Genomic DNA, 56,374 nt, shown 5'->3' with positions numbered 1-56,374 from the left:
AAGGCATCCACCGCAAACATCGAAATGCGGACAGACCGTGAAGGCCCGCCCGCATCCTGAATCGAAAAGTCCCGGCCCTCAGCTCTCGTCGGTCACAGAACCCCTGGTGGAGGCGGTCTGCTGGAACAGCCATTCGGACTTGAGCTCGGCATAACCGGGCTTGATGACGTCATTGATCATGGCCAGTCGTTCATCGAAAGGAATGAATGCTGACTTCATAGCATTGACCGAGAACCATGCGAGATCGTCGAGCGTGTAACCGAACGCATCGACAAGGTGCTCGAATTCCCGGCTCATGCCGGTGCCGGACATCAGCCGGTTGTCGGTGTTGACCGTGGCCCGGAAGTGCAGCCGGCGCAGCAGCCCGATCGGGTGCTCGGCGTAGGAGGCGGCCGCGCCGGTCTGGAGGTTGGAGCTGGGGCACAGCTCCAGCGGGATGCGCTTGTCCCGGACGTACGAGGCGAGCCGCCCGAGCTTCACGGAGCCGTCCTCCGCGACCTCGATGTCGTCGATGATGCGGACGCCGTGTCCGAGGCGGTCGGCCCCGCACCACTGGAGGGCCTGCCAGATGGACGGCAGTCCGAAGGCCTCTCCGGCGTGGATGGTGAAGTGGTTGTTCTCCCGCTTCAGGTACTCGAAGGCGTCGAGGTGCCGGGTGGGCGGGTAGCCGGCCTCGGCGCCGGCGATGTCGAAGCCGACCACGCCCCGGTCCCGGTAGCGGTTGGCGAGTTCGGCGATCTCCAGGGCGCGGGCGGCGTGCCGCATGGCGGTGAGGAGCGCGCCCACCCGGATGCGGTGGCCGTTCGCCCGGGCGAGCCGTTCGCCCTGCCGGAAGCCCTCGTCGACGGCCTCGACGACGTCCTCGAGGCGCAGCCCGCCCTCCAGGTGCTGCTCGGGCGCGTAGCGGACCTCGGCGTAGACGACCCCGTCCTCGGCGAGGTCCTCGGCGCACTCGCGAGCGACCCTGACCAGGGCCTCCCGGGTCTGCATGACGCCGACGGTGTGCGAGAAGGTCTCCAGGTACCGTTCGAGGGAACCGGAGTCGGCGGCCTCCCGGAACCAGAGGCCGAGCTTGCCGGGGTCGGTCTCGGGGATCCGTGTGTACCCGGTCTCCCGGGCGAGGTCGACGATCGTGCCGGGGCGCAGCCCGCCGTCGAGGTGGTCGTGCAGCAGAACCTTGGGCGCCCGGCGGATCTGGTCCGCGCTCGGGGTGACACCCTGTCGAATGGTCTGGCTCGTCATTTCCGCACTCTAACTCCTACGCGCGTAGATCACGCGCTGTACAGCCACGTCGATATGTAACGGTGACCGCACGGACGGGTGGAGTACACCGGTGCTTCTGACACTGTTCTGTCATGGGACAGCAAGCGACGCCGGTGCGAACGGCCAGGCTGGGGAAGGGAATGGGCCCGGAGCCGGAGGCGGTGAGCGGCGTGGTGCTGCTGCTCCCGGGTGGTGACGAGGTCTCCGACCGCAGACCCTCGCCCCTGTGGGGAAACGGCCCGGTGCGCGCCGTCGGGCGCAGGCTCGCGCGCGCGGCCCGGCAGGACGGCCTGGCCGTCCACCTGGTGCGTTACCGCTACCGGGGCTGGAACGGCAGCGAGGCCCATCTCGCCACCGACGCCTCCTGGGCCGCCGACGAGGCCGTACGGCGCTACGGAGACGTCCCCGTGTGCCTCGCCGGTGTCGGCATGGGCGGGCGGGCCGCGCTGCGCGCGGGCGGCCACGAGGCCGTCAACTCGGTGCTTGCGATCGCCCCTTGGCTGCCGGAGGAGGACATGGCGGCGCCACCCGAACCGGTGAAGCACCTGGTGGGGCGGCAGGTGCTGATCGTGCACGGCACGAACGACCAACGGACCGATCCCGAGCTGTCCTTCCGGCTCGCGGCGCGGATGAAGAAGGTGAACCGGGAGGTGTGCCGGTTCGAGGTGCACTCCGACGGGCACGGGCTGCACCAGTACCGGCAGGAAGTCCTGGCCCTGGCGGAGGACTTCGCGCGGGGCGTGCTGTTCGGGCACGACTTCTCGCGGCCGGTCCGGGACGCCCTGGCGGCGCCTCCGCCGCTGGGGCTGAGGATGCCGTTGGCCGCGGGGTTCGGCAGTTCGCTGCGGCGTTGACCTGCTCCTCGTGCTGCCACCCCGATCACCCATGTGATCAAGCACGCCCGGGCCGGACCCGGCGGTTCCGTCATCCGTTCTCCCGGGGACCGGCAGCTCCGCGTGGCTCCTGCCCGGCACGGCGGACGGGCCGGCCACCGGCCACCGGCCACCGGCCACCGGCCACCGGCCACCGGCCACCGGCCACCGGGGGAGTCACCCGGCTGTACGGCGACGGCTTCGACTTCACCGAGGGGCTGGACCTCTCCATGGGAGGCGGGGGGACCGCCCGCCAAGTCGCCGACCTAGCCGGGCCTGTCAGGCCTGTCAGGCCTATCAGGGCCTACGGAAGCAGACTCCCCCGCCGCGACAGCAGGAACCTCTTGAAGGCCGCCACGGGGGGTGTGTCCGGGTGGCCGTCGAGCCAGGCCACGCCGATCTCCCGTACCGCCCTCGGTGCCGTGACCGTCAGTTCCACCACGCCGGGCCGGGGTACGGCGGGCGGGGGCAGGAGGGCGACGCCGAGGCCCGCCGCGACCAGGCCGCGGAGCGTCTCCGCCTCCTCCCCCTCGAAGGCGATGCGGGGGCGGAAACCGGCCTCCTGGCAGAGGTCGTCGGTGATGCGGCGCAGGCCGTAGCCGGGTTCCAGGGTCACGAAGGTCTCGTCGGCGGCCTCGGCGAGACGGACGCGCTTGCGGGCGGCGAGGCGGTGGTCGGCGGGGACGACCAGGCGCAGTTTCTGCTCGTCGAGGCGGCGGGCGACGAGGTCGGGGGCGTCCGGGACCGGCGAGGTCAGGCACAGGTCGAGCTCGCCGGCCCGCAGCCGCTCCAGCATGGCCTCGCCGTAGTTCTGGACGAGGCTGAAGCGGACGCGGGGGTGGTCGACGCGGAAGGCGTGGATCAGGCCGGGTACCGTCTCGGCGCCCATGGTGTGCAGGAAGCCGAAGGCGACCTTGCCGGTGGCGGCGTCGGCGTCGGCGCGCACCGCGTCGGCGGCGCGCTCGATCTCGGCGAGGGCGCGCTCGACGGACGTGAGGAAGGTGCGTCCGGCGGGGGTGAGGGAGACGGTCCTGCCGTGGCGGGCGAACAGGTCGACGCCCAGGTCCTGTTCGAGGCGGACCACGGCCCGGGAGAGCGTCGACTGCGGGACCTGCATCTCCTGCGCGGCCCGCGTGACGTGCTCGGTGCGGGCGACGCCCGCGAAGTACGCGAGCCGTGGCGCGAGCAGCGTGACGATGTCTTCTGTGTCACTGGACGGTGACAGGCGCGCCTGTGACCTTTGCTGATGCTCCATGGGAACGATTATGGCGATTCCATGCATTGGACGGATGAGTGGGGTCGTCCTAGGTTCGGGGTATGTCTCCCGCCAGTACCGGGGCGTCCACCGTCGTGGGCGCCGTTCCGTCCGTCCCCTCCTCCGACTCCCGTATGGCCCCCGGCGGCCCCGGCTACCGCCGGATGAGCTTCGCCCTCTTCCTGGCCGGCGTGGCGACCTTCGCCCTCCTGTACTCCACGCAGGCGCTGCTGCCGCTGATCTCCGGCGAGTTCGGGGTCGCGGCGAGCGAGGCGAGCTGGACGGTGGCGGCGGCGACCGGTGGGCTGGCGCTGTTCGTCCTGCCGATGAGCGCCCTGTCGGAGCGCTACGGCCGCCGTACGGTGATGACGGCCTCGCTGGCGGTCGCCGTGACCGTCGGACTGCTGGTCCCCTTCGCCCCGTCGCTGGGCGCGCTGGTCGTCCTGCGCGGTCTGCAGGGCGCCGCCCTGGCCGGTCTGCCGGCCTCGGCGACCGCCTACCTGGCGGAGGAGGTGCGGCCCAAGGCGCTGATCACGGCGATCGGCCTGTTCGTGGCGGGCAACAGCGTCGGCGGGATGAGCGGCCGGGTCATCACCGGCTGGGTCGCGCAGGAGTGGGGCTGGCGGGTGGCCGTCGGCGTGATCGGCGCGGTCGCGGTGGGCTGCGCGGTGGCGTTCCGGCTGCTGCTGCCGGCGCCGAAGCACTTCGTGGCGGGCTCGCTGCGCCCCCGCGTCCTGGTCCGCACGGTCCGCGACCACCTCGCCGACCCGCTGCTGCGCCGCCTGTACGCGATCGGCGCGCTGTTCATGACGGTCTTCGGCGGGGTGTACACGGTGATCGGCTACCGCCTGACGGAGGCGCCGTTCTCGCTCCCGCAGGGCATCGTCGGCTCGATCTTCCTGGTGTACCTGGTGGGCACGGTGTCGGCGTCGACGGCGGGCCGGCTGGTCGGCCGGCTGGGCCGGCGCGGGGCGCTGTACCTGGCCGGCGGCACGACGGCGGCGGGCCTCCTGCTCTCCCTGGCGGACTCCCTCGCCCTGGTCCTGCTGGGCCTGGTCCTGATCACGTCGGGCTTCTTCGCGGGCCACGCGGTGGCGTCCTCGGCGGTCAGCAAGACGGCGACCACCGGCCGGGCGCAGGCCTCCGCCCTCTACCAGTCCGCGTACTACGTCGGCTCCAGCGCGGGCAGCACCGTCGGCGCGACGGCCTTCCACGCGGGCGGCTGGGCCGGCACGGTCGGCGTGGGCGTCCTGGCGGTGCTCGGCGTCGTGACGATCACCGTGTTCGGCACGCGGGCGGCTCGGGTCACGGCCCGTCGGCAGCCGGTGGCCGCGCACTGACCTCCCTCCCCACACCCTTCCGTGACCCCCTGCTCCGGGCCGGTCGTCCGTGGTGGCCGCCGGCTCCGGCGGACCGCGACCGGTCCGGGCGGGGGGTCCGTCGTGTACCGGGCCGGACGGCGGCCGGTCCGCTGCCCGACCCGCCGCCACCTGGGCCTTCGTCGACTCGGGGGGCCGTTGTCAGTGCCCTGCGGTAGCTTCCGGAGTACTGGGCGCACAGGCGCGCGACAGAACGGCCACAGGGGCGGGTGGACGACGATGACGGACGGTACGGCGACGGTGGACGACCTCGACGCCAGGCTGGAGCGGCACCGGGTCGAGCTGACGGGCTACTGCTACCGGATGCTGGGCTCGTCCTTCGAGGCCGAGGACGCGGTGCAGGACACCCTGGTGCGCGCCTGGCGCGGCTACGACACCTTCCAGGGCCGTTCCAGCCTGCGCTCGTGGCTCTACCGCATCGCGACCAACGTGTGCCTGGACATGCTGACGGCGGGCAACAAGCGGGCCCGGCCGATGGACCTCACGGATTCCACCCCGCTCGCCCGGGCGGCGCTCTCCCCCCGCCCGGACACCACCTGGCTGGAGCCGATGCCGGACGCGCGCGTGCTGCCCGCGGTCGAGGACCCGGCGGAGGCGGCCGTCGCCAAGGAGTCGGTGCGGCTCGCGTTCATGGCCGCGTTGCAGCGGCTGCCGCCCAAGCAGCGGGCGGTACTGATCCTGCGCGAGGTCCTGGCGTGGCGGGCGAGCGAGGTCGCCGAACTGCTCGACACGACGGTCGCCTCGGTCAACAGCGCGTTGCAGCGGGCCCGCGCGACCCTCGCCGAGCAGCGGGACAGGGCGGCGGACGCGGCCGTGTCGGACCCGCTGGACGAGGAGCAGCGGGTCCTGCTGGAGCGCTATGTGGCCGCTTTCGAGGGGTACGACATGACGGCGCTGACGCGGCTGCTCCACGAGGACGCGGTCATGACGATGCCGCCGTTCGACCTGTGGCTGACGGGCCACGCGGACATCACCGGCTTCATGACGACGATCGGCTCCGCCTGCACGGGCTCCCGGCTGCTGCCGGTCGAGGTCAACGGTCTGCCGGGCTTCGCCCAGTACAAGCCGGACCCCGAGGCGGGCGGACACAGCCCGTGGGCGATCCAGGTGCTGGAGATCTCAGACGGCGGCCTCACCGGTTTCCACTTCTTCCTCGACACCCACCGCTGGTTCCCCCTCTTCGGTCTGCCGCTCCACCTCGAAGCGGAGTCCGACGAGGTCGAGGAGGGCGCGTAGCGCCGGGTCGGGGGCGCGCAGCCGAAGGCGCCCGCCGGCCCGCCGGGCCGTGAGGTGGAGCCGGGCCAGCGCGTCGACGGCCGGGAGACCCGGTGGCCCGAGCCCGGCGACGTCGCACACCACGACCGCCGCCCCGGTCCCGTCCAGCAGCGTCCTCAGCTCGTCGCAGAGGGCCGCCACCCTGCTCCGGGTGAGGGGTCCGCACAGGCCGATCACCGGCGGTCTCGTCGCGTCCACGAGCGGTAGACCGGGCGGGCTGGCGTAACTCATCGTCCTCCGTCTCCTAACATGTGCATGGAGTTGGCTAAGGCCTATAGGCAACGGGGCTTTCGGGCCGCCGGTCCTACGAGCGGCCGGTCCTACGAGCGGCCGGTCCTACGAGCGGCCGGTCCTTCGAGCGGCCGGTCCTTCGGGCGGCCGGTCCTTCGGGCAGCTCCGTGCACGACGTCAGTGGCAGCCGCGACGACACCGGGAGATTTCCATGGCACGCGCAGGGCTGACTCCCGAACGTCTGGCCCGGGCGGGGGCGGAACTCGCCGACGAGGTCGGCTTCGAGCAGGTCACCGTCTCCGCGCTCGCCCGGCGGTTCGACGTCAAGGTCGCGAGCCTGTACTCGCACGTGAGGAACTCGCACGACCTGAAGACGAAGATCGCCCTGCTCGCCCTGGAGGAGCTGGCCGACCGCGGATCCGCCGCACTGGCCGGCCGCGCCGGCCAGGAGGCCCTCGCCGCCCTGGCGAACGTCTACCGCGACTACGCCCGCGAGCACCCCGGACGCTACGCCGCCGCCCGGTTCCCCCTGGACCCCGAGACCGCCGCGGCCGGCGCGGGCCCCCGGCACTCCCGGATGACCCGTGCGATCCTGCGCGGCTACGACCTCACCGAGCCGGACCAGACCCACGCGGTCCGCCTGCTGGGCAGCGTCTTCCACGGCTACGTCAGCCTCGAACTGGCCGGCGGCTTCAGTCACAGCACCCCCGACTCCCAGGAGTCCTGGGACCGCATCCTGGACGCCCTCGACGCCCTGCTGCGCACCTGGCCCCCGGCGACAGCGGACCACGGCGGTGCGGTGCGGGCAGGCGCCCCCGAGCTGCCCGGACAACCGGCGTAGGCGCAGACTGCCGCCGCTCGTCGGCGTCCCGGTCGGCAACACCCGTGACAGCGAAAGGCTGACATCAAGTCACGACACCTGCACGCCAGTTGAGCCTACGACCGCCCGAACCTGCGGAAATGGCGACACGGCAAGCGCATCGAAGTCCGGATCACACGCAGAGGTGACCTTCCTCGAACTCGCCGTGGTCCTCTGTCGCTTCGCGCGGCTCGCCCCCTCACCACGTAGGACACGTCCCGGCCATGGGGCGAAGCCACCCGCAGCGGATGCGACGCCGCCTGATCAGTGCTGTCCTGGAAGAAAGGTTCAACACGCCGCCACGCTGAGCCCTGTCTCAGAGGCGGTGGCAGGGCGCACGCCCGGTCCGGCCCGTGCAGAATCCCGGGCGAAGTAAGCCAGTTGTGCGGGCACACCAAGCAGCCGAGCGTGGTCGTCCCTTCAATCACTCCGGAGACACGCTATGCCAACGCAGAAGCAGATGGTGAGCTCCCTGAACGCCGCCACCAACGGCGAGCGGCCACTCATGCCATCCGAGCTCACACGATTGCGGCCGGTACTCGGAACCGGCGAACGGCCTGCCGAGATGGTCGAGCGTGCCGGCAGCCAGCGCATCCACGTGCTCACCGACACCGACGACGGCCCGCCGGAGCCGGAGATCGGCCGCGTGGAGGGAGCCGACGGCACCGTGTGGCATGTCGACGTGCCGGTCGGGACCGCGGGGGACGTTCCGCTGCCCGGCAGGACTGCGACCCAAGGCCTGCGACAAAAACTGTTGTCCGGGACCGATCACGACGGGGACGCGCCACCCCATCGCCCCGAGTGGCTCGACCTCTTCTATGTGCCCCGCGTTCTTCCCAGTCGCAGGCAGAAGCAGAAGCCGTTCAGTCGACTGGACGGGGACGGCATTCAACTGAGATGGGTCATCGGCCCCGACAACCGGCAGGAACTGAACGAGACCAGCTGGCCTTGGGGCTGCGTGGGAAAGATCTTCACCAGCACGGGATGGACGGGATCAGGGGCGCTCGTCGGCCGCCGCGTTCTCCTCACGGCCGGCCATGTGGTGCCGTGGGCTGACGTGGCGGCAGGAAACTGGTGGATGCGTTTCGTGCCCGCGTTCTACGACGGCACGTCCCTCCATGGCGCCGGCGTCCAGTCCTACGTATCGGATGTGTCCGGCTTCAGCCCGGACCTGCTAGGGGGCGAGACGGCGGCCTACGACAGGGCCGTCTGCCGACTGTACGAGCCGCTCGGGGACCAACTCGGTTACTTCGGAATGGGACATTACATCCCTGCTTGGACCGGCCAGCCGTGGTGGACCAACATGGGCTACCCGCACCTCCACTGGCTCCTGGGGACCAGTTACGAGAGTGGCATCAGCGTTCACGCCGCCTACAACGACATCAACGGAGGCATCGAATGCCACCACTACGGCGACATCACTCCTGGTGCTTCCGGCGGCCCGATGTTCGCCTTCTTCGGTGAGGGCAATCCCCGCATCATCGCGGTCCAGTCCTCGGACAACGCGGATATCTCCGCGGGAATGGTCAACTACGCGGCCGGCGGCCCGGGCCTCGTCGACGACGTGATCTGGGCGCGCCAGAACTGGACATAGGACCAGCTGCTAGCTGCTCGCGCGGTGATGGGAACGGGACTGCCCAGGTCGTGCCGCGCCGCGTTTCCCCGGCCGCCGACGGGACAGCCGCCTGGGAGAGCGCCGCACACCGCCGACCCGGAACCGAGGCCATGCCCGCCGAGAAGACCTGGATCACCACGCCCGTCACGGCCGACCTCCTGCGGGGGGCCCTGGAGGTGGAGCGCACCGACCACGGCGTCCTGCCGCACCGCCTGCCCGCCGCCGCCCGCGCCCAGTGCGGCGACGCGCAGCTCGCCATGGTGGAGTCACAGCCCTCGGGCGTACGGCTGGCCTTCCGGACCCGGGCGACCGCCGTCGAACTCCAGTCGCTGCGCACCCGGCGCGTCTACCTCGGCTCCCCGCCCGGCCCGGACGGCGTCTACGACCTGCTCGTCGACGGCCGTCTGACCGGGCAGGCGAGCGTCACCGGCGGCCGCACGGTGACCGTCGACATGACCGACGGGACCGTCGAGCACCGGACCGGCGCACCGGGCACCGTCCGCTTCACGGACCTGCCCCGGGGCAGCAAGGACATCGAGATCTGGCTGCCCCACAACGAGACGACGGAACTGATCGCGCTGCGCACCGACGCCCCCGTCGAACCGGCGCCGGCCGACCCGCGCCGCAGGGTCTGGCTGCACCACGGCAGCTCGATCAGCCACGGCTCCGACGCCACGAGCCCCACCACCACCTGGCCCGCCCTGGCCGCCTCCCTCGGCGGCGTGGAGCTGGTCAACCTGGGGCTGGGCGGCAGCGCCCTGCTCGACCCGTTCACCGCGCGGGCCATCCGGGACCAGCCCGCCGACCTGATCAGCGTCAAGGTGGGCATCAACCTGGTCAACCTCGACGTGATGCGGCTGCGCGCGTTCGGACCCGCCGTCCACGGCTTCCTCGACACCGTCCGGGAGGGCCACCCCACCACGCCGCTGCTGGTCGTCTCGCCGATCCTGTGCCCCCAGCACGAGGACACGCCGGGGCCCAGCGCGCCGGACCTCGGCGGGCTCGCGGAGGGGCGGCCGGGGTTCGTCCCGCTGGGCGACCCGGCGGAGGTGGCGGCGGGCAAGCTGACGCTGCGGGTCGTCCGGGCGGAGCTGGAGCGGATCGTCGCGCAGCGGGCCGGTGAGGATCCACATCTGCGCTATCTGGACGGTCGGGAGCTGTACGGGGAGGCCGACGCCGTCGAGTTGCCGCTGCCCGACGGGCTGCACCCCGGTGCCGGCGGTCACCGGCTCATGGGAGAGCGGTTCGCCGCGCTGGTGTTCGGGGAGGGCGGGGCTGCGGGGTGACGCCGGGGTTTTGGACCATCTCACCCGCGACCAGCAGTTACGAATCCCGCCTTTGCCGATGGGCCCAGTCCAGCGCCTCGACGATGAACTGGGCGAGCGTGCGGGGATCCTGGGCGTGGGCGAGGTGGCCCTGCCCCGGCATCACACACACCCGAGCACGGGGCATCGCCGCCGCGATCCGGGCGAACGGTTCCCCGTACGGGGGGATCCCCTCGTTGTCGCCACCGAGCAGCAGCGTGACGGGCATGGAGAGGCTCCCGTAACCCGGCAGATCGACCGCGTGGTCGTTCAGCGCCGCCAACTCCCGGGCCAGCGGCGCCGCGAGCGGCCGCAGTGCCTGCCACACCGGGCTCCGGCGCAACCGCGTGACGTACTCGGCGGAGAAACCGGACACGTCCCGGTTCACGACCTCCACGGCCCGGTCCAGGTCGCCCGCCTCGTCGGCCTGCCGCAGCGCGTCCAGCGCCTGGAGACCGAAAGGTCGCATCACCGGCTCGTAGAGCGTCAGCGAGTGGACGCCGGCATGCCGCCTCGCGGCTTCCAACGCGATGAGACCGCCGTAGCTCCAGCCGAACACGTCCACTCCGCCACCGCGGTCGTCACCCGCGCCGAGTTCGTCGAGCACCCGGCACAGGTCCTCGACCTCAGTGCCCACCGAGTAGCCATCGCTCAGCGGACCACTGGGCCGACGGCCGCGCCGGTTCAGCACGTATACGGGCTGAACCGTGGACAGCGCGTCCACCACGGGCTGCCATGAAGCGGCATCAGCCATGACTCCAGGCACGAACAGCAGCGGCCTGCCCTCCCCACTGCGGTGGCTGAGCGCCAGGACCACGCCGTCTCGTACCACCCGTACTAACACCCGGAACCCCCTTCACGGCCAAGTACACCGGAAGACCTTACGCCCCAGGGGCCCGTCGAAGATCATTTACGGGACAGCCCTCAGCCAGGCTCAAGAAGCGATCGGCACTCCCCTTGACCACAACTCTTCGGCGTGATCGGCGAATCGGGCGAACATTCCGGTGTCGCCGAGATTCCGCAGGTGCAGCAAAGGGGAGTCATGCCCGACAAGCCGGGCCAGGTGAGGGGTGACGAGCGCCTCGTCGTCGAAACGGAAGACCGACAGCGAAACGTGATTGATCGCGTCGCTCGCCGCGGAGAAACGCGCTTCCAAGCCCTGATGCACACCGAGTTTGTCCAGATGTTCCAGCGTGATGCGAATACGCGTGGAAACAGTGAGGGCCACGTCTTCGATCTGCTCGCGGTTGCGCGTCACCTCACCGTCGGGGTCACCCAGCAGGAAGCGCACACGACATCCGCTGTCAAGTTTCTGCCGCAGGGTTGAAACGAACGCAGGCTGGTCGATCCAGAGGAAATAGTTGGTGTAACCCGCGAAAAGGATATCCGTTGCCGACCTCTCGATGAGTTCGGCCCACGTCGTCGACGGGCAGGAGGATCGATAGGGGTAGGAGTGGATGATCTCACGGTCCCCACCGGTTTTGATTCGGCCCTTTACCGCTTTCGGCCACAGCATTTCTTCGTCAACTCCCAACGCCTTACAGGCATCTTCCCGGTTTCTGGCGTGTGGAATCAGTCCGGCGTCCGCCACCCACCGTTCCACCGTCTTCCCAGAAACGCCTACCCGTACCGCCAACTGCCTGGGCGAGCAGGTCGACCGACTGCATAGCCGATCTCAGTGCGCCCCCTTAGGCGCCGGTAACCTTCAAACCCTCGTACGTCTCGCGCAAGTCGGATGCTTCCGGTAGTTGCCTGGCCTCAACCACCTTGACGACTTCCAACGCCCGCCAATGGTTCGAGGGAACCACCCGGCCACTCAGTATGGCCCTCTGGGCGGAGTCGCAGGCTTCATCAAGGCGGCTGTCCGTAAGGAGGACAAGTGCCAGATCAATGTTGGCGGAAGCCACCCGACGGGGCCATTTGCTGATGTCGTCGGAGGGGCTGAGGCGCGCGATCACCTCACGCGCGTACGGCTCCGCAGCCACGTCGCCCAACCACGCGAGGGTTGTTGCCGTGTACGCGAGGCACTTTGCCGGATCGTATTGGTAGTGGTGCTCTGTCGGATGCTCAGGGATTCCGAGCTTGGCGGCCATTTTCTGCACCCGGTCGATAGCTGCGTATGTCTCTGCCCCGTGGCCAAGTCTTGCGCGTGCACGGCCTTCCTGGGCGGTTGCCTGAATGAGGGCGGAGGTACCTCTCGGGGCGACGTTCTGAGCGGCTAGGGACAACTCCAGTGCGCGCACATAGTCACCGTCCGTGAGAACACGCCACGCGTCGGTTTCGAAGCACCATGCTTCGATTTCAGGATGTTCCGCCTGTCGGGCAAGGGATACCGCGGCTTGCAGTCTGGCCGCTGCCGCATGCTCCTGTTTCAGGTCGATATGGAGCGTGGCACCGAGCAGTGACAACCAACCGCCTACGACCAACAGACGCCGATGTTCCGAAAGCGTCTTACGGGCGTCGAGCAGCTTCACGACGTAGGCGGAATGTTGCCGTACGCGTTCCAACAGTCGCGCCGGAGGGGTTGTCGGGTAAGCAGTCGCCAACTGATCAAAGGCGCGCTCCAGGCGGGTCAGCGTCTCGGACCCCACATCGCTTGCCTGCACGCGTCGAGACAACTCCCAGGCGGCCACTTCGTCGTCGGTGGCCGGTGCGCCGGGGATGGCCCAACTGGGCGCCGCACCAACGGGCAGAACGTCTGCCGCGAGTGCTTCGTCAAGCTCTCTGGAGGTGAGTCGTAAGAGCTTTGCCATCTTCGGCCGTTGATGCGGTTGCGGGTCGACTTCCCCGCGTTCCCAGCGCTGCACCGTGGTGCGGTCGACGCTCAGGGCGTCCGCGAACTGCTCTTGTGTGTAGCCGCTCGACTTCCGGCGCTGGGCCAGACGCTGCCGCTTCGCTGCCATACCCGTACTCCGTCCGGGATGCCGTCCCCGCTGGTCAGAGTAGCGCGTGCAGCCTTCCTGCCGCCCAGATGCGGCATTTCTGCCGTGGTGCGACCTGCGGGCAGCGCGGAAGTGTGGCCCAGACGGAAGGACCCCCGCGGCCGCGCGAACGGCCCGGGGGCATGGCCCACGCTGACTAGGAGCGTCGACAGTCCATGCTTATCACGCAGCTACTCGAACGGGTGAGAGTCATCCTGTTCGGATCACGCGCCCCCGGCAGGCACAGGCGCCCTGCCACGCACCCCGTGACACTCCCCGCCCCCTCGCATCGTCTGTCGCCGGACGTCTGGGGCGCCCGGTTGGTCACTGTGCGCAGACACTGCGCGAAAAAGCGTCCAACGCCCCAACATCTGCTCCGTGTTGGGGAGCCCACGGGCGCCCTGGTCCGGCCCTATGTCGCGCACCTGGGCGCCTCGCCCGGGAACAACCGCTCAGATGACCAGGCAATGCCCTGGGCGGGCCCCTGGGCGCACCCCTGTGGGGATGTCCGGTGACGATGACGATCGCGGTCTATCGGATCGATCCCCGGACCGGCGTCCGCACCCAGGTGCGGCCGTTGCGGACCGTCGAGCCTCCGGACGTACCCGAACTCTTCGGCAGGTTCCCGCCCTGCGCCTGCCCGCTGTGCCGGGCGGGGACGGACGCGAGGCTGCGCGCCCAGGTGGCGGAGGTCAACAGGCGGAGTCGGGGGGCGCTGTGACGCGCAAGGGCAGCAGCGGGTGACCCCCGTCCCGGTGCCCCAGTCCGGGACGGGCAGCGCCCCCCCTGCGGAAGCAAGGGCCGCAGTCGGGGGCGCGTCGCTGCCGGCGTCAGGCGATCCGCTCCAGTACCACCGGAGACGCCTCGTACGTCGTGCCCGTCGGAGCGATGTCGTAGGAGCCCTCGATCGCCTCCAGGGCGTACGCGAAGCGTTCGGGGGTGTCGGTGTGCAGGGTCAGCAGGGGGCTGCCCTCGGTGACCGGGTCGCCGGGCTTGGCGTGGAGTTCGATGCCGGCGGCCGCCTGGACCGGGTCCTCCTTGCGGGCGCGGCCGGCGCCCAGGCGCCAGGCGGCGATGCCGATGTCGTAGGCGTCGAGGCGGGTCAGTACGCCCGAGGCGGGGGCCTTGACGACGTGCTGTTCCCGCGAGGTGGGGAGGGGGGCGTCCGGGTCGCCGCCCTGGGCGGTGATCATGCGGCGCCAGACGTCCATCGCGGAGCCGTCGGCGAGGGCCTTCGCCGGGTCGGCGCCCGTCACGCCGGCCGCGTCGAGCATCTCGCGGGCCAGGGCGATCGTCAGCTCGACGACGTCGGCGGGGCCGCCGCCCGCCAGGACCTCCACCGACTCGCGGACCTCCAGGGCGTTGCCCGCGGTCAGGCCGAGCGGGGTCGACATGTCGGTCAGCAGGGCGACCGTGCGCACACCGTGGTCGGTGCCCAGGCCCACCATCGTCGACGCCAGCTCCCGGGCGTCCTCGATCGTCTTCATGAAGGCGCCGGAGCCGACCTTGACGTCCAGGACGAGCGAGCCGGTGCCCTCGGCGATCTTCTTCGACATGATCGAGGAGGCGATCAGCGGGATCGCCTCGACGGTGCCGGTAACGTCCCGCAGGGCGTACAGCTTCTTGTCGGCGGGGGCCAGGCCGTCGCCCGCCGCGCAGATCACCGCGCCGGTGGTGTCGAGGACGTGCAGCATCTCCTCGTTGGAGAGCAGGGCGCGCCAGCCGGGGATCGACTCCAGCTTGTCCAGGGTGCCGCCGGTGTGGCCGAGGCCGCGGCCGGAGAGCTGCGGGACGGCCGCGCCGCAGGCGGCGACCAGCGGGGCCAGCGGCAGGGTGATCTTGTCGCCGACGCCGCCCGTGGAGTGCTTGTCGGCGGTGGGGCGGGACAGGGAGGAGAAGTCCATGCGCTCGCCGGAGGCGATCATCGCGGCCGTCCAGCGGGCGATCTCCCGGCGGTTCATCCCGTTGAGCAGGATCGCCATGGCGAGCGCGGACATCTGCTCGTCGGCGACCTCGCCGCGGGTGTACGCGTCGATGACCCAGTCGATCTGCTCGTCGCCGAACTCACCGCGGTCCCGCTTGGTGCGGATGACGGAGATGGCGTCCATGGCCATGGCTTTCCTTCCGGTGGTGCACAAGACGTCCGGTGTGCGGGACGTCGCTGGAAGTGCGCGGCCCCTCCGTCCGGTCGAGTGGTGGGAGGGGCCGCGGGGCGGTTACTTGAGGTGGTCGGGGCCGAAGGCCTGCGGGAGCATCTCCGCCAGCGGCAGGATGCCCTCGGGCGTCTCCAGCAGCAGTTCCGGGCCGCCGAACTCGTACAGCAGCTGCCGGCAGCGGCCGCACGGGACGAGGATCTCGCCCCGGCCGTCCACGCAGGTGAAGTGCGTGAGCCGGCCGCCGCCGGTGCGCTGGAGCTCGGAGACCAGCCCGCACTCGGCGCACAGGCCGATGCCGTAGGAGGCGTTCTCCACGTTGCAGCCGGAGACCGTACGGCCGTCGTCGACCAGGGCCGCGACGCCGACCGGGTAGCCCGAGTAGGGGGCGTACGCGTGGCGCATGGCCTCGCGGGCCAGCTCCCGCAGGGCGTCCCAGTCGACAGGGGCGGCCGTGGTCACTTGCCCTGCCCCTTCCGGTACGGCAGGCCGTCCGCCTTGGGCATGCGCAGGCGTTGGGCGGACAGCGACAGCACCAGCAGGGTGACGAGGTACGGGGCGGCGGAGACGACCTGGCGCGGGACCTCGTCCACACTGGCGTACCAGAGGAACATCACCGCCGAGACCACCAGGGTGACGACGGCGGAGACGTACTTCTTCCGCCAGGCCAGGTAGGCCGCGCCGAACACCAGCAGGATCGCCAGCAGCAGGATCAGCGCGTGGACGTTGGTGGTGCCGCCGCGCAGGTTGAGGCTGTCGGTGTAGCCGAACAGGCCGGCGCCGAGGGCGAGGCCGCCCGGCATCCAGTTGCCGAAGATCATCGCGGCGAGGCCGATGTAGCCGCGGCCCGCGGTCTGGCCGTCGAGGTACACGTTGGACGCGACGATCGACAGGAAGGCGCCGCCGAGGCCGGCGAAGCCGCCCGAGACGATCACGGCGATGTACTTGTACTTGTAGACGTTCACGCCGAGGGACTCGGCCGCGACCGGGTTCTCGCCGCAGGAGCGCAGGCGCAGGCCGAACGCGGTGCGCCACAGCACGTACCAGGTGGCCGGGACGAGGGCGACCGCGACGACGGTGAGCGGCGAGAGGTTGGTGACCAGGCCGCCGACCAGGCCCGCGAGGTCGGAGACCAGGAACCAGTGCTTCTCGTTCAGGGTCTCCAGCCAGGGCGACAGGCCGGGGATGTCGAAGGTGCCGAGCGACTCGATCGGCGGGGACTGCTTGGAGGAGCCCTGCGGGGCGTCCTCGAAGGTGAACTTCGACAGGTAGCGGGTGGTGCCCAGGGCCAGGATGTTCAGGGCCACGCCGGAGACGATGTGGTTGACGTTGAAGGTGACGGTGGCGACGGCGTGCAGGACGGCGCCGAGCGCGCCGCCGATGATGCCGAAGGCGACACCGGTCCACGGGCCCCACTGGTAGCCGGCCCAGGCGCCGAACCAGGTGCCGAGGATCATCATGCCCTCGAGGCCGATGTTGACGACGCCCGCGCGCTCGGCCCACAGGCCGCCGAGGCCGGCCAGGCCGATCGGGACGGCCAGGCGCAGGGCGGTGGACATCTGGCCGGTCGAGGTGATGCCGTCCGCGCCGCTGATCAGGCGGACGAGCGAGGTGAGGACCAGCACGCCCGCGATGACCAGCAGGAGTACCGGGAGAGACATGCGGCGGCCGCCCTTGCCGGGCTGCTTCGCCTGCGGCTTGGCGATGGTCGCGGTGGACATCAGGCCGCCACCTCCTTCTTGGCGTTGTTGTCGGCGGCCTGGGCGGCGAGCTCGGCGCCGACCCGCTTCTGCTGGCGGCGCAGCCCCCACTGGCGTACGGCCTCGTAGGAGATGACGACCGCGAAGACGATCAGGCCCTGCATGATCGTGGCGATCTCCTTCTCGTACGCGACCGGGGTGGCGTAGTCGAGGGCGGGGGACGTCTTCTCCAGGAAGGCCCACAGCAGGGCGGCCAGGGCGATGCCGCCCGGGTTGTTGCGGCCGAGCAGGGCGATGCCGATGGCGGTGAAGCCGAGGCCGGCCGGGAAGCTGAGGCTGTAGGTGTGGGCGTCGCCGAGCAGCAGCGGCAGGCCGGACAGGCCGGCGACCCCGCCGGAGATCAGCATCGCGGTGAGCACCATGCGCTTGGCGTTGACGCCGGAGGCGGCGGCGGCCGTCTCGGAGGCGCCGGTGGCGCGCAGGTCGAAGCCGAAGCGGGTGCGGTTGAGGACGATCCAGTAGCCGATGCCGAGGGCGGCGGCGAGGAAGACCAGGCCGTAGATCTCGCCGACGTCCGGGCCCAGGTCGATGCCGGGCACCCAGCCGGACTCCTTCATCTCGCCGGTGGTGACGTTGTCGCCGACCAGGACGCCGAAGTTCTCGCGGAGGGTCAGGTAGCCGATGAGACTGGTGGCGATGGCGTTGAGCATGATCGTCGCGACGACCTCGCTGACGCCGCGGGTGACCTTCAGGACGCCCGCGATGCCCGCCCAGAACGCGCCGGTGAGCGCGCCGACCAGCAGCAGCAGCGGGATCTGGAGGAAGGACGGGAGCGCCACGTGCGCGCCGACCACCGCGGTCATCATGGCGGCGAGGCGGTACTGGCCGTCGACGCCGATGTTGAACAGGTTCATCCGGAAGCCGAGGGCGACCGCGAGGGCGGCGATGTAGTACAGCGACGCCTGGTTGATGATCAGAACCTGGATGTCGGAGAAGGGCACCTGCTCCAGCATCAGCCGGTACGGCTCGAAGGGGTTCTTGCCGGAGGCGATCAGCACGACCGAGGTCAGCACGACCGCCGAGACCAGCGCGATGGCCGGGCCGGCCACCGCGAGGAGCAGCCGCTCCTTGTCGAACTTCTTCATCGGGCCTCGTCCTCCGGGGCGGCTTCTTCTTCGACGTGCTCGAGGTGCCCGGACGCGGCACCGGTCATGGCCGAACCCAGCTCCTCCGGGGTGATGGTCGCGGGGTCCGCGTCGGCGACCAGCCTGCCGTCGTAGATCACGCGCAGGGTGTCCGACAGGCCGATGAGCTCGTCGAGGTCGGCGGAGATCAGCAGCACCGCCAGTCCCTCGCGGCGGGCCTCGCGGATGCGGTCCCAGATCTGCGCCTGCGCGCCGACGTCCACACCGCGGGTGGGGTGGGCGGCGATCAGGAACTTCGGGTGGTGGCTCATCTCCCGGCCGACGATCAGCTTCTGCTGGTTGCCGCCGGAGAGGGAGGCGGCGGTGACGTCGATGCCGGGGGTGCGGACGTCGTACTCCTCGACGATCCGGCGGGTGTCGGCCTGGGCGCCCTTGGGGTTCAGCCAGAAGCCCTTGGCGTTGGGGGTCTCGGTGACGTGGCCGAGGATGCGGTTCTCCCAGAGGGGGGACTCCAGGAGCAGGCCCTGGCGGTGGCGGTCCTCGGGGACGTAGCCGACGCCGGACTCGCGGCGCCTGCGGGTGGGCCAGCCGGTGATGTCCTCGCCGAGGAAGGCGATGGTCCCGGAGTCGGCGTGCCGGGTGCCGATCAGCGCGTCGATCAGCTCGGTCTGGCCGTTGCCCTCGACGCCGGCGATGCCCATGACCTCGCCGGCGTGGATGGTGAAGGTGACGTCGTCGAGGACGCGCTTGACGACGCCGGTGCCCGCGAACTCGGTGAGCCCCTCGCCCGCCGGCTCGTCCTCCCAGCCGAGGGAGGCGCCGCCGCCGGCGTGGACGGTCAGGTTCTGCACCACGATGACGGGCCGGTCGGTGACCGTGGACTCGGCGGTCTCCGGGGTGGGCAGCTCGCTGCCGACCATCATCTCGGCGAGCTGGCGCGGGGTGGTCTCGGAGGGGACCGCGGTGCCGACGGTGGTGCCGCGGCGGATGACGGTGATGTCGTCGGCGACGGACAGCACCTCGCCCAGCTTGTGGGAGATGAAGATGACGGAGAGGCCCTCGGACTTCAGCTCGCGCAGGTTGGCGAAGAGCGCGTCGACCTCCTGCGGGACGAGGACGGCGGTCGGCTCGTCGAGGATGAGGGTGCGGGCGCCGCGGTAGAGGACCTTGAGGATCTCCACGCGCTGGCGGTCGGCGACGCCGAGGTCCTCGACCAGGGCGTCGGGGCGGACGCCCAGGCCGTAGCGGTCGGAGATCTCCTTGATCTTCCTGCGGGCGCCGCCGCCGATGCCGTACAGCTTCTCGCTGCCGAGCACCACGTTCTCCAGGACGGTCAGGTTGTCCGCGAGCATGAAGTGCTGGTGGACCATGCCGATGCCGCGCGAGATCGCGTCGGCGGGGCTGCCGAAGCCCACCTGCTCGCCGTCGACCGCGATGGTGCCCTCGTCCGGCTTCTGCATGCCGTAGAGGATCTTCATCAGGGTCGATTTGCCCGCGCCGTTCTCACCGACCAGGGCGTGCACGGTTCCCTTGCGGACGGTGAGGTGGATGTCGTGGTTGGCGACGACACCCGGGAATCGCTTGGTGATGCCCGCGAGCTCCACCGCGATGGTCGACGGGGCGGTGGGCGGAGGGCTGCTGGACGCGTCGATGGCGCACTCTCCTCGGGAAAGGGGCCTCTCTACGCGCGTAGCGCCCCTGCTTTAAATAGTGCCCGGACCCGATCGGACTCGATTCGAGCCGATCCGTTCCGAGCATTCTGCCGCGCGAACGGGGCACCGGGAGGTCATGTTCCCAGGGCCCCGTTCCGTGGCCGTAACGCTGTCATCACAGCGCCCTTTTGGCCATGCCTTCGACAGGCCTTCGACAGGCCTACGACACGGTGGTCAGGAGGTCTTCACCGTGATCGTGCCGTTCTTGATGGCCTCGGCGGCCTTGGTGACGGCGTCCTGGATCGTCTTATCCGAGGCGAACGTCGGGTTGGAGGCGGCCAGGCTCACCCCGCCGTTGGAGAGGCTGCCGCGGATCACGCCGGACTGCGGCTTGCCGTCCTCGACGGACTTCGCCAGGTCGTAGACCGCGCCCTCGACGTTCTTCATGGCGGAGGTCAGGATCGAGGTCTTGTACGCCTTCAGCGCGTCCTGCTGGTACTGGTCGGAGTCGACGCCGATCGCCCAGACCTTGTTGGCGCTGGCGGCCTTGATGACACCCTGGCCGGACAGGCCGGCCGCCGCGTAGACGACGTCCGCGCCGGCGTCGATCTGGCCCTCGGCGGCGCTCTCACCCTTGTCGGGGCTGGAGAAGCCGCCCTCGGCGGCGGTCTCGGTCAGGTACTGCTCCTTGACCGTGACGCCCTTCTTGGTGTCCTGGACGCCCTGCTTGAAGCCGGCCCCGAACTTGTGGATCAGCGGGACGTCGACACCGCCGACGAAGCCGACGACGTCGGACTTGGTGGCCTTGGCTGCGGCGACGCCGGCCAGGTAGGAGGCCTGCTCCTCGCTGAAGACGAGGTCGGCGACGTTGTCGGCCTTGATGGTCTCGTCGTCGACGATACCGAAGGTGGTGTCCGGGAACTTGGCCGCGGCCTCCTTGACGGCCGGCGCGTAGGCGAAGCCGACGCCGATCACCGGGTTGTAGCCCTGCTTGGCGAGGCTCTCCAGGCGCTGCACCTTGTCCGCGTCCGACTCGCCGTCCTGCGGCTCGACGGCGGTGGAGGTGTAGCCGAACTCCTTGTCGGCCTTCTCCATGCCCGAGGTGGCGGCGTCGTTGAAGGACTGGTCGCCCTTGCCGCCGACGTCGTACGCGAGGGCGAGGCCCAGGTTCTTGTCGTCGCCGGAGGAGGCGGAGGACGACGTGGACGAGCTTCCGCAAGCGGAAACGGTGACGGCGAGGGCTGCGGTGGCAACACCCGCAACCGCGATACGGGACACCCGGCGCATGGAACGAAACTCCTTCGTGCAAGCGCCCAAACCAGGCGCTGGTTCCGCCGCAGCGTAACGCGCGTAGACCAGACGGAAAAACCCATCTGTCCGGTCCGTTACCGAGCTGTGGCCACAGGTACTGTCCAGATTACGGACAGCTGAGCGCCCCTTGCGGAAGGTGGGGCCGACCGCAGGGGCGCTCAGCTGCGAGGACGCCGGTGAGGGCGTATCAGGGGCCGGACGGGGTCCGGCGGCGGTCCGGGAGGAGCGCTACTTGGTGTCGACGGTGACCTTGCCGTCGACGATGTCCTGCTTGGCCGCGTTCACGGCGGCGACGACCTCGGTCATGGCCTGGTACTTGGGGTTGGAGTCGGCGAAGCCGACGCCGTCGTTGGAGAGGCTGCCGCGGACCACGCCGGACAGGGGCTTGCCCTCGTGGACGGACTTGGCGAGGTCGTAGACCGCGCCGCCGACGTTCTTCAGGGCGGAGCCGAGGATGTAGTCCTTGTAGGCGGCGAGCGAGCTCTGGTCGTACTGGTCGGAGTCGACGCCGATGGCCCACACCTTCTTGGCGGCGGCCTCGGAGATCACGCCCTGGCCGGAGAGGCCGGCCGCGTGGTAGATGACGTCGGCGCCGGCGTCGATCTGGCCGCTCGCGCCCGCCTTGCCCTTGTCGGGGCTGGAGAAGCCGCCCTCCTGGGCGGTCTCGGTCAGGTACTGCGACTCGATCTTGATGGCCGGGTCGACGGACTTGGCGCCCTGGACGTAGCCGGCCTCGAACTTGTGGATCAGCGGGATGTCCACACCGCCGATGAAACCGATGTGGCCCGTCTTGGAGGCCTTGGCGGCGGCGACGCCGGCCAGGTAGGAGGCCTGCTCCTCGTGGAAGACCATGTCGGCGACGTTCTTCGCCTGGACGGTCTCGTCGTCGATGATCCCGAACGTGGTGTCGGGGTACTTGGCGGCGACCTCCTTGACGGCCGGCGCGTAGATGTAGCCGACGCCGATCACCGGGTTGTAGCCGGCCTGGGCGAGCTGGGTGAGGCGCTGCACCTTGTCCGCGTCCGACTCGCCGTCCTGCGGCTCGACGTCACGGCCGCCCATCTTGAATTCCTTGTCGGCCTTCTGGAAGCCGGCGTAGGCGGCGTCGTTGAACGACTGGTCGCCCTTGCCGCCGATGTCGTACGCGAGGCCGATGCCCTTGCCGGAGTAGGTGCCGGACTCCTTGTCGTCGGCGGCCTTGGAGCCGGTGCTGGACTCGCCGCAGCCGGCAGCCGCGAGCGCGACGACCGCGACGGTCACCGCGGCCCGGGAGAACCCGGTCCTCCGAGATATGAGACGCACAGCAGCCACCCCTTCATCCCCACGGCGCCGTCACCGGCCCGCTCGTCCCCAATGTGACGCCTCCCGCGCGGCTCCCCGACAGGCCGTTCCGAGTGGCGATTCCGGCGCACAGTAACGCGCGTAGAAGGGGAGGGGAACGGGGTTCCTCGCGGCCGTTATCGATTCGTGCCGACCGTGCGTTACGGGCGGGCTCCGCCGGTTACGGCCGGGTGACACAAGCGGACGAAGGGGCGCCTTTCCGGCGCCCCTTCGGTCGGTTCGGCGGCCGGCGTTCAGTTCACGGGCCGGCGTTCAGTTCACGCGGGTCGCCGCGTCGAGCAGCGCGGCGGCGGTGAACAGCTCCACGCCGACCTTGATCGACAGCTCGTCGGCGTCGAAGTCGCCCTGGTGCAGGTCGCGGACGGTGCGCTCGCCGGGGGTGCGGACGCCGAGGCGGGCCATGGCGCCGGGCACGCGCTCCAGGTACCAGGAGAAGTCCTCGCCGCCGAGGCTCTGCTGGGTGCTCTCGACGGACTCCTCGCCGTGCCGGGCGACCATGGCGTCCCGCAGGAGGGCGGTGACGCCTGCCTCGTTGACGACCGGGGGGACCCCGCGGACGTAGTTGATCTCGGACTTGGCGCGGTGCAGGTTGGCGACCTCGTCGATCGCGGCGACCACGAGGTCGGGGGCCTGGCGCCAGGCCTCGATGTCCAGGCAGCGCACGGTGCCGGACAGTTCGGCGTGCTGCGGGATGACGTTCGGGGCGTGGCCGCAGTCGATCCGGCCCCAGGTCACCGCGAGGCCGGCGCGGGTGTCGACGCGGCGGCCGACGAGCGCGGGGACGTCGGTGACGACCCGGGCGGCGGCGGTGACGAGGTCGGTGGTCAGGTGGGGGCGGGCGGTGTGGCCGCCGGGCCCGTCGAGGGCGATCTCCAGCCGGTCGCAGGCGGAGGTGATGGCCCCTTCCCGCAGTCCGATCAGACCGGCGTCGACGCGCGGGTCGCAGTGCACGGCGATGATCCGGCCGACGCCGTCCAGCGCGCCGTCCTCGATGGCGTCGGCGGCGCCGCCCGGCAGCACCTCCTCGGCGGGCTGGAAGATCAGCCGGACCGGGCGCGGGAGCAGGCCCCGGCGGTGCAGGTCCGCGAGGACCAGGCCGGCGCCGAGGACGACGGTGGTGTGCACGTCGTGGCCGCAGGCGTGCGCGCGGTCGGGCACGGTGGAGCGGTAGGCGCACTCCGTCTTGGTGTCCGGGATGGGCAGCGCGTCGATGTCGGCGCGCATCGCCAGGACGGAGACGCCGTCCGCCCAGTCGCCGATGTCACAGATGAGCCCGGTTCCGCTGGACAGGACGCGCGGCTTCAGGCCCGCCTTCTCCAGGCGCTCCTTGATCGCTGCGGTCGTGCGGAACTCCTGGTTGCCGAGTTCCGGGTGCATGTGCATGTCGCGGCGGAAGGCGACGAGCTCGGCGCGCAGGGATTCCGGAAGGGTGCCGGGGAGCGCGTCTCCCCCGGCGGAATCGGCCTCGGACTCTCGGGACATCAGTTGCTTCACCCTCTGAAGGGTAGGACGCCGAGGCGGTCAACTGACCCGATCAACAAAACTTCAACCCATTCGGTGAAGAAAAGTTGGCCGCGCGGCGCATGGCTGTCGTTCGGAATGGGTAAACTCGGCCGGCTTCGCCCGAGTGATCATGACATGGCTACCCATCTCACTCTTTCCTCCCTCCACGGATACCACGGCCCACGGAAACCACGCCGTGCCTGTCCATCCACCGGAACCCGCGTCGCGGTCCGTGTACCGGTCCCGGTACGCGGAGATACCGGGACCCGGTGTCTCCGTGGCCTCGGGCGGCGGTTCCCTGGGGGCGTTCGGCCGTCGGGGGGAGGGCCGACCCGCGCCCGGCGGTCGTCCACGTGCCGGACGGGTCGGAGGCGTGACCCGGCGGGAACCTCCGGGTTCGGCCGGGGGGCGTGACCCGGCGGGGGCGGCGGGACCGCCGTGCGCCGTTCGTCCCGCGCGCCGTGCGCCGTTCGTCACGGACGCCGTGCGCCGTTCGTCCCGCGCGCCGTGTGCCGTTCGTCACGGACGCCGTGTGCTACGCCACGCTCACCATCGCCAGCCGGTCCACCCCCCGGGCCGTTCCCGTCACGCCGGAGAGGAAGCCGTGGGCGCGGGGGGAGGCGTGGGCGGTGAGCCAGGTGGGGTCGATGTCGCAGACGGCGACGCGGACGCCGGTGCCGGCCAGGGCGAGGGGGAGGGTGTGGACGACGGTGGAGGGGAAGCTGAGGACGGTGCTGCCGATGGGGCCCCGTCGGGCGATCACTTCGAGGGGGAGGTCGGGGCGGACGATCTCCAGGCCTGTCTCCCCGGCCAGACGGTGGAGCTTGTCGGCGCTCTCACGGCGGTGGGCGAAGTAGCGGGCGGCGCCGTGGGTCCGGGCGAGGGCGCCGACGGCGTGCAGGTAGCGGTCGCCGTCCACGACGCCCGTCTCGACGAGGGACGTGCCGACCAGGTCCGCGCCCTTCGTGACGCGGGGCGGGCCGAAGCGGGCGCGGGTCCAGGCGAAGGTGTGGGGCGTGACCGTGACGTCGGCGGGGGCCTCGGTCACCGGCATGGAGGAGAAGACCTCCACCCGCCGGTCCGCGCCGGGGGTCAGACGGCGGCGGGCGGAGGCCGACACCGGGGCGAAGAGCAGATCGCGGGGCCCGGGGCTGCCGCCCTTGCGGTGCCAGCGCACCAGGCGCTCGCCGCGGGCCAGCTGTCCGACGAACTCCATGGTGGCCGTGCCGTCGTCGACGACGACCAGGTCGGCGGCCCGGGTGATGGTCAGCAGGAGCTGGACGTAGCGGGAGAAGGGGTCTCCCATGACGACCCGGTGCGCCCTGCGCAGCAGGGGGGCGAGGCCGCCGATGGTGCGGAAGGGGGCCGTGGTGCCGCCGCGGGCCTCCTCCCAGCGGACCTCGTGGCCCTCCTCGCGGGCCAGCTCGGCCATGCGGCGCAACTGTCCGCGGGTCATCGGGTCGGTCGGGGACAGGACGACGAGGGTGAGCCCCGCGCCGGGTTCCTCCTGGGGGTGGAGTTCCTGGGCGTGCGCCCACTCCAGGACGTTCAGGAGCTGCACCGGGCTCTCGACGAACGCGAGGGTGTGGGCAGTGGTGCCGGTGGACCCGGCGCGAGGGCTCATCGTCGTACGACCGTCCCGTAGGGCACTGGTGGCGGTGGTCGGAGGGGGTCCGGGGTCGGGGTCCGGGTCAGACCGAGACGGGCTCGCCGGCCGCCGCGGCGATCTCCGCCTCGGCGACGACGCCGGTGACGCGGCGCAGCTTCTTCATCGGGCCGAGCTCGGAGTCGTAGACCTTCTTGACGCCGTCGCCGAGGGAGGCCTCGATGGTGCGGATGTCGCGGACGAGGCGGGTGAGGCCCTGCGGTTCGACGGAGGCGGCCTGGTCGGAGCCCCACATGGCGCGGTCGAGGGTGATGTGGCGCTCGACGAAGGTGGCGCCGAGGGCGACGGCGGCCAGGGTGGTCTGCAGGCCGGTCTCGTGGCCGGAGTAGCCGATCGGGACGTTCGGGTACTCGGCCTGGAGGGTGTTGATGACGCGGAGGTTGAGCTCCTCGGCCTTCGCCGGGTAGGTCGAGGTGGCGTGGCAGAGCAGGATGTTGTCGCTGCCGAGGACCTCGACGGCGTGGCGGATCTGCTTCGGGGTGGACATGCCGGTGGAGAGGATGACCGTGCGGCCGGTGGCGCGCAGGGCGCGCAGCAGCTCGTCGTCGGTGAGGGAGGCGGAGGCCACCTTGTGGGCGGGGACGTCGAACTTCTCCAGGAAGGCGACGGCCTCGGTGTCCCACGGGGAGGCGAACCAGTCGATCCCCTTCTCCTTGCAGTACTCGTCGATCCGGCGGTACTCGTCCTCGCCGAACTCCACGCGGTGGCGGTAGTCGATGTACGTCATCCGGCCCCAGGGGGTGTCGCGCTCGATGTCCCACTGGTCGCGCGGGGTGCAGATCTCGGGGGTGCGCTTCTGGAACTTGACGGCGTCGCAGCCGGCCTCGGCGGCCACGTCGATGAGCTTGAGGGCGTTGTCCAGCTCGCCGTTGTGGTTGATGCCGATCTCGCCGCAGACGTACACGGGCTGCCCCGGGCCGGCGGTGCGCGAACCGAACTGGCGGAGGCGGGTGTTGGTGCTCATGTCAGGGGGTTCCTTACTGGGTGAGGGTGTCGCGAGAGTCGAGAGAGGGTCCGAGGATCCAGCCGGCGATCTCCCGGATCGCGCCGTCGCCGCCGGGGAGGGTGGTGACCGCGCGTGCGGCGCCGCGTACGACGTCGTGGGCGCTGGCGACCGCCACGGGCCAGCCCACGAGGGCGAAGCACGGGAGGTCGTTGACGTCGTTGCCGACGTAGAGCACGCGCTCCGGCGCGATGCCCTGCTCCTCGCACCACTGCTTGAGGGCGAGGTCCTTGCGGTCGATGCCGTGCAGCACCGGCAGCTTCAGCTTCCGGGCGCGGGCGGCGACGACCGGGTTCTGTTCCGTGGACAGGATGAGCAGCTTCAGGCCGCTGCGGCGCAGGGCCGCGATGCCGAGGCCGTCCCCGCGGTGCACGGAGACGAACTCCCGTCCGTCGGAGTCGATCAGCACCCGGTCGTCGGTCTGGGTGCCGTCGAAGTCGAGGACGACGGCGTCGATGTCGTCGGCGGTCGGAAGGGCGCCGGGCAGGTCCGCGTCGAAGAGGGGGGCGAGGGCGCGGGCCCGGGCCAGGTCGTGCGGGTCGTCGATCTCCAGCACGCGGGCGGGGTCGGTGCGGACGAGGTCGGTGCGGCCGAAGAAGCGGTGGCCGTGCTCGCGGAAGCCGGCCGCGTCCATCGCGTAGGCGGCGCCGGTCTCCAGGAAGTCCTGGGGACGGTCCTGGCGGCGGGGGCGGTAGGACTTGTCGTGGTTGACGCCGTGGCCGCCGGTGCCGTTCCGCGCGGCCTGCGCGGCCTCCGCGTCGGTTGCGTCCTCCGCGTCCCGCCAGACGAACCCGTGGAAGGGGGCGACGGTCACCGCCGTGTCCGCTCCGTTCTCGACGACGGCCGCGGCGACCCCGTCGATGTCCTCGCGGACCAGGAACGGGCTGGTGCACTGCACGAGCAGCACCACGTCGACGGCCGCGCCGTGCAGGGCCTCGTGGGCGTCCAGGGCGTGCCGGACTGCGGCCTCGGAGGTGGCGGTGTCGCCGGCGATGGCGGCCGGCCGCAGCACGACCTCGGCGCCGGCCTCGCGCGCCGCCGCCGCGATGGCCCGGTCGTCCGTGGAGACCACGACGTCCGTGACCAGGCGGGCGGCCCGGCACTCGCGCACGGCCCGCACCACCAGCGGCACACCGCCGACGGCGGCGAGGTTCTTCGCGGGGACGCCCTTGGAGCCGCCGCGCGCCGGGATCACGGCGAGCACCCGGCGTACCCCGGCCTGGGAGTGGGACATGGGCTGGACTCCTTGACGTGGAAGCGGGACTCCCCGGCGGGAGAGGCGGTGGTTCACGACGCCGCCCGCGCTCCCCGCCCGACGGCCCGGCGGTGCGGCGGTACGGCGGCCTCCGGGCGGCGGGTGCTCACAGCTCCCCCATGCGCCGGATGACGGGTGCCACGCGCTGGACGCCGTGCCGGTAGGCGCCGCGGGCCGCGCGGCGGACGATCTGGCGGACCGGGCCGGGGGCCCGGTCGGTGGCCGGGGCGTTGGGCAGGGGGCTGCCGTCGGTGGCGAGGTGGTGGCGGGCGAGGATGCCGGGGAGGTAGCCGGGGGCGGTGGCGGGGGTGTAGTAGGGGGTGAGCGGCGGGAGGCCGCCGGGCCGGGCGAGGAGCTCGGTGATGCGGGCGCGGGCCGTGTCGTAGGCCCGGTCGTACGAGCCGTCGGCAGCGACGCCCTGCCGGGCCACCCACTCCTCGTCGGGGGTGGGGCGGTGGCCGGCGTCGAGCTGGTCCCAGGAGGCGAGGCAGCCGGAGCCGACGAAGTGGTGGTTGCCGAGCGCCTCGCGGATCCCGAGGTCGGTGAGGATCGCGGTGGGGACGCGGCGGTGGAGGGATTCGAGGGCGGCGGTGGAACTGACCGTCACCAGCAGGTCGGTGCGGTCGAGGACCTCGCCCATGTTGCCGTACACGAGGCGGAAGTTGGACGGCGCGTCGAGCTTCTGCGCCAGCTTCTGGTAGGGCAGTTCCTCGATGTGGGTGGTGTGTTCGCCCGGGCGGGAGCGCAGCTTGAGCAGCACCTCGCGGTCGGGGTGGAGCCGGGCGTGCCGGACGAGCCGCTCCAGCAGGTAGGTGCGGTCCCTGCGGTTCTCCGGTACGGAGGGCTGGGCGGCGAAGACCACCGTGCGGATGTCGGGTCCGCCCGGGTGGGCGGCGCCCCCGAGGAACGGCAGGGCCACCTCGGTCACGGAGGAGGCGTCGGCGCCCACGCCCTCGTACACCGCGCGGAAACGTTCCGCGTCCTGGCGGGAGTTGGCGAGGACGAGGTCGGCGCCGTGCCGCAGCAGCAGACCGTCGGCGAGCTTCTCGTAGACGACACCCACGTAGCCGGTGACGACGACGGGCCGCTCGCTCGTGCCCTCAGTGATCCGCTTCAGCCCGTGCAGGACCGCCTGGACGCCGCCGCCGACGAGGGCGAGGACGAGGACGTCGTACCGCTCCCGCGCCATGGCGCGCAGGAACTCGACGGCGGTGACCTCCCGCAGGGAGTCGGCGCGCACGCCCACCTCGGCCAGCTGCCGGGGGGTGGGGGTGGCGCGGCCGCGCAGGAGGAACCCGTCCAGAATGGGGGCGGCTTGCCCCGCGTCCCGGGATCCGGCTTCGAGGGCCGGGCCGCCGGGCGCGATCCGGGCCGCGGTCGCCGCACCCCACTTCCAGCGGGTGTCGGAGTCCGCGAGCACGGCGATCCGCAGGGGGTTCGAAGTACGTGGTGGCACGTCGAAGACGCTAGGAAGCGAAATCCAGGTCCGGCCCAACCTCGACTCAACAGGAGGTTAACAACGCCCCACCGGTCACCGAACTGGCCCGCCGATTCAAGGGAAATACACGGGGTGCACCGTTCCGTCACGCCGATTTCATCGCCCGTCTCCGTGCCGGAAATTTTCGCTGTCCGGCGCGCTCCTAGGCTTTCGCGGGTGCCAAAGCTCTCCGTGATCGTGCCGTTCTACAACGTGCAGCAATACGCCCCGGACACCCTCAGAAGCCTTCGGGCGAACGCCCGCCCGGACTTCGAGTTCGTGCTGGTGGACGACCATTCGAAGGACGAGACCCCGGCCATTCTCGAACGGGCGGCCGAGGAGTTGTCGGCGGTCGCCCGGGTGCGCCTGATCCGCCACGAGGAGAACGGGGGACTCGCCACCGCCCGCAACACCGGCCTGGACGCCGCGCAGGGCGAGTACGTGACGTTCCTGGACGGCGACGACTGGCTCGCGCGTGGCTATCTGGTCGAGCTGGTCACCGCGATCGAGGAACTGGGCTGCGACTTCGTGCGCGTCGACCACGTGCAGGCCACCGGGCGCGCCCGCACGCTCGTCCGGCATCCGCTCGGGCGGCGCGGGGAGGTGCTCCGCCCGCGCGAGGCGATCCTGCCCGCCGACCGCACCACGTCCGTGGACTACGCCTACGCCTGGGCCGGCGCCTACCACCGCCGGCTGCTCGACAAGGGCCTGCTGCACTTCACCGACGGGCTGCGCACCGCCGAGGACCGGCCGTGGATCTGGAAGCTGCACCGGGAGGCGGAGTCGTTCGCGGTGCTGAACCTGCACGGCGTCTTCTACCGCCGCGGGGTCGCCTCCTCCCTCACCCAGATCGGTGACGTCCGGCAGCTCGACTTCATCCGCGCCTTCGACCAGGTCGTCGACGAGACCGCGCGGGACCCCGAGGCGGACCGGCTGCTGCCCAAGGCGGTGCGCACCTACTGCGCGATCATCGCCCACCACCTCGCTGAGATCGAGAAGTTCGAGCCGGCCGTGGCCCGGCAGCTGCGCACGATGAGCGCGGCGGCCATAAAGCGCATGCCGCAGGAGCTGCTCACCGACGTCCTGGACCGCATGGACCTGCGCCGCTCCGCGAAGCTGCGCCGTCTGCGCCGCAAGATCACCTCCCCGAAGACCGGCACATCCGAGGCGGCCGCCTGATGACCCGTACGACCCAGATCCTGTGCGCCTCCACCCTCTACGGCGCCGCCACCCTGGCCGCCGCCCTGGACTCCGGGAGCCTGCCGCCCGCGGACCGGCGGCTGCTGCTGGTGTGCAACAACGCGACGAACCCGGAGACCACCCCGGCCGTCGACGAGATGCCCGGCTTTGATCCGCTGCGGGACCGCTTCGACGCGGTGCTGTCCTGGAACGCGGCGATCAGCCCCTTCCACCCCGGCGCCTGGTCGCCCCGCCCCGACGACGTCCCCCTCTTCGAGCGGTACCTGCGCCTGCTGTGGGGGCTGGGCGAGGACCGGGTGGAGATCGTCCTGGAGTCGATCCAGGTCGACCCGGCGCAGGCCATCGCCCAGGTCTTCACGGGCGCGCCCGTCGACGTCTACGCCGACGGGCTGATGAGCTACGGCCCCACCCGCAACAAGATCGACCCGCTGATCGGCACCCGTGTGCGGCGGCTGCTCCACCTGGACCTGGTGCCGGGTCTGACGCCGCTGCTGCTCACCGAGTTCGCGGTGCCGGCGCGGACCGTGCCGGTGAGCGCGTTCCTGAAGGTGCTCGGCCAGGTCGGCGAGGCGGTGCCCGCGCTGCCGGCGCTGCCCGCCGGCAGCGCGCTGCTGCTGGGCCAGTACCTGTCCGCGCTGGGCATCCTCTCCCCGGACGAGGAGGAGGACCTGCACGTGCGGATGATGCGCGGGGCAGTCGCACGCGGCCACCGCGCGATCGTGTTCAAGCCGCACCCCACCGCGCCGGCCCGCTACAGCCGCGTCCTGGAGGCGGAGGCCGCCACGCTGGGCGTGGAGCTGACCGTGCTGGAGACGCCGGTCCTCGCCGAGGTGCTGTTCGAGCGGGCGCGGCCCGCGCTCGTCGTGGGCTGCTTCTCCACGGCCCTGTTCACCGCGCGGGCGTTCTACGGGCTGCCGGTCGCCCGGATCGGCACCGGGCCGCTGCTGGAGCGTCTGTCGCCGTACCAGAACAGCAACCGGATCCCGGCCGTGCTGGCGGACGCCCTGCTGCCGGACCTGGAGGACCGGGAGGCCGAGAAGCCGCTCGACGCGGACTCGGTGGGCGAACTGGTCGCCGCGGTCGGCTTCGTGATGCAGTCGAAGATGCACCCCGGCCTGCGCCCGGCCGCCGAGGAGTACCTGCGCACCCGGCTCGGCCCGCGCACCCAGCGGTACTTCCGCCGCAAGCGGCTCACCTCGCTGGGGCTGCCGGGCGGCATTCCGGAGCGGCTGTCGTTCCTGCCGCGCAACTCCACCGCCCGCCGGGTGGTGCGCCGGGCGCGGGCCCTGCGCAAGGCGGTGCGGCGGACACAGGCGTAGGCGGGTGCCGGACACAGGCGTAGGCGGGTGCCGGACACAGGCGTGGGCGGGGCGGCGGGTCCTCCGTAGCCGGGGCGGCGGGTCCTCCGTAGCCGGAGCGGCGGGTCCTCCGTAGCCGGAGCCGGACACAGGCGTGGGCGGTGCGGCGGACACAGGCGTGGGCGGGTGCCGGACACAGGCGTGGGCGGGTGCCGGACACAGGCGTGGGCGGGGCGGCGCTCAGGGATCACCCCGGAGCGGCCGGGCGTGGACGTCCAGCGCTCGCGGAATGTTCACCGGCCGTTCCCCCTGGATTCCCCGTTCCGGGAAACACGGTCGTATTTCATGCATGAAAGAAGGTATGCCTGGTCCTCCGTCACCGAGGCCGGTACTCAAGGTGGCTACCGCGTTCTGAGCGCCTTCCCCGCCGCCCAAGATTTCGGAGTGGACTGGTACATCGATGCGCATCGCTGTGTTTGTCGAGAACCGCAACGGCGTCAACCTCGCGTCTGAGATCATGCGCGCCGAGGGCGCCGACGCCCATTCGTTCCACCTGGTCACCGCGGACCGGGACGGGAACATCGCCGGCTGGATCGCGGAGGAGGCGGCGGCCCGGTTCGACGGCCTCACGGCACGCAACCTCTTCACCGTCGACGAGGCGCTGAGCGACGCCGAGTTCCTGGAGGAACTGGGCCACCGCATACGCGCCTTCGCCGACGAGGAGGACATCGACCGGCTGGTGTTCTTCAACGACCAGTCGCAACGCGGACGCCGGGTGGCCGGGACGCTGGGCCGTTCCCTCCCGCTGGTCCTCGTCCAGGACGGCCATCTGGACTTCCACTTCAAGAGGACCGACGCCGGACTGCACGACCAGAACTGGTACTACGGCTCCTCCGGCCCGGCCGCCGTCTGCGTCTGGGGCCCGGCCACCGCCCACCACCTGCTGTTCCGCTCCGCGGACGCCGACGCGCCGGTCCACATCACCGGCGCCCTCGGGCACAGCGACGACCCCGCCCTGCTGCGGGCGGCCCGCTCCACCACCCACCGGCACGCCAAGGACCCCGGTGAGCCGCTGCGCATCGTGGTCCTCGACCAGCCGCTGGGCGACCAGCGCAAGCTCTCCCGGGGCCAGCACCGCGAGCAGCTCACCGAACTGTGCGCGGCGCTCGCCGAGTTCGGCCAGGTGGAGATCAAGCCGCATCCGTCCACGCTCGACGGCCACCTCACCTGGCTGCGCGCCCTGCCCGACGTGACGGTCCTGGACGAGAAGGCGCTGCTGGACGCCGAGGCCCTCGACGGGTACGACCTCGCGGTCACCTTCTTCTCGACGACGTATCTGCAGACGCTGCGGGCGGGCACCCCGCTGATCCTGTTCAGCCCGCCCCCGCTCAACATCGTCTTCCCCACGGTCAACCACCCCCTGCTGCGCAACGTGGGCACCGTCGGAGAGCTCGTCGACGTGGTCGCCGACCTCCAGCGCTCGGGCAAGTTCGCGGCCAACGTGCACGGCGAGCCCGTCGAGCACTTCATCGCCTTCCAGGACGACGTGGCCCAACGCGTGCTGCGCCTGGTCGAGCGGGCCACCGTGCCCGCCGAGCCGCCCGCCCCGCGCTGGACGGCGGGCGAGGACGACGGGCACGCCGGCCTGTCGCGGGCCGAACGGGCGCTGCGCGCCGTCCAGGGGCGCATGGACCGGCCGCGCTCGCTGGCGGTGCTGGGCCTCGGCTTCTCGTACGTCACGGGCGTGGCGATCCCCGTCCTCACCTACACCCAGGCGCTGCTCGCGCAGAGCCCGGTGGACGTCCGCTACTTCGACCTCGGCGCCTACAGCCGCGCCGAGGACGTCATGGCGGACCTGGAGGGCGCCGAGGTGGTCCTGGTCAACAGCCTGGCCCCGTTCTGGCGTTCGCCGCTGGCCAACGAGCTGGTCCAGGCGCTGCGGGACGCCGGGAAGTCCGTGGTGCTGTACGCCCACGAGACCGAGTACGTCATGAACTTCGAGGGCGGGCAGCACACCCTGCGGCACCAGGAGATGCTGACCCTGCTGCCGAAGCTGAAGGTGCTGTGCGTCTCCACCGCGCAGGCCGACATGTTCCGCCAGCTGGGCGTGAGCGACCCGGTCGTGGTCTACAACACGGTCCCCCGCGACACCCACCGCGCCCGCGCGCGGCGCACGCCCGGGGAGCGGCCGCGGATCGTGATGGTCGGTTCCATGCAGGACCGCAAGGGCCTCGACCTGTTCTCGCGGGTCGCCGAACTGGCCTACGCGCAGGGCCTGCCGTGGCGCTTCGCGTGGATCGGGCACAAGACGTGGCGGATCAACGCCTCCACGCTGCTGTCGGACCGCGTCGAGTGGATGGGAGCGCTCTCCCGGGACCGGGTGCGGGAGGAACTCGCCGCCTCGGACGTCTTCTTCCTGTCCAGCGTCGACGACCCCATGCCGCTGTCGGTGGTGGAGGCGGTGCAGCAGCGGCTGCGGACCGTCACCTACCACCGGGTGGGCTCCCGGGAGGTCCTGGAGGGCGTCCCCGGCTACCGCTCCTTCGCCGAGTACACGCCCGAGGCGGCGCTCGACGCGCTGCGCCGGGTGCTGGACGAGGAGGTGTCGGAGACGGAGTACCGGGACGTCGAGGAGCTGTTCGACATCCCCGCGTTCACCGCCCGGATGACGACGGCGCTGGGGCTGCCCGGGCCGGGCGAGTCCCGGCGGCGCCCCGTCGCGGACGGCGGGTCGCGGGACGTGCCCGGGACCGGCGCCGGGACCACGGCGGACGGCGTGTCGGACGGCACGGGCGCCACGGACGGCACGGCCGGGACGGGCGGGACGGCCTTCGGCGTGTCGGAGGGCGGCGACGGGACCGGTGACGGCGTGCCGGACGGCGCGCAGTCGCCGAACGCGCGGTTCGCCGCGGTGCTCGCCCGGCACGGCAAGTACCTCACCGAGGACTTCACCCGCCACTTCGAGGCGGGCAAGCACGACGACGCCCTGCGGGTGGGCACCGAGATCCTGCGCCGCCGGCAGCCGGTGGACGTCCTGATCGGCATGGCCGAGATCCGGGCCCGGCGCGGCGAGGTCAAGGAGGCCTGCCGGCTGCTCTCCGCGGCCGCGATCGCGGGCGGCGAGCGGGCCCGGGTGTGGACGGAGGTCGCGCGGGTCGCGAACCTGCTCGGCACGCGGGGCCGGTCCATCCGGCAGCTCGCGCGCCGGGAGGCGGTGCGCGTGCAGCTCGGCAACCGCTCGGCCCGGCTGCTGAAATCGGACTGAGGCGCGCGCACGGCCCGGCTGCCGAAGCCGGACTGAGGCACGGCCCCGGCCCCGGACGTCCGGGGCCGGGGGAGACGAACCAACGGCGCACTGCGAGGGACACAGCGTGACGGAAACGGTCGTGAGCACATCCGCGTCACGGTCCGGCGCCGCGTCGGCGGCCCGGCAGCCGGACGTTCCGGTCCCGTCCGCGCCGGCTCCCGGGCGGCGGGAGGGCAGGCTCCGGGCCCTGGACGGACTACGGCTGGTCGCCGCGCTGATGGTGGCGGTGTACCACTACGCCGGGCGCGGCGGTGACGTCACCCTGGCCTGGGGCACCTCGCCGAAGCTCCAGTTCCCGACGCTGAGCGCGTTCGCCGCCTACGGCTGCCTCGGCGTCCAGATCTTCTTCGTGATCAGCGGGTTCGTCATCTGCATGAGCGGCTGGGGCCGCTCGCCGCGGTCGTTCTTCGCCTCCCGCGCGTCGCGGCTGCTGCCGGCGTACTGGGTGGCCGTCGTCCTGGTGACGGCGGTGTTCGCGCTGCCGGCGGTCGTCTACGAGGCCGTGTCGCCGAGCGACGCGCTGGTGAACCTGACCCTGCTCCAGCAGCCGCTGGGCGCGGACCGGGTGCTGGGCGTGTGCTGGACGCTGTGGGTGGAGGTCCGCTTCTACGCGCTGTTCGCGCTGTGCGTCGTGCTGCCGGGCGCGAACCGGCGGCGGGTCGTGCTGTTCTGCGCGGTGTGGACCCTGGCGGCGGTCATCGCGGAGGCGGCGCACGAGCCGCTGCTCGACCTGGTGCTGATGCCGGAGTACGCGCCGTACTTCATCGGCGGCATCGGCCTCTACCTGGTCCACCGCGACCGGCGGGACGCCCTCGCCTGGGGCATCGTCGCGGTCGGCTTCCTGATCGGGCAGCACTACGCGGTGGACTCGCTGTGGAACGCCTCCGACCCGAACGCCTTCGCCCACCGCACCACGTTCGGCATCGTCCTCGTGGTCGCCCTCGGCTTCGTGGCCGTCGCGGCGATCGCGCTCGGCCTGCTGAACCGGGTCAACTGGCGCTGGCTGACGGTGGCCGGGGCGCTGACGTACCCGTTCTACCTGGTCCACGAGCACCTGGGGTGGGTGGTGATCCGCGTGCTGCACCGCGGCCTGCACCTGCCGTCGGCGGCGACCTTCGCCCTGACCCTCGCCTCGATGCTGCTGCTGGCCTGGCTGCTGAACCGGTTCGTGGAGAAGCCGCTGACGCCTCGGCTGCGGGCGGCGCTGTCGCGGGTGCGGTGAAGGAGACAGACCTCCTACGGCATGCCTCCTACGGCATCCCGTAACGCGCCGCGATGCCGTCGAGGACGAGCGCCAGCCCTTCCTCGAAGTGCCGGTCGTAATCGGTGAACATCTCCGCGCCCGCCCGGGCCGACAAGGGGAACGCGGCCATCATCCGGGCGCGCTCCTCGAGGTCGAAGCCCTCGCGCCGTTCGCCGGGCAGGGGCAGGACGCCCTGTTCCTCGGTGACGAAACCGAGGGTGTACAGGTAGGTCGTACTGGTCGCGCGGACGGCCCGGTCGAAGGGGAAGCCGGCGGCGGTGAGGAGGCTCAGGACGCCCTCCATCTGCTCGGCGTGCTCGACGCCGGTGAAGCGTGTGCCGCTGAAGACCTTCGCGCCGTCGCGGTAGCCGAGCAGCGCCGTCCGCAGTCCGCGGTTGGCCTTCAGCAGCCGCTCCCGCCAGGTGTCGCCCGGATCCAGGGGCATCGCGGCGGCCATCCGGCGGTACATCTCGGTCGCCATCTCGTCGAGCAGCGCCTGCTTGTCCTTGAAGTGCCAGTACAGGGCGGGCGCCTTGACGTCCAGCTCCCGGGCGATGGCCCGCAGGGTGAGTCCCTCCAGACCGACCTCGTCGAGCAGTCGCAGCGCGGTGTCGGCCACCTGCTTCCGGTCCAGGGGAGCGCGTCGTTCGGGGGTCACGCTTGACAGTTTAACGCTGTTAAGGCCACCCTTGCGACCAGCGGCACTTAACAACGTTAAGGAGAGTGGTCGTATGGTGGCGTACGCGTACGAGACGGACGTGCTCGTCGTGGGCGCGGGCCCGAGCGGGCTGGCCCTGGGCATCGAGCTGGCCCGGCGCGGGGTGGACGCGGTCCTCGTCGAACGGGCCGACGGGCTGTTCCCCGGCTCGCGGGGCAAGGGGATCCAGCCGCGCACGATGGAGGTCTTCGACGACCTCGGCGTCCTCGACGCGATCCGCGCGGCCGGCGGCGGCTATCCGGTCGGGATGATCTGGCAGGACGGGCGGCGGGCGGGCGAGCACCATATGTTCGAGCCGGTGGAGCCGACCGAGGACTCCCCCTACGACGAGTCGTGGATGGTGCCGCAGTGGCGCACGCAGGAGATCCTGCGGGCACGCCTGGAGGAACTCGGCGGCAAGGTCGCCTTCGGCCGGGAGGTGACGGGGGTCACGCAGGACGCGGCGGGGGTGACGGCGCACTGCGCCTCCGGCGGGGACGTCCGCGCCCGGTACGTGGTCGCCGCCGACGGGGGCCGTTCGGCCGTGCGCCGGGCGCTCGGCATCGGCATGACCGGCGAGACGGTCGACCCGAGCCCGACGCTGGTGGCGGACGTGCGGGTGGCCGGGCTGGACCGCGACAACTGGCACATCTTCCCGCCGGCCGGGGAGGACGGCGGCTTCCTCGCCCTCTGCCCGCTGGCGGGCACGGACGACTTCCAGCTGACGGCCCGGTTCCCGGAGGGGACGTCGGTGGACCTCTCCGCCGACGGCATCCGCGCGGTCGTCGCCGCCCGCACGCACCTCGCCGCGCGGGATGTGACCGAGGTCCGCTGGGCGTCGGACTTCCGTCCCCGGGCGGCGCTGGCGGACCGTTTCCGCGACGGGCGGGTCTTCCTCGTGGGGGACGCCGCGCACGTCCACTCCCCCGCCGGCGGGCAGGGACTCAACACCAGCGTTCAGGACGCGTACAACCTGGGCTGGAAGCTGGCGGCGGTCCTGCGGGGGCAGGCCCCGGCCGCCCTGCTGGACACCTACGAGGAGGAGCGCCGCCCGATCGCCGCCGGTGTGCTCGGACTGTCGACGAGCGTGCACCGGGGGGAGACCCGGCGCGGGGAGGCGACGCGTCAGCTCGGCCTCGGCTACCGGGAGTCGTCGCTGTCGCGGGAGACCCGCGCGACCCCGGGCCCGGTGCGGGCCGGTGACCGCGCACCCGACGGGAGGGTGGGCGGCGTACGGCTCTTCGACGCGTTCCGCGGGCCGCACTGGACGCTCCTCGCGCTGGACACCGTGGACACCGTGGACACCGGCGAGGCCCCGGACGCCGGGGAGGCCCTCGGTGACGTCCTCGGGGATCTCCCCGGAAATCTCCTCAGGGATCTCCCCGGGAATCTCCCCGGGGACGAGGTGCGCGTCGTCCGTGGTGCCGCCCCGGAGTGGTACGGGACCGGGCTGTTCCTCGTCCGGCCCGACGGGTACGTCGGCTGGGCCGGTGACGCGCCGTCGGACCTCGCGGCGTACCTCACGGAGCTGGCCCCGCGCCGGTAGCCGGCCCGGGGTCAGGAGCTCGCGAGGGACAGCTTCGCGGCGAACCCGAGGAACAGGGCTCCCGCCGCCGAGGTGGCCCCGGCGGCGGCCTTCCTGCGCCGCCGGAAGGCGTCCGCCAGCCTGGTCCCGCTGAAGATCAGCGCGCTGAGGTACAGGAAGCTGGCGAGCTGGGCGAACGCCCCGAGGACGACGAACGACAGGGCCGGGTAGGCGTATCCGGGGTCGACGAACTGCACGAAGAAGGCGACGAAGAACAGGATCGCCTTGGGGTTGAAGAGGCTGACGACGAGGGCCCGCCGGAAGGGCCGCTCGTCGGGGGCGGCGGCCTCGGACCGCTCGGCGGTCGGCTCCCGCCGGTCCCGCCACATCCCCCACGCGGCCCGCAGCATGCCGACCGCCAGCCAGGTCAGGTACCCGGCGCCCGCGTACTTCACGATCCCGAACAGCACGGCGTTGGCCTGGAGGAGGGAGGCGACGCCTGCGGCGGACAGCGTCATCAGCACGGTGTCGCCGCACCACACCCCGGCCGCGGCGGTGTACCCGGCCCGCACTCCGCGCCGGGCGGCGACGGAGAGCACGTACAGGGAGTTGGGCCCGGGAAGGAGGACGATCAGGACGAGGCCTGCCAGGTAGGTGGGGAGATCGATGACGCCGAACATGAGGACGAGTCTCGCACGGGCGTACGACCGTCAGTCCTCGCCGTCCAGGAGGAGGTCGACGGAGGGCTCCAGGGTGACCCCTACGGACTCGGGGAGGGGGATCGACTGGCCTCGCTCGTAGCGGAGGGGAGCGGGGTACTTGCCGTCGGCGGGGTCGGCGTAGAGGAGGACCTCGTCGTGTTTGCGGTCGGCGATGAGGTGAAGAGGGATGCCCGCCCTGGCGTAGATGTCGACCTTCGTGGCCGTGTCATTGGTCCAGTTCGAGGAGGTCACCTCCAGGACCAAGCGGAAGACATGAGGCGCGTAGCAGTTCTTCTCGACGAGCGCGTCTTTGTAATCGGCATCGACGACCGAGAAGTCCGGCACCGCGTAATCGTCCGGCCCTGTCGGCAGCCACAAGCCGACTCCTTGCAGGTATCTGAGCCCCGCCTGCCTGGCTCGAACCTTCGAGAACTCCTCGATGAGCCAGGTCAGCGTCTCCTGATGCGGCCCGTCCGGCGGCGGTGTCACGACGATGCTCCCGTTGAGGATCTCCACCCGGTGCCCGGGCAGCTCCTCCCAGAGCCGGTCGGCAGCATCGGAAAGCGACGACTCGTGCAGCATCACAGCCACGGCACCCTCCCTTCGGAGACACTCTCCATGAGCGTAACCGGGCGCGGGCGAGTTCCGCCTCCGATCACCCATTCGGGAGAATTGCGCAGCTCAGAACGCATCCGCCGGTACATGCGTCCCCCACACCCCCCGCAACGCGTCGCACACCTCCCCCACCGTCGCCCGGGCCCGCAGCGCCTCCTTCATCGGGTACAGGACGTTGTCGTCGCCCTCCGCCGCCTTCCGCAGGGCGTCCAGGGCGGAGCCGACCGCCGCCCGGTCGCGTTCCGCCCGCAGCCTGGCCAGCCGCTCCGTCTGCCGGGCCTCGATCGCGGGGTCGACGCGGAGGGGCTCGTAGGGCTCCTCCGCGTCGAGCCGGAAGCGGTTGACGCCGACCACGGTCCGTTCGCCGCTGTCGGTCTCCTGGGCGATGCGGTAGGCGGAGCGCTCGATCTCGGACTTCTGGAAGCCGCGCTCGATCGCCGCGACCGCCCCGCCGAGGTCCTCGATCTTCCGCATCAGCTCCAGCGCGGCCGCCTCGACGTCGTCGGTCATGCTCTCGACGACGTACGACCCGGCGAAGGGGTCGACCGTCGCGGTCACGTCCGTCTCGTACGCCAGCACCTGCTGCGTCCGCAGCGCCAGCCGCGCGCTCCTGTCGGTCGGCAGCGCGATCGCCTCGTCGAAGGAGTTGGTGTGCAGGGACTGCGTGCCGCCGAGGACGGCCGCCAGGCCCTGCACCGCGACGCGCACCAGGTTCACCTCCGGCTGCTGCGCCGTCAGCTGGACGCCCGCCGTCTGCGTGTGGAAGCGCAGCATCATCGACTTCGGGTTCTCCGCCCCGAACTCCTCCTTCATCACCCGCGCCCAGATCCGGCGCGCGGCACGGAACTTGGCGACCTCCTCCAGGAGGGTGGTGCGTGCCACGAAGAAGAAGGACAGCCGGGGGGCGAAGTCGTCGACGTCCATGCCGGCCGCGACCGCCGTACGGACGTACTCGATGCCGTCGGCGAGGGTGAACGCGATCTCCTGCACGGGGGAGGCGCCCGCCTCGGCCATGTGGTAGCCGGAGATGGAGATCGTGTTCCACCTCGGCGTCTCGGCCCGGCAGTAGCGGAAGATGTCCGCGGTCAGGCGCAGGGAGGGCTGGGGCGGGAAGATGTACGTGCCGCGCGCGATGTACTCCTTCAGCACGTCGTTCTGGACGGTGCCGGTCAGCCGGTCGGCGGCGACGCCCTGTTCCTCGGCGACCAGTTGGTACAGGAGCAGCAGCAGGGCCGCGGGGGCGTTGATCGTCATCGACGTGGACACCTGGTCCAGCGGGATGCCGTCGAACAGCACCCGCATGTCGTCGACCGAGTCGATCGCCACGCCGACCTTGCCGACCTCGCCGTGCGCGATCGGCGCGTCGGAGTCGTAACCCATCTGGGTGGGCAGGTCGAAGGCGACCGACAGGCCGGTGGTGCCGTGGGCGATGAGCTGCCGGTAGCGGGCGTTGGACTCCGTCGCCGTGCCGAATCCCGCGTACTGGCGCATCGTCCAGGGGCGGCCCGTGTACATCGACGGGTAGACGCCCCGGGTGAAGGGGTACCCGCCCGGCTCCCCCAGTTTCCGCTCCGGGTCCCAGCCGTCCAGGGCGGCCGGCCCGTAGACCGGCTCGATCGGCAGTCCGGACTCCGACTCGCGCGCCATGGTGTGATGCCTCCCGCTGAGCGATCGTGCGGACCGGTCAGTCACCACCATGCCCGGCGGGGCGCGCGCCGTCATCCCGGCGCGCGTCGCGGGCCGTCGTCCGGGGAGGGGTCGGGGAGGAATTCGGGGCGCGGGCGGGACCGGGGGAACGTGTCCCGCCCGCGCCGGGTGCACGAGCCGCGGGTACGGGGGGAACCCCGGCTCGGTGCGAGGGCCGATGACCAGTCGGCTCACTCTGTACTGCGTCACGGCCGCGGAAAACGTCACACCCTGCGCCGAAAAAGTTGGGACGACTTACGAACGTGCAGGTCAGGGGTGTCGGGTGGGTGGTGCGGGTGGGTGGTGCGGGCGGGCCGGGCGGGTTCAGCGGGAGGTGCCGGACGCGCCGGAGGCGCCGGGCGCGCCGGAGCCGCCGGACGCGGTGGACACGCCGGTCGCGCCGGTGTCCTTGCCGCTCTTCCCGCCGCCGTCCTCGCCGTCGCCGTCCTCGCCGGCGCCGTCCTCGCCGGTGTCCTGGCCGGTTCCGACGCCCTCGCCGTCCTGCTCGCCCGTGGTGCCCTTGTCGCCGTCGTCGTCCTGCTCGTCGCCGGCGTCCATGCGGTCCTGGCCGCCGCTCGTGCCGCCCTCGGCCGGGCTGTCCCGCTCGTCGCGGTCGTCGCCGGTGCCGGAGTCCTGGCCGCCGGTCGTGTCGAGGACCTGCGCGCAGTACGACGACACGTGGGAGGAACCGCCCGCCGCGTCCTCCAGGGTGCGGCGGCGGTCGGCGTCCAGCCGGCGGCCGTCGTGGACGTCACGGCAGGCCGAGGTGACGCCGCTGGGCCAGCTCCGGCCGTCCCCGGTGCCTCGGGCGGCGGAGTCGTCGCCGGTGCCCCGCGCGGTCCCCTCGGCGTCCGGCGCCGGGGTGCCGCCGGCGGTGCCGTCGGAGGCGGTCGCGCCGCCCGCGCCGTCGCCCGGCGAGGGCGGGACGAGGGGGCGGTCCGGGCCGGGGCTGGAGACGGAGGACGCGGGGCCCGGGTCGGTGCCGTCGAAGGGGGTCGGCAGGATCCCCGTACCGGCCGCGACGGCGACCCCGCCGGCCATGCCGACGGCCAGCGCGGCGGCCAGTCCGAGGCGTACGGGGTGACGCAGGCGGCGTCGGCGGTCCGGCGCGCCCCGTCCGCCGATGCGGACCAGCCCGCCGTCGTCGGCGCGGTCGCCGTGCCGGGTGGGGTCGGCCCCGCCGAACGCGTCCGGTGCCGCCGGCCGGGCGAGGCGTCCGTCGCCGCCGAGGCCGGCGGGGACCGCCGGCTCGGGCGCGCGCTCGGCGCGGGCCTTGCGGAACGCGGCCAGGGCGGCGGCCTCGCCGGGGAGTTCGCCGTCGGCCGGGGCGGGGTCGGCGGCGAGCGCGGCGAGGGCGCCGACGGTACGGGCGAGCCGTTCGGCCTCGTCGCGCTGGGCGGGACCGACAGCGTCGTCGGGTGTGCGACCGCTCAGCAGACTCTCCACCGCCGCCCGGTCCAGCCGGCGGCCGGAGCCGCGGCCCGGTCCGGGACCGCGGGCCGCGGCGGAACCGCCGGGGGGTTGCCCGTCTCCCGGGAAGACACAGCGCTCGTCGGCCATCACATGTCCTTCTGCGTCCGCGCGAGCGCAGGCGTCACACCGGCGGACGTCGCCGCGCGCGTGCGCGGTCCTCGCTGGGGCGGCAGGGTGTCGAGCACACCGGCCGTTTCCGGGTCGTCGCCGAGCAGCTCGGCGAGCTTCTTCAGTCCGCGGTGCGCGGCCGTCCGGACGGCACCGGGCCGCTTGCCGAGCGTCTCGGCGGCGGTCTTGGCGTCCAGGCCCATCACGACCCGCAGGACGACGGCCTCGGCCTGGTCCTGCGGCAGCCGGGCGATGAGGTCGAGGGTGCGGCCGGTGGCGAGCGCCTCGATGGCCTCCCCCGCGGTGTCGGAGTCGGCGGCCCGGCCGGTCAGTTCCGTCTCGTCGCCGCCGATCGCCGGGCGGCGGCCGCGCATCCGGACGTGGTCCAGGGCGCGGTTGCGGGCTATGCGGGCGGCCCAGCCGCGGAACCGGTCGGCGTCGCCGCTGAACCGCTCCAGGTCACGGGCTATCTGGAGCCAGGCCTCGGAGGCGACGTCCTCGGCGTCGGGGTCGCCGACGAGCGTGCGGACGTACCCGAGGAGCCGCGGGTGCACCGCGCGGTACACGGCCCGGAACGCGGTCTCGTCTCCGTGCTGTGCCGCGAGCACCGCGGCTGTCAGCTCCGCGTCGTCCCCCACGTCGTGGTCCTCGGTCGATGGTTGCGGTGTGACCGGCCCGTAGGTGGTCGCGGCCCGCGGATGGTCGCGGCCCGTGGTGGTCACGTCGGTCGCGTCGGTCACGTCGGTCACGGTGGTCCAGCCGCTCGCCGTCCCGCGCGAAAGGCACGTTACGACCTGAAACCGCGGGTCGTCCATGTCCGTACAAGACGCGAGGACTCGTGACGCGGTGGGCGGGCACGGGGTGTGACAGAAAACGCACACACGGCGCTGTAGGGAGTACGGGCCGCCGCGCGGCCCGTGCCGCGCGACGGCCGGGGCCTCTCCTGTGGGGGGTGGCGGCCCCGGCCGTTGCCTCGGTCTCAGGTCTTCCAGGTCTCCGATGCCGGGATGTGCGCGGAGTTCGTGACCAGTGCGACCAACGCGTGACCAGTGGGCCGGACACTTCATGTGATCCGATCCGGCGCGATGCCTTGAGCCGTCCCTCTTGGCGTCAGCTGTCGTAGAGGGTGGGCAGATCGACCAGAAGGAGGTCGTCCCGGCGGTCGGCCAGTTCGACCAGGTCGGGGTAGAAGCCGTGCAGGGAGTACAGGGCCAACGTGGTAGCCGCGGTGTCGTACCCCTGATCCGCGAGCAGGGCACGGATGCGCTCCAGGCGCTCCAGGTCACCGGTCCCCCGGCGGGCGGCGGTCGCCTTGGCCTCGCCCAGCAGCGCGATCCTCGCGCGGGGAGCCTGCGGACGCTCGCCGGGGGCCAGGGCGATGACGTCGACCTCGTGCTTCGTCCGGGCGGCCTGGTCGGCGACCTCGGTGGTGCCGACCGGGCCGGGCAGTCCACCGGGCAGCAGGGTATGGGCGTAACGGCGGGTGAAGTCGCGGGCCAGGTCCTCGAAATGCGGTCCGAGGATCTTGGAGTTGAAGGTCGGTGCGGCCTGCTGCCACACCTGCTCGGCGAAACCCTGCTCCACGGCGGCGGCCTGCGGGAGGGTGATGAGCTGGTTGAAGCGGATCACAGGGTCGGCGAGCGTGATGACCGGGTGCCGGGAGCGCAGGACGTCCTGTTCCCGCCGGATGTAGCCGGTGGATTCCAGCACTCCGAGCGGGTGGGCGACTGCGTTGCGCGGGCGCTCCAGGGCAGCGCCGATCTTGCTGGGCGTGCTGGCTCCGTTCGCGATCGCGGTGAGGATGTCGTAGTACAGCGTGTGCTGCGTGATCCTCGGGTCCTCGCGGAGCAGGTACTCGGTCTCGGTACGCGAGTACACCGCCCGCCCGGGGTCGAGCAGCGTCCGGGTGAGCCAGGCGTCGAAGCCGTCGTCCGGATGCGGCCGGGCAGCCACCGCCCGGTAGCCGGGAGCCCCGCCCAGGACCGCGTGCACCTTCAGCGCGGTCAGCGGGTCGGCGATCTGCCAGAAGTCCCGGCTGTCCCGGTAGTCGAAGGCACCCAGCCGTAGATCGACCACGGCACGCCCCCGGAGAGGCTTGGTCCCCGAGAGCAGTTCGTGCATGACACTCATCGCGGAGCCGCACAGAATCAGCCGCGGGCCCGGCCCGGCACCGGGCCCTGCACCGGGCCGGGCACCGCGCTGCCGCTCGTCATAGATCTGCTGAAGCAGGCCCGGGATCTCCGGCGAGTGCTGGAGCAGGTACGGCAACTCGTCGATCACCAGCAGCGGGTGCGCCGACCGGGCGCTCACATCGAGTGCGTTGGACAACACGTCACGCCAGTCGGTCAGGCGCAGGCTCCCCGGCCTCAGGCCGGCATGCGTGGCGACCGCGTCGCTGAACCGCTGGATCGCGGGCAGCCGTCCCTCCTCCCGGACCGCTGTCACGTACAAGCCGCCGACCTGCTCGGACAGGGCCTGCAGAAGGTACGACTTCCCGTGCCGTCGCCGCCCGGAGACGATGCCGAGCCGCATCGCAGGGTCCGGATCGGTGAGGAACTCCGCGAGCAGACCCCACTCCCGGTCCCGGTCGACGACATCGTCCGGCTTGGCCAGCAGCCCGTTCTTCACTCGCTCTCCCGCATTTCGACTACGACGGAATACGTCTAAGTCTACCTCGACAGGATCCGTCTTACTGGCCCTGTGCCCGCTGTTCGCGCCGGATCGCCAGTCGTCCCGGCGCCCTATCGCCAGTCGTCCCGGCGCCGGGTCCGGGCGGCCCGGTGCGCGCCGGCGTCCCGCGCCTCACGGAACGCCGCGAGTGCCCGCCGCTCCCCCTCGCCGGGACCGTCGCCCCCGCGCAGCGCGGTCGCCAGCAGGGCCTGTACGTCAGTGTCGTCCTCGTTCGTGACCTGCGGTCCGGGGACGGGATCGCGGAGGTGCGGCGCGTGCCGGTGGCCGCCGGCGCTTCGGCCGCCGCTCATCCGTTCGCCCCTGTCCGTGTCCGTGTCCGTCCTGCCGGGTTCCCCTGGTCCGTACGGATCGCGGCCGCTCGCGTTCATGTCGCGTCCCCCTGCGCCTCCGGCGTCCGGGGGCGGTCGTCCGTCACAGCGCCGTCGACCGTCACCTCGTCGACACCGAGCTGACGGGCGAGCCGTTTCAACCCCCGGTGGGCGGCCGTCCGCACCGCACCCGGCCGCTTGCCGAGGGCGCGCGCGGCGGCGGGCCCGTCCAGTCCGACCACGACCCGCAGCAGCACCGCCTCGGCCTGGTCGCGCGGCAGCCCGCGCACCAGCTCCAGGGCCCGCTCGGTGGAGATCCTCTCCAGCGCCTGGTCGCTGGTGCTGTGCGGGCCGGGCAGTTCGAGCAGGTCCTGTTCGAGCGCGGTCGGCCGGGGCCGCGCCCGCTGCCGCCGCAGGTGGTCCAGCGCCCGGTGCCGGGCGATGGTGGCGGTCCAGCCCCGGAACCCCGCGCCGTCCCCCTGGAACCGTCCCAGGTCCCGGGCGATCTCCAGCCAGGCGTCGGAGGCGACGTCCTCGGCGTCATCGCCGACCATGCCCCGCAGATAGCCCACCAGCCCCGGGTGCACGATCCGGTAGGCGACCGCGAACGCGGCCTCGTCCCCCTCCTGGGCCCGTGCCACGGCCGCGCCCAGTTCCCCGTCGTACGCCTGCCCACGCCGGGGTTCCCCACCCTGACCCAAGAACCGTCCTCGTCCGTGCGGAGTGTCCGGTGGGTGCGCGGCGCCCCCCGCGTCCACGGCCGAGCCGCGTCCACGCCCCCGTCGTGATCAGCGTCACGCCGCACGGATGTGTCACAGTCCGGCCAGCTCGCACCACACGTACTTGCCGCGATGCCCGGACCGCGACAGCGGCTGCCGGCCCCACAGGTCCGAGCACGCCCCGCACGAGGGCCAGCCCCCGCCCCGCCCCCGCGTCCCCCAGCTCCTCGAACCTCCCCGGCGGCCCGGGCGGCTCCGGATCCGCGTCCGGCGACGGTACGGCGGCGGTCGGATATCTCCACGCAGTTGTTGCCGTCGCCGCCGCCTGGCGGGTGGACATGCGGCAGGCCGCCTGGTCGCAGCCGAGCGCCGGGCTGGTCGACGGAGACGTCGACGTGGCCCTGCCGCGGCTGCCCTTCCCCGGCCAGGACGCCCTGCGGAAAATGCTGCCTGGACAACAGACCGCGGCCGGAGCAGACCACCACGTGAACCGCGAGGCCGGTGCCGGCTGCGCGGCGCCCGTCCCGTCCCGGCCCGTCACGGCCCGGCCGGCCCGGCCAGCACAGACGCGAACCCCCGCTAGCCGCCCGTGGCGTCCCGGCACAGCAGCCGCAGCGAGCCGTGTCCGGCGAAGCAGCGGCGGGCCTCGTCGATCGGGTCCCACAGCCGGCCGTCGGGGGTGCGGACCCAGTGGTCGCCGCCCGTCGCCCACCACTCGCCGCCGGTCCGCCGGACGATCACCTCACCGGCGTACGCGCCGAGCCCGCGCAGCACGGTCTCCACGGTGCCGTACGGCGTGCCCGCGCGGCGCAGGTCGCCGATGAGCCGGTCCACGCGCCACAGGCTCTGCGCCGAGTGGTCGAGGCGCGGCCGCGCGTCCTCGGGCAGCGCGGCCACGGCGTCCGCCGCCCACCGGACGGGTTTCGTCGCGGCCTGCGGTCGGCCACCCTGCTGGGAGAAAGGTTTCTGCGGCGTCGTCGCATGCGTCATCGCACTGGTCATATCACGCGTCCCGGCACTGGTCATAGAGGGCGGGGCATTACCCGCCCTCTATCCATCATTCCTGGTCAGAGGCCTTCCCAGGACGCACGCAGAACCGCCTCGGCTCCCCCGCAGCCCGGTCACAGCGGTGACACCGCCCGCCCCCTCAGCCCAGCCGGTCCGCCAGTGCCGTGAACTCGCTCCAGGACAGCGACGGCGTGCCCGGGTCCCACAGCTTCTGCACGGTGGCGCGCAGCGGCATGCGGATGCCGGCCGCGACCTGCTCCTGGGTCTGGGAGTTCGACAGGTCGCACCAGACCGCGAAGGAGCCGCCGAGGATCTGGGCGTCGTAACCCGCCGGGACGGGCGTCGTGCCGCGCAGGACCCGGGGGGTCCACTGCTCGTAGATGCGCTCGCCGGTCGGGTAGACGAAGGTCTGCGGCTCGCCGAGGACGTAGTACAGGTACTCGTCGTTGTAGTTGAGGACCTTGCGGCCGGCGCTCAGGTACTCCGCCGGCTTGCGCGCGCCGATCTCCTTGCCCGTCCAGTAGGCGACGACCAGGTCGTCGGCCGGCCGCACCGAGGTCCCCGCGTAGAAGCCGTCGTTCCAGGCGCGCATGGTGCGGTCGTGGGCGCGGACGGTGTCGGCGCGGTCGTTGAGCCAGCCGGTGGCGAGGTCGGCGACGCCGGCGCCGGAGCCGTAGGTGTCCTGTGCGGCGGTCGCGAGCTGCGGGTAGGAGGCGGCCGGGTCGGACACCGTCAGCGCCTGGTACTCGTCGCCGCCGAGGTGCCACTGGTCGCCGGTGAACAGCCCGGCGAACTCGTCCAGCAGGTCGTCCAGCAGGGCGCCGGAGGCGTCCTTGGAGATGTCGATCGCGCCGCGGGTCGCCGTTCCCTGGGCGTTGCGGAGCTGGAGCTCGGGGTGGGCGGCGAGGACGGCGCCGAGGTGTCCGGGCGAGTCGATCTCCGGCACGACGGTGATGTGCCGGCTCGCCGCGAGGCCGACGATCTTCTTCACCTGCGCCTTGGTCAGGTGCGGCGTCGAGACGATCTCCGGGTGGGTGTCGGACTGGATCCGGAACGCCTGGTCGTCGGAGAAGTGCAGGCCGATCTCGTTGAACTTGAGGTCGCCGAGCTCGCGCACCCGGTCCTCGATCCAGTCGGCGGTGAAGTGCTTGCGCGCGATGTCCAGCATGAACCCGCGCCGCGGCTTGGCCGGCTCGTCCCGCACGACGCCCTCCGGTGCCGTGCCGCCGCCGTGGACCTCCTGCTTCAGCGTGCGCGTCCCGTAGAACACCCCCGCGTCGGACGGCCCGCTGACCGTCACCCGCCCGCCCCGCACGGTCATGGTGTACGACTCCGGGTTCGCGCCCTCGTCGTCGTTGAGCGCCAGCCGCAGGTCGCCGGCCTTCACGTCGTCCTTCTGGCCCGCGTACGACATGCCCAGCTCACCGGCGATCAGCCGGCCCTCGTCGGCGAGGTCGGCGTCGCTCACCACCACCCGCTGCCCGGTGGCCGGCCGCCACCCGGGGCCGCGGGCCGGGGTGTGGGCGCGGACGGCGGGTATCGTCCGCGGGGTCTGCGAGAGGGCGTACGTCCGGGTGGGCGTGGGAGCGGCCGCCGCCCCGGTGCCGGTCCCGTCGCCGGTCGTCCGCGCCTGTGCCGATCCGGCCCGCGTCCCGCCGTCCCCGGAGGCCCACACTCCGGCGCCCGCGCCCAGCACGACGACGAGCGCGCCGGCCAGCAGGGCCCGCCGTACGACCTGGGGCCGGGGGTGGTTCCTCTCCGGCGCCCGGCGCCGGTGCCTGTGCCTGCTCACTCCGCCAACCTACGACTCATGGCCGGGACAAGCGCGCGGAAGAGGTCCACCGCATCCTCCGAAACTCTCTCGTTCGAGTGAAATTCGGGCAAGCGTCGGACACGTCATGAGCACTCTCGATAACGTAGCGCCACACCTTTCACGGCATCCCCTGCCACACCACTCGTGACGCGAGGATCCACGCTGCCTGCGCACCGCCTCTCCCGCTTCTCCGGCCGAGTCGCCATACCGACACTCCCGGAGCAGACCAGGACCTCTCCCCCGGCACGCCCGCCGGAGGTGTTCGACACGCATCCGCTGGAGGCGTTCAACACCGCGCCCGCCGAGGAGGCCCACCACACCCTCCTCCGCTGCCTCCACAGCCCCAGCTGGGCCCGGCGCGTCACCGCGCACCGGCCCTACCCCGCCCCGGACGCCCTCCTCGCCGCGTCCGACGAGGCCGCCTACGACCTGACCCCGGGGGACCTGGCCGAGGCCCTCGCGGCGGAGACCCTGCCGCCCCTCCCGGAGAACACCTACGAGGCGGCGCACATGGCCCTGAACGCGGCCCACGCGGCGTACGAGGCCCGATTCGGACACGTGTTCGTCCTCTATCTCGGTGACACCCCGCCCGAGGAGACCCTCGACCACGTCCTCGAGGCCATCCGGTCACGATTGACGAACGATCCCGAGAAGGAACGCGAGGTCGCGGCGGAGGAGCTCCGGCGCCTGGCGAGAGGACGGCTGACGGCCCACCTCAGGGGCGCGAGGCCGTAACCGGTCCCCGGCCGCCGCCCCTTGGCGACCGGCCGCGATCCCGCCGCATCCGGCGGATACCCGGACACCCCGCCCCGGAAGCCGCCGGACGCTCGCCCATCCGCGTGCCACTTCGATCACACCGGTAGGCCCGCTGTAAGCGCCGCAGGCACACGTCGCTACGATGCTGGGGGCCGGTGGACCGTACCCGGCCGGGCCCGTCCGACACCGAAGCCGGCAGGCCCCAGTCCCCGCTCCCGGAGGGTTCTTCCGTGCCGGCTGGAACGCTGTACCGCGGCCGGGAAGGAATGTGGTCCTGGGTGGCTCATCGAGTCACCGGCGTCCTCATCTTCTTCTTCCTGTTCGTTCACGTGCTGGACACCGCACTCGTGCGTGTCTCCCCCGAGGACTACGACAAGGTCGTAGCCACGTACAAGACCCCGCTCGTCGCGTGCCTGGAGTACGGCCTCGTCGCCGCCATCCTCTTCCACGCCCTCAACGGCCTGCGCGTCATCGCCGTCGACTTCTGGTCCCAGGGTCCGCGCTACCAGAAGCAGATGTTCTGGGGCGTGGCCGGCATCTGGATCGTGCTGATGCTCGGGGCGATCTACCCCGTCCTCGGCCACGCCGCTCGTGAACTGTTCGGGAGCTGAGTCAGATGGCCACCACTGAAACCACCGCCTCCGGAGTCGGCCCCGTCGAGGGCGGTTCCGTCTACAGCGTCGACAACCCGGCGCCCTTGATCGAGGCCCCGCGCCAGCGCACCAAGAAGACCCCGCGTTCCACCCGGGGCAACTTCGAGATGGCCGCCTGGCTGTTCATGCGCCTGTCCGGCGTCGTGCTGGTCGTCCTGGTCATCGGCCACCTGCTGATCCAGCTCGTCCTCGACGGCGGCGTCTCCAAGATCGGCTTCGCCTTCGTGGCCGGCCGCTGGGCGTCCCCGTTCTGGCAGGTCTGGGACCTGTTGATGCTGTGGCTCGCCATGCTGCACGGCGCCAACGGCCTGCGCACGGTCATCAACGACTACGCGGAGCGCGCGAACACCCGGCTGTGGCTGAAGGGCCTGCTCTACACCGCCACGGTGTTCACCATCCTGCTGGGCACGCTGGTGATCTTCACCTTCGACCCGAACATCCGCTAGGCACGGGGCTGCGAGAATCATGAAGATCCACAAGTACGACACCGTCATCGTCGGCGCCGGTGGCGCCGGTATGCGCGCGGCCATCGAGTCGACGAAGCGCAGCCGCACCGCGGTCCTGACCAAGCTCTACCCCACCCGCTCCCACACGGGCGCCGCGCAGGGCGGCATGGCCGCCGCGCTGGCCAACGTGGAGGAGGACAACTGGGAGTGGCACACCTTCGACACGGTCAAGGGCGGTGACTACCTGGTCGACCAGGACGCCGCCGAGATCCTGGCGAAGGAGGCCATCGACTCCGTCCTCGACCTGGAGAAGATGGGCCTGCCGTTCAACCGCACCCCGAACGGCACCATCGACCAGCGCCGCTTCGGCGGTCACAGCCGCAACCACGGCGAGGCCCCGGTCCGCCGCTCGTGCTACGCGGCCGACCGCACCGGCCACATGATCCTCCAGACGCTGTACCAGAACTGCGTGAAGGAGGGCGTGGAGTTCTTCAACGAGTTCTACGTCCTCGACCAGCTGATCACCGAGGTCGACGGCGTCAAGCGCTCGGCCGGCGTGGTGGCGTACGAGCTGGCCACCGGCGAGATCCACGTCTTCCAGGCGAAGGCCGTCATCTACGCCTCCGGCGGCTGCGGCAAGTTCTTCAAGGTCACCTCCAACGCGCACACGCTGACCGGCGACGGCCAGGCCGCCGTGTACCGGCGCGGGCTGCCGCTGGAGGACATGGAGTTCTTCCAGTTCCACCCGACCGGCATCTGGCGCATGGGCATCCTGCTGACGGAGGGCGCCCGCGGTGAGGGCGGCATCCTGCGCAACAAGGACGGCGAGCGCTTCATGGAGAAGTACGCGCCGGTCATGAAGGACCTCGCCTCCCGCGACGTCGTCTCCCGCTCCATCTACACGGAGATCCGCGAGGGCCGCGGCTGCGGTCCCGAGGGCGACCACGTCTACCTGGACCTCACCCACCTGCCGCCGGAGCAGCTGGACGCCAAGCTCCCGGACATCACCGAGTTCGCGCGCACCTACCTGGGCATCGAGCCGTACACCGACCCGATCCCGATCCAGCCCACCGCGCACTACGCGATGGGCGGCATCCCGACGAACGTCGAGGGTGAGGTGCTCTCCGACAACACCACGGTCGTCCCGGGCCTGTACGCGGCCGGCGAGGTCGCCTGCGTCTCCGTGCACGGCGCCAACCGCCTGGGCACCAACTCGCTGCTGGACATCAACGTGTTCGGCCGCCGCGCGGGCATCGCCGCCGCCGAGTACTCCCAGAAGGCCGACTTCGTCGAGCTGCCGGAGAACCCCGAGTCCCTCGTGGTGGAGCAGATCGAGCGGCTGCGCGGCTCGACGGGGAACGAGCGGGTGGCGGAGCTGCGCCGCGAGCTCCAGGAGACCATGGACGCCAACGTCATGGTGTTCCGCACCGAGCAGACGATCAAGACGGCTGTCGAGAAGATCGCCGAGCTGCGCGAGCGCTACCGGAACGTGTCGATCCAGGACAAGGGCAAGCGGTTCAACACCGACCTGCTGGAGGCCATCGAGCTGGGCAACCTGCTCGACCTGGCCGAGGTCATGGCCGTGTCCGCCCTCGCCCGCAAGGAGTCCCGCGGCGGTCACTACCGCGAGGACTACCCCAACCGGGACGACGTCAACTTCATGCGCCACACCATGGCGTACCGCGAGGTCGGCGACGACGGCACCGAGACCGTCCGCCTCGACTACAAGCCGGTCGTCCAGACCCGCTACCAGCCGATGGAGCGTAAGTACTGATGGCAACCCCCGTTCTGGACAAGGTCGAGGCGGACTCCGCCGCCTCTCCCTACATCACCGTCACCTTCCGGGTCCGCCGGTTCAACCCGGAGGTCTCGGCGGAGGCGACCTGGGAAGACTTCCAGCTGGAGATCGACCCCAAGGAGCGCGTCCTCGACGGCCTCCACAAGATCAAGTGGGACGTCGACGGCACGCTGACCTTCCGCCGCTCCTGCGCGCACGGCATCTGCGGCTCCGACGCGATGCGGATCAACGGCAAGAACCGCCTCGCGTGCAAGACGCTGATCAAGGACATCAACCCCGAGAAGCCGATCACGGTCGAGCCCATCAAGGGCCTCACGGTCCTGAAGGACCTGGTCGTGGACATGGAGCCGTTCTTCCAGGCGTACCGGGACGTGATGCCCTTCCTGATCACGAAGGACACCAACGAGCCGACGCGCGAGCGGCTCCAGTCGGCCGAGGACCGCGAGCGCTTCGACGACACCACGAAGTGCATCCTGTGTGCCGCGTGCACGTCGTCGTGCCCGGTCTTCTGGAACGACGGCCAGTACTTCGGCCCGGCGGCCATCGTCAACGCGCACCGCTTCATCTTCGACTCGCGTGACGAGGCCGGCGAGCAGCGCCTGGAGATCCTCAACGACAAGGACGGTGTGTGGCGCTGCCGCACGACGTTCAACTGCACGGACGCCTGCCCGCGCGGTATCGAGGTCACGAAGGCGATCCAGGAGGTGAAGCGGGCGCTGATCACGCGCCGCTTCTGAGGTCCGGACGCCTCCGACACGCCGAGGGCCCCGCTCCAGCACGGAGCGGGGCCCTCGGCGTGGGTGCGCCGGACCGACTCAGCCGCGCAGGACGCGGCCCTGCTTGTCGGTGCGGTCGCTGCTGGTGAGGAACAGGATGCCGTCGATCAGCGCCCAGAAGCCGAGGCCACCGCAGGTGAGGAGCTGGGCGACACCCACGCCGACGGAGCCGACGTAGAAACGGCCGATGCCGAGGGTGCCCAGGAAGAGCTGGAGGATGCCGGCGACGATCTTCGACTTGTCGGAGTACGGACGGCCCTTGGGGTCGACGCCATAGGGGGCCTCGGGGGTGGGGACGCTCATGTGCACTGCTCCTGGATGACTTGAACGGGGACTCCAGGAGGGATGCGACGAGATGCTGCCCGAAAACTGCTCACGTACCCCTGCCGTGCATGGACATGCAGGAACGTCCCCCCTGTGAGCCGTGAGCTTAGAGAGGCCTGTGGGGTGAACGGGAGTAGGGGGGAACTTTCGTTCTAATTCCGTGATCTGGAATGCCGTGGCCTAGACGAGATTGCGGACGACGGTCCAGGTGACGGCGAGGCCGAGGACGACGGCCTGGGCGGGCCGGCCGAGCTGCGGCCGCCAGCGCCTCCCGCGCAGCCCCTCCGCCATCCACCGGCCCAGCAGCGCGAGCGCGAACGGTGCGGCGAGCAGCAGGGCGCGGTTGTCGAGCCAGGCCTGGGCGAGGTGACCGTGCATCAGGTCGTAGACCATGCGGGTGCCGCCGCAGGCGGGGCAGAGCAGGCCGGTGACGAACCGGAAGGGGCACTGCGGCAGCAGGTGGCCGGGCTCGTGGGGGTCGGTGACGTAGAGGTAGGCGGAGCCGGCCGCGCCGGCGGCGAGCACCGCGAGGGGCGCCGCCGCCGGGTGCCGCAGCACGGACGTACGGTCCCCGCCCACCGCGTCAGCCACGCAGGATCCGCCCCTGGGCGTCGGTCTTGTCGTTGCTGGTCAGCAGGATGATGCCGTCGATGAGCGCCCAGATCCCGAACCCGCCGCAGGTGAACAGCTGGGCGAGGCCCAGGCCGACGTGGCCGATGTAGAACCGTCCGACGCCGAAACCGCCCAGGAAGAGCTGGAGGATGCCCGCGACGATCTTCGACTTGTCGGAGTACGGGCGGCCGTACGGGTCGTAGCCGTAGGGCGCGTTGGGGTCCGCGCCGTAGCCGGGGGGCGGGTAGCCGGGCTGCTGGTAACCGGGCTGCTGGTAGCCCGCCTGCTGGTAGCCCTGCTGGTAGGCCTGCTGCTGAGCGTCCTGGGGGTAGCCGTAGGGACCGGCCTGGCCGCCCGCGTACGGTCCTTGACCGGCGTTCGGATATCCGTACCCCGGCTGTGGGGGCTGCTGCGGCTGCTGCGGCTGTTCGGACACGGTGGCTTCTCCCCGAGACCTGATGATCGGATGGGACACATAAGTGAGTTCAGGTCATCTTGCCCGAAGATTCGGGCCCCGGAGAAGTCAGGGGCTCCGGGCACGCCTCGGAGGGGCTGGCGGCCTCCCCACGTATTCTGACGGTATGTCAGATGACCAGTTGTCCTACGACCTGCTCGGCTTCGACAACGTGCTGCTGCCCGTGGGGGACCTCGGCGAGGCCGTGGGGTTCTACGAGCGGGCCGGGTTCGCGGTCGCGTTCCGGTTCGACGAGGCCGGGATCGCGCTGCTGGACGTCGGCGGCGAGACCCCCGGGATCCTGCTGCGGGAGGAGGAGGCGCTGACGCACCGGCCGCCGCCGTGGGCCGCGCCGCGCGTCTGGCTGGAGGTGCCGGACGCGCGGGCGGCGGCCCACCGGCTGGCGTCCGCCGGCGTTCCGCCGCTCGACGAGCCGTTCTCCGTGGCCACCGGCTGGACCGTCGAGGTCGCCGACCCGTGGGGGAACGTCCTCGGTTTCACCGACTACTCCAAGCGCCCGGAGCTGGGACGGGGACGGACGGCGGCGGACGGGGCGAGGGCGTAGCGCGACGGGCCGCCCCGGTCGGCCCGCGCGGGCGGCGGCCGGCGGAGTCGTTAGGCTCTCGTCCGTGTCCGCGAACCACGACGGCCCCGGTGAGGCCGCTTCCCCGACCGAGAGCCACGGGGCCGCCGCGCGGTCCAAGTCCGAGCAGACCCGGGCGCTGATCCTGGAGACCGCGATGCGGCTGTTCCAGGAGCGCGGGTACGACAGGACGACGATGCGGGCCATCGCCCAGGAGGCCGGGGTCTCGGTCGGCAACGCCTACTACTACTTCGCCGGCAAGGAGCACCTGATCCAGGGCTTCTACGACCGGCTCGCCGCCGAGCACCGGGCGGCGGTCCGGGAGGTGCTGGCGCGGGAGACGGGGCTGGAGGCACGGCTGGCGGGCGTGCTGCGGACCTGGCTGGACGTGGCCACGCCG

51 protein-coding genes and 2 pseudogenes (1 of these 53 running past the window's edge) are annotated in these 56,374 nt (G+C 71.7%); 20 read left to right on the top strand and 33 right to left on the bottom strand.

Translation table 11 applies throughout. The annotated features are described in order from the left end of the window. Window positions 1-78 precede the first annotated feature (78 nt). Window positions 79-1,242, bottom strand: a complete 1,164-nt coding sequence (locus tag ACFV9M_RS18120; protein WP_385064085.1) for an adenosine deaminase — start codon at window positions 1,240-1,242, stop codon at window positions 79-81. A gap of 113 nt (window positions 1,243-1,355) precedes the next feature. On the opposite strand from ACFV9M_RS18120, the gene ACFV9M_RS18115 reads away from it, so the two are divergent. Further along, window positions 1,356-2,117, top strand: coding sequence for an alpha/beta hydrolase (locus ACFV9M_RS18115; protein ID WP_385064083.1), 762 nt, complete (start codon window positions 1,356-1,358; stop codon window positions 2,115-2,117). Window positions 2,118-2,439: 322 nt separating this feature from the next. On the opposite strand, the gene ACFV9M_RS18110 is transcribed toward ACFV9M_RS18115, so the two are convergent. Then, entirely contained in the window at window positions 2,440-3,390 is a 951-nt protein-coding gene (locus tag ACFV9M_RS18110) for a LysR family transcriptional regulator (RefSeq protein WP_385064081.1), read from the bottom strand. 62 nt (window positions 3,391-3,452) lie between these two features. Here ACFV9M_RS18110 and ACFV9M_RS18105 point away from each other — a divergent pair, with 62 nt between their 5' ends. Next, window positions 3,453-4,730 carry an MFS transporter gene (locus tag ACFV9M_RS18105; protein ID WP_385064079.1) on the top strand — a complete coding sequence of 426 codons (1,278 nt, stop codon included), beginning with the start codon at window positions 3,453-3,455 and terminating at the stop codon, window positions 4,728-4,730. Window positions 4,731-4,988: 258 nt separating this feature from the next. Then, window positions 4,989-6,005: a sigma-70 family RNA polymerase sigma factor gene (locus ACFV9M_RS18100; RefSeq protein ID WP_385064077.1), complete on the top strand. Its 1,017-nt coding sequence runs from the start codon at window positions 4,989-4,991 to the stop codon at window positions 6,003-6,005. Here the strand turns inward: ACFV9M_RS18100 and ACFV9M_RS18095 are convergent. Beyond that, complete coding sequence (locus ACFV9M_RS18095) at window positions 5,889-6,275, bottom strand: STAS domain-containing protein (RefSeq protein ID WP_385064075.1); 387 nt, start codon at window positions 6,273-6,275, stop codon at window positions 5,889-5,891. The genes ACFV9M_RS18100 and ACFV9M_RS18095 overlap by 117 nt on opposite strands. Window positions 6,276-6,486: 211 nt before the next feature. Here ACFV9M_RS18095 and ACFV9M_RS18090 point away from each other — a divergent pair, with 211 nt between their 5' ends. From ACFV9M_RS18090 to ACFV9M_RS18075, 4 genes and pseudogenes are all read left to right on the top strand, one after another. After that, window positions 6,487-7,116 carry a TetR/AcrR family transcriptional regulator gene (locus ACFV9M_RS18090; RefSeq protein WP_385064073.1) on the top strand — a complete coding sequence of 210 codons (630 nt, stop codon included), beginning with the start codon at window positions 6,487-6,489 and terminating at the stop codon, window positions 7,114-7,116. A gap of 7 nt (window positions 7,117-7,123) precedes the next feature. Continuing rightward, window positions 7,124-7,281: pseudogene (locus tag ACFV9M_RS18085) on the top strand (IS5/IS1182 family transposase); the annotation flags it as partial. Window positions 7,282-7,576: 295 nt separating this feature from the next. Next, window positions 7,577-8,728, top strand: a complete 1,152-nt coding sequence (locus ACFV9M_RS18080) for a trypsin-like serine peptidase (RefSeq protein ID WP_385064071.1) — start codon at window positions 7,577-7,579, stop codon at window positions 8,726-8,728. 131 nt (window positions 8,729-8,859) lie between these two features. Next, window positions 8,860-10,035 carry a GDSL-type esterase/lipase family protein gene (locus ACFV9M_RS18075; RefSeq protein ID WP_385064069.1) on the top strand — a complete coding sequence of 392 codons (1,176 nt, stop codon included), beginning with the start codon at window positions 8,860-8,862 and terminating at the stop codon, window positions 10,033-10,035. Between the two features lie 37 nt (window positions 10,036-10,072). On the opposite strand, the gene ACFV9M_RS18070 is transcribed toward ACFV9M_RS18075, so the two are convergent. The 3 genes from ACFV9M_RS18070 to ACFV9M_RS18060 all read right to left on the bottom strand — a co-directional run bounded on the left by ACFV9M_RS18070 (window position 10,073) and on the right by ACFV9M_RS18060 (window position 12,956). Continuing rightward, on the bottom strand, window positions 10,073-10,819 hold the full coding sequence (locus tag ACFV9M_RS18070) for an alpha/beta fold hydrolase (protein WP_385064178.1): 747 nt from the start codon (window positions 10,817-10,819) through the stop codon (window positions 10,073-10,075). A 168-nt stretch (window positions 10,820-10,987) separates the two neighbouring features. Continuing rightward, window positions 10,988-11,569, bottom strand: coding sequence for an XRE family transcriptional regulator (locus ACFV9M_RS18065; protein WP_385064176.1), 582 nt, complete (start codon window positions 11,567-11,569; stop codon window positions 10,988-10,990). A gap of 172 nt (window positions 11,570-11,741) precedes the next feature. Next, the gene (locus tag ACFV9M_RS18060; RefSeq protein ID WP_385064067.1) at window positions 11,742-12,956 is read right to left on the bottom strand and encodes a helix-turn-helix transcriptional regulator; all 1,215 of its coding nucleotides are present in this window, start codon (window positions 12,954-12,956) and stop codon (window positions 11,742-11,744) included. Window positions 12,957-13,485: 529 nt separating this feature from the next. On the opposite strand from ACFV9M_RS18060, the gene ACFV9M_RS18055 reads away from it, so the two are divergent. Continuing rightward, complete coding sequence (locus ACFV9M_RS18055; protein ID WP_385064065.1) at window positions 13,486-13,695, top strand: hypothetical protein; 210 nt, start codon at window positions 13,486-13,488, stop codon at window positions 13,693-13,695. A gap of 109 nt (window positions 13,696-13,804) precedes the next feature. On the opposite strand, the gene ACFV9M_RS18050 is transcribed toward ACFV9M_RS18055, so the two are convergent. The 12 genes from ACFV9M_RS18050 to ACFV9M_RS17995 form a co-directional block, all read right to left on the bottom strand. Continuing rightward, the gene (locus ACFV9M_RS18050; RefSeq protein WP_385064063.1) at window positions 13,805-15,088 is read right to left on the bottom strand and encodes a thymidine phosphorylase; all 1,284 of its coding nucleotides are present in this window, start codon (window positions 15,086-15,088) and stop codon (window positions 13,805-13,807) included. 102 nt (window positions 15,089-15,190) lie between these two features. Further along, entirely contained in the window at window positions 15,191-15,589 is a 399-nt protein-coding gene (locus ACFV9M_RS18045; RefSeq protein WP_385064061.1) for a cytidine deaminase, read from the bottom strand. Further along, window positions 15,586-16,848 carry an ABC transporter permease gene (locus tag ACFV9M_RS18040; protein WP_385064059.1) on the bottom strand — a complete coding sequence of 421 codons (1,263 nt, stop codon included), beginning with the start codon at window positions 16,846-16,848 and terminating at the stop codon, window positions 15,586-15,588. The genes ACFV9M_RS18045 and ACFV9M_RS18040 overlap by 4 nt, the downstream gene beginning before the upstream one ends. Then, complete coding sequence (locus ACFV9M_RS18035) at window positions 16,848-17,972, bottom strand: ABC transporter permease (RefSeq protein ID WP_385064057.1); 1,125 nt, start codon at window positions 17,970-17,972, stop codon at window positions 16,848-16,850. The genes ACFV9M_RS18040 and ACFV9M_RS18035 overlap by 1 nt, the downstream gene beginning before the upstream one ends. Further along, on the bottom strand, window positions 17,969-19,582 hold the full coding sequence (locus ACFV9M_RS18030) for an ABC transporter ATP-binding protein (protein ID WP_385064175.1): 1,614 nt from the start codon (window positions 19,580-19,582) through the stop codon (window positions 17,969-17,971). Before ACFV9M_RS18030 ends, ACFV9M_RS18035 begins: the two co-directional genes overlap by 4 nt. 276 nt (window positions 19,583-19,858) lie before the next feature. After that, window positions 19,859-20,911 (bottom strand): BMP family protein, encoded by a 1,053-nt coding sequence (locus ACFV9M_RS18025; protein WP_385064055.1) that lies wholly within the window; start codon window positions 20,909-20,911, stop codon window positions 19,859-19,861. 252 nt (window positions 20,912-21,163) lie between these two features. Continuing rightward, entirely contained in the window at window positions 21,164-22,228 is a 1,065-nt protein-coding gene (locus ACFV9M_RS18020; protein WP_385064173.1) for a BMP family protein, read from the bottom strand. A gap of 300 nt (window positions 22,229-22,528) precedes the next feature. Continuing rightward, window positions 22,529-23,758, bottom strand: a complete 1,230-nt coding sequence (locus tag ACFV9M_RS18015; RefSeq protein ID WP_385064053.1) for an amidohydrolase — start codon at window positions 23,756-23,758, stop codon at window positions 22,529-22,531. Between the two features lie 556 nt (window positions 23,759-24,314). Then, a complete protein-coding gene (locus tag ACFV9M_RS18010) occupies window positions 24,315-25,403 on the bottom strand; it encodes a hypothetical protein (RefSeq protein ID WP_385064051.1) in 1,089 nt (362 codons plus the stop codon). Window positions 25,404-25,470: 67 nt separating this feature from the next. Next, window positions 25,471-26,409: an N-acetylneuraminate synthase family protein gene (locus tag ACFV9M_RS18005; RefSeq protein WP_385064049.1), complete on the bottom strand. Its 939-nt coding sequence runs from the start codon at window positions 26,407-26,409 to the stop codon at window positions 25,471-25,473. Between the two features lie 13 nt (window positions 26,410-26,422). After that, a complete protein-coding gene (locus ACFV9M_RS18000) occupies window positions 26,423-27,682 on the bottom strand; it encodes a cytidylyltransferase domain-containing protein (RefSeq protein WP_385064047.1) in 1,260 nt (419 codons plus the stop codon). Window positions 27,683-27,809: 127 nt separating this feature from the next. Next, a complete protein-coding gene (locus ACFV9M_RS17995) occupies window positions 27,810-29,159 on the bottom strand; it encodes a DUF6716 putative glycosyltransferase (RefSeq protein WP_385064045.1) in 1,350 nt (449 codons plus the stop codon). 198 nt (window positions 29,160-29,357) lie between these two features. Here ACFV9M_RS17995 and ACFV9M_RS17990 point away from each other — a divergent pair, with 198 nt between their 5' ends. The 4 genes from ACFV9M_RS17990 to ACFV9M_RS17975 all read left to right on the top strand — a co-directional run bounded on the left by ACFV9M_RS17990 (window position 29,358) and on the right by ACFV9M_RS17975 (window position 36,207). Then, window positions 29,358-30,359: a glycosyltransferase family 2 protein gene (locus tag ACFV9M_RS17990; protein ID WP_385064043.1), complete on the top strand. Its 1,002-nt coding sequence runs from the start codon at window positions 29,358-29,360 to the stop codon at window positions 30,357-30,359. Further along, window positions 30,359-31,699 (top strand): alpha-2,8-polysialyltransferase family protein, encoded by a 1,341-nt coding sequence (locus ACFV9M_RS17985; RefSeq protein WP_385064041.1) that lies wholly within the window; start codon window positions 30,359-30,361, stop codon window positions 31,697-31,699. Before ACFV9M_RS17990 ends, ACFV9M_RS17985 begins: the two co-directional genes overlap by 1 nt. Before the next feature lie 439 nt (window positions 31,700-32,138). After that, window positions 32,139-34,943 (top strand): glycosyltransferase, encoded by a 2,805-nt coding sequence (locus ACFV9M_RS17980; RefSeq protein WP_385064039.1) that lies wholly within the window; start codon window positions 32,139-32,141, stop codon window positions 34,941-34,943. A 121-nt stretch (window positions 34,944-35,064) separates the two neighbouring features. Beyond that, window positions 35,065-36,207, top strand: a complete 1,143-nt coding sequence (locus tag ACFV9M_RS17975; RefSeq protein WP_385064037.1) for an acyltransferase family protein — start codon at window positions 35,065-35,067, stop codon at window positions 36,205-36,207. Between the two features lie 28 nt (window positions 36,208-36,235). Here ACFV9M_RS17975 and ACFV9M_RS17970 read toward each other — a convergent pair whose 3' ends face one another. Next, window positions 36,236-36,886: a TetR/AcrR family transcriptional regulator gene (locus tag ACFV9M_RS17970; RefSeq protein ID WP_385064035.1), complete on the bottom strand. Its 651-nt coding sequence runs from the start codon at window positions 36,884-36,886 to the stop codon at window positions 36,236-36,238. A 73-nt stretch (window positions 36,887-36,959) separates the two neighbouring features. Here ACFV9M_RS17970 and ACFV9M_RS17965 point away from each other — a divergent pair, with 73 nt between their 5' ends. Then, window positions 36,960-38,471 carry an FAD-dependent oxidoreductase gene (locus ACFV9M_RS17965; RefSeq protein WP_385064034.1) on the top strand — a complete coding sequence of 504 codons (1,512 nt, stop codon included), beginning with the start codon at window positions 36,960-36,962 and terminating at the stop codon, window positions 38,469-38,471. A gap of 11 nt (window positions 38,472-38,482) precedes the next feature. Here ACFV9M_RS17965 and leuE read toward each other — a convergent pair whose 3' ends face one another. From leuE to ACFV9M_RS17910, 11 genes and pseudogenes are all read right to left on the bottom strand, one after another. Continuing rightward, window positions 38,483-39,130, bottom strand: a complete 648-nt coding sequence (gene leuE / locus ACFV9M_RS17960) for a leucine efflux protein LeuE (protein WP_385064033.1) — start codon at window positions 39,128-39,130, stop codon at window positions 38,483-38,485. Window positions 39,131-39,160: 30 nt separating this feature from the next. After that, window positions 39,161-39,733: a Uma2 family endonuclease gene (locus ACFV9M_RS17955; RefSeq protein WP_385064171.1), complete on the bottom strand. Its 573-nt coding sequence runs from the start codon at window positions 39,731-39,733 to the stop codon at window positions 39,161-39,163. A 99-nt stretch (window positions 39,734-39,832) separates the two neighbouring features. Further along, window positions 39,833-41,413, bottom strand: a complete 1,581-nt coding sequence (locus ACFV9M_RS17950; RefSeq protein ID WP_385064031.1) for a methylmalonyl-CoA mutase — start codon at window positions 41,411-41,413, stop codon at window positions 39,833-39,835. Window positions 41,414-41,776: 363 nt separating this feature from the next. Continuing rightward, window positions 41,777-43,012, bottom strand: coding sequence for a hypothetical protein (locus tag ACFV9M_RS17945; RefSeq protein WP_385064030.1), 1,236 nt, complete (start codon window positions 43,010-43,012; stop codon window positions 41,777-41,779). After that, window positions 43,012-43,671, bottom strand: coding sequence for an RNA polymerase sigma factor (locus tag ACFV9M_RS17940; RefSeq protein ID WP_385064170.1), 660 nt, complete (start codon window positions 43,669-43,671; stop codon window positions 43,012-43,014). Before ACFV9M_RS17940 ends, ACFV9M_RS17945 begins: the two co-directional genes overlap by 1 nt. Window positions 43,672-44,143: 472 nt before the next feature. After that, a complete protein-coding gene (locus ACFV9M_RS17935) occupies window positions 44,144-45,661 on the bottom strand; it encodes an ATP-binding protein (protein WP_385064028.1) in 1,518 nt (505 codons plus the stop codon). Window positions 45,662-45,774: 113 nt separating this feature from the next. After that, complete coding sequence (locus tag ACFV9M_RS17930; RefSeq protein ID WP_385064026.1) at window positions 45,775-46,014, bottom strand: hypothetical protein; 240 nt, start codon at window positions 46,012-46,014, stop codon at window positions 45,775-45,777. A gap of 74 nt (window positions 46,015-46,088) precedes the next feature. Further along, complete coding sequence (locus ACFV9M_RS17925) at window positions 46,089-46,733, bottom strand: RNA polymerase sigma factor (protein ID WP_385064025.1); 645 nt, start codon at window positions 46,731-46,733, stop codon at window positions 46,089-46,091. A 111-nt stretch (window positions 46,734-46,844) separates the two neighbouring features. Next, a pseudogene (locus ACFV9M_RS17920) lies at window positions 46,845-47,022 on the bottom strand (ATP-binding protein); the annotation flags it as partial. A 308-nt stretch (window positions 47,023-47,330) separates the two neighbouring features. Then, entirely contained in the window at window positions 47,331-47,741 is a 411-nt protein-coding gene (locus ACFV9M_RS17915) for a hypothetical protein (protein ID WP_385064023.1), read from the bottom strand. Window positions 47,742-47,898: 157 nt separating this feature from the next. Next, the gene (locus tag ACFV9M_RS17910; protein WP_385064168.1) at window positions 47,899-49,476 is read right to left on the bottom strand and encodes a glycoside hydrolase family 20 protein; all 1,578 of its coding nucleotides are present in this window, start codon (window positions 49,474-49,476) and stop codon (window positions 47,899-47,901) included. Window positions 49,477-49,716: 240 nt separating this feature from the next. On the opposite strand from ACFV9M_RS17910, the gene ACFV9M_RS17905 reads away from it, so the two are divergent. From ACFV9M_RS17905 to ACFV9M_RS17885, 5 genes are all read left to right on the top strand, one after another. Beyond that, a complete protein-coding gene (locus ACFV9M_RS17905) occupies window positions 49,717-50,307 on the top strand; it encodes a 2-oxo-4-hydroxy-4-carboxy-5-ureidoimidazoline decarboxylase (protein ID WP_385064021.1) in 591 nt (196 codons plus the stop codon). Between the two features lie 251 nt (window positions 50,308-50,558). Then, window positions 50,559-50,939 (top strand): succinate dehydrogenase, cytochrome b556 subunit, encoded by a 381-nt coding sequence (gene sdhC / locus ACFV9M_RS17900; RefSeq protein ID WP_385064019.1) that lies wholly within the window; start codon window positions 50,559-50,561, stop codon window positions 50,937-50,939. Between the two features lie 5 nt (window positions 50,940-50,944). Next, window positions 50,945-51,427: a succinate dehydrogenase hydrophobic membrane anchor subunit gene (locus ACFV9M_RS17895; protein WP_385064017.1), complete on the top strand. Its 483-nt coding sequence runs from the start codon at window positions 50,945-50,947 to the stop codon at window positions 51,425-51,427. A gap of 19 nt (window positions 51,428-51,446) precedes the next feature. Beyond that, window positions 51,447-53,201 (top strand): succinate dehydrogenase flavoprotein subunit, encoded by a 1,755-nt coding sequence (sdhA, locus tag ACFV9M_RS17890; RefSeq protein ID WP_385064015.1) that lies wholly within the window; start codon window positions 51,447-51,449, stop codon window positions 53,199-53,201. Then, window positions 53,201-53,962 (top strand): succinate dehydrogenase iron-sulfur subunit, encoded by a 762-nt coding sequence (locus ACFV9M_RS17885; protein ID WP_385064013.1) that lies wholly within the window; start codon window positions 53,201-53,203, stop codon window positions 53,960-53,962. Before sdhA ends, ACFV9M_RS17885 begins: the two co-directional genes overlap by 1 nt. Before the next feature lie 78 nt (window positions 53,963-54,040). On the opposite strand, the gene ACFV9M_RS17880 is transcribed toward ACFV9M_RS17885, so the two are convergent. From ACFV9M_RS17880 to ACFV9M_RS17870, 3 genes are all read right to left on the bottom strand, one after another. Continuing rightward, window positions 54,041-54,304 carry a TM2 domain-containing protein gene (locus ACFV9M_RS17880; RefSeq protein ID WP_385064011.1) on the bottom strand — a complete coding sequence of 88 codons (264 nt, stop codon included), beginning with the start codon at window positions 54,302-54,304 and terminating at the stop codon, window positions 54,041-54,043. A gap of 201 nt (window positions 54,305-54,505) precedes the next feature. Continuing rightward, window positions 54,506-54,916, bottom strand: coding sequence for a DUF2752 domain-containing protein (locus ACFV9M_RS17875; RefSeq protein WP_385064010.1), 411 nt, complete (start codon window positions 54,914-54,916; stop codon window positions 54,506-54,508). After that, window positions 54,909-55,373, bottom strand: a complete 465-nt coding sequence (locus tag ACFV9M_RS17870) for a TM2 domain-containing protein (protein ID WP_385064008.1) — start codon at window positions 55,371-55,373, stop codon at window positions 54,909-54,911. Before ACFV9M_RS17870 ends, ACFV9M_RS17875 begins: the two co-directional genes overlap by 8 nt. A 145-nt stretch (window positions 55,374-55,518) precedes the next feature. On the opposite strand from ACFV9M_RS17870, the gene ACFV9M_RS17865 reads away from it, so the two are divergent. Beyond that, the gene (locus ACFV9M_RS17865) at window positions 55,519-55,956 is read left to right on the top strand and encodes a VOC family protein (RefSeq protein WP_385064006.1); all 438 of its coding nucleotides are present in this window, start codon (window positions 55,519-55,521) and stop codon (window positions 55,954-55,956) included. A gap of 64 nt (window positions 55,957-56,020) precedes the next feature. Next, window positions 56,021-56,374, top strand: partial view of a TetR/AcrR family transcriptional regulator gene (locus ACFV9M_RS17860; protein WP_385064004.1) — the 5' end (the start) only. Its footprint extends 513 nt past the window's final position; the window shows 354 of its 867 coding nt (coding positions 1-354); it begins with the start codon at window positions 56,021-56,023; its stop codon lies off the right edge, out of view.

This window comes from Streptomyces sp. NPDC059895 (assembly GCF_042731035.1).
Lineage (GTDB): Bacteria > Actinomycetota > Actinomycetes > Streptomycetales > Streptomycetaceae > Streptomyces.
Note: the sequence above shows the minus strand (reverse complement) of the source record. Positions and strands in the feature narration are given on the sequence as shown.

Excerpts from the sequence above, each read along its gene's own strand:
- ACFV9M_RS18025 (WP_385064055.1), bottom strand. The coding sequence starts at position 20,911 with ATGCGCCGGGTGTCCCGTATCGCGGTTGCGGGTGTTGCCACCGCAGCC.
- ACFV9M_RS17980 (WP_385064039.1), top strand. The coding sequence starts at position 32,139 with ATGCGCATCGCTGTGTTTGTCGAGAACCGCAACGGCGTCAACCTCGCG.
- ACFV9M_RS17930 (WP_385064026.1), bottom strand. The coding sequence starts at position 46,014 with ATGAGCGGCGGCCGAAGCGCCGGCGGCCACCGGCACGCGCCGCACCTC.
- ACFV9M_RS17950 (WP_385064031.1), bottom strand. The coding sequence starts at position 41,413 with ATGGCGCGCGAGTCGGAGTCCGGACTGCCGATCGAGCCGGTCTACGGG.
- leuE (WP_385064033.1), bottom strand. The coding sequence starts at position 39,130 with ATGTTCGGCGTCATCGATCTCCCCACCTACCTGGCAGGCCTCGTCCTG.
- ACFV9M_RS18110 (WP_385064081.1), bottom strand. The coding sequence starts at position 3,390 with ATGGAGCATCAGCAAAGGTCACAGGCGCGCCTGTCACCGTCCAGTGAC.
- ACFV9M_RS17885 (WP_385064013.1), top strand. The coding sequence starts at position 53,201 with ATGGCAACCCCCGTTCTGGACAAGGTCGAGGCGGACTCCGCCGCCTCT.
- ACFV9M_RS18000 (WP_385064047.1), bottom strand. The coding sequence starts at position 27,682 with ATGTCCCACTCCCAGGCCGGGGTACGCCGGGTGCTCGCCGTGATCCCG.
- ACFV9M_RS17945 (WP_385064030.1), bottom strand. The coding sequence starts at position 43,012 with ATGGCCGACGAGCGCTGTGTCTTCCCGGGAGACGGGCAACCCCCCGGC.
- ACFV9M_RS18015 (WP_385064053.1), bottom strand. The coding sequence starts at position 23,758 with ATGTCCCGAGAGTCCGAGGCCGATTCCGCCGGGGGAGACGCGCTCCCC.
- ACFV9M_RS17865 (WP_385064006.1), top strand. The coding sequence starts at position 55,519 with ATGTCAGATGACCAGTTGTCCTACGACCTGCTCGGCTTCGACAACGTG.
- ACFV9M_RS18120 (WP_385064085.1), bottom strand. The coding sequence starts at position 1,242 with ATGACGAGCCAGACCATTCGACAGGGTGTCACCCCGAGCGCGGACCAG.
- ACFV9M_RS17895 (WP_385064017.1), top strand. The coding sequence starts at position 50,945 with ATGGCCACCACTGAAACCACCGCCTCCGGAGTCGGCCCCGTCGAGGGC.
- ACFV9M_RS18075 (WP_385064069.1), top strand. The coding sequence starts at position 8,860 with ATGCCCGCCGAGAAGACCTGGATCACCACGCCCGTCACGGCCGACCTC.
- ACFV9M_RS17880 (WP_385064011.1), bottom strand. The coding sequence starts at position 54,304 with ATGAGCGTCCCCACCCCCGAGGCCCCCTATGGCGTCGACCCCAAGGGC.
- ACFV9M_RS18040 (WP_385064059.1), bottom strand. The coding sequence starts at position 16,848 with ATGTCCACCGCGACCATCGCCAAGCCGCAGGCGAAGCAGCCCGGCAAG.
- ACFV9M_RS18090 (WP_385064073.1), top strand. The coding sequence starts at position 6,487 with ATGGCACGCGCAGGGCTGACTCCCGAACGTCTGGCCCGGGCGGGGGCG.
- ACFV9M_RS17965 (WP_385064034.1), top strand. The coding sequence starts at position 36,960 with ATGGTGGCGTACGCGTACGAGACGGACGTGCTCGTCGTGGGCGCGGGC.
- ACFV9M_RS18080 (WP_385064071.1), top strand. The coding sequence starts at position 7,577 with ATGCCAACGCAGAAGCAGATGGTGAGCTCCCTGAACGCCGCCACCAAC.
- ACFV9M_RS17985 (WP_385064041.1), top strand. The coding sequence starts at position 30,359 with ATGACCCGTACGACCCAGATCCTGTGCGCCTCCACCCTCTACGGCGCC.
- ACFV9M_RS17955 (WP_385064171.1), bottom strand. The coding sequence starts at position 39,733 with ATGCTGCACGAGTCGTCGCTTTCCGATGCTGCCGACCGGCTCTGGGAG.
- ACFV9M_RS18060 (WP_385064067.1), bottom strand. The coding sequence starts at position 12,956 with ATGGCAGCGAAGCGGCAGCGTCTGGCCCAGCGCCGGAAGTCGAGCGGC.
- ACFV9M_RS18105 (WP_385064079.1), top strand. The coding sequence starts at position 3,453 with ATGTCTCCCGCCAGTACCGGGGCGTCCACCGTCGTGGGCGCCGTTCCG.
- ACFV9M_RS18005 (WP_385064049.1), bottom strand. The coding sequence starts at position 26,409 with ATGAGCACCAACACCCGCCTCCGCCAGTTCGGTTCGCGCACCGCCGGC.
- ACFV9M_RS18095 (WP_385064075.1), bottom strand. The coding sequence starts at position 6,275 with ATGAGTTACGCCAGCCCGCCCGGTCTACCGCTCGTGGACGCGACGAGA.
- ACFV9M_RS18115 (WP_385064083.1), top strand. The coding sequence starts at position 1,356 with ATGGGACAGCAAGCGACGCCGGTGCGAACGGCCAGGCTGGGGAAGGGA.
- sdhA (WP_385064015.1), top strand. The coding sequence starts at position 51,447 with ATGAAGATCCACAAGTACGACACCGTCATCGTCGGCGCCGGTGGCGCC.
- ACFV9M_RS18035 (WP_385064057.1), bottom strand. The coding sequence starts at position 17,972 with ATGAAGAAGTTCGACAAGGAGCGGCTGCTCCTCGCGGTGGCCGGCCCG.
- ACFV9M_RS17915 (WP_385064023.1), bottom strand. The coding sequence starts at position 47,741 with ATGACGCATGCGACGACGCCGCAGAAACCTTTCTCCCAGCAGGGTGGC.
- ACFV9M_RS18010 (WP_385064051.1), bottom strand. The coding sequence starts at position 25,403 with ATGAGCCCTCGCGCCGGGTCCACCGGCACCACTGCCCACACCCTCGCG.
- ACFV9M_RS18100 (WP_385064077.1), top strand. The coding sequence starts at position 4,989 with ATGACGGACGGTACGGCGACGGTGGACGACCTCGACGCCAGGCTGGAG.
- ACFV9M_RS18065 (WP_385064176.1), bottom strand. The coding sequence starts at position 11,569 with ATGCTGTGGCCGAAAGCGGTAAAGGGCCGAATCAAAACCGGTGGGGAC.
- ACFV9M_RS18050 (WP_385064063.1), bottom strand. The coding sequence starts at position 15,088 with ATGGCCATGGACGCCATCTCCGTCATCCGCACCAAGCGGGACCGCGGT.